Consider the following 40,751-nt stretch of genomic DNA (forward strand, 5'->3'; position numbering starts at 1 on the left):
GGTTCACAGGAAGCGCAGAAGAAAAGCGGGGCCCCGGGTCAAGCCCGGGGCGACGATTGTGTTTGTAGTGGGGTGGTGGTGGGCAGATGACATTTTCGTCTGTGCCGTTTTACTTATTGTGATGCGGGTGGAGGTGAAGGTCCTTGAAACGGCGCAGGATTTGTGATTCAGTCGTGACATGAAAAACCGTCGCCCACTTCTCCCGAAAGACAGCCTTGCGCAGTCGATGGCGCTTGTCGTCCTGCTTGTGCTTGCGGCGGTCGGCGTTGCCGGGCCAAGCGGCCTGCTGGCCTGGGGCGAGAACGCGCGGGTGCTTGAACAGCGGCAGAAGGAAATCGCGTCGCTGACGGCCGAACGGGACCGGATAAAGAACCGTGTCGATCTGCTCGATCCTCGCCATGCGGACCCCGATCTTGTCGGCGAATTGCTGCATAGCAATCTCAACGTGACGCATCCTGACGACGTGGTGATGCAGCTCAAAGATTGAGCGGGTCTCCGCCAATGCAGCGGAGGCTTACCGCCGCTTCTGGAACATGGCGTCACTGTAACTCCCGTCCATGCGCGCATCGTCGGGTCCGTAGAGCAGAGTCATCGGATCGGCGCGCGTGAAGCGAAGGGAGCGCGCATGATAGCGCGCAGCGACGGGAGTATCGCTGAAGCGGAAGTGCGCATTCCAGATCGTGAGCCAACCGCCCGGGGCAAGATGGCGATCCAGCGCGGCAACCGTCTGCGCAAAGCGGGAGAACGGCAGCAAGGCCGAACAGGACCGCGGCGCCTGGCTTTCCAGGGCGCCGTGTCGAAACACCGCCATGGCCAGAATGGCATCGAACGTCTGGCCCTCAAGCACCCCGACGTCGGCGGCTTCAATGTAGGATGTGTTGGGATCAGGGTGCAGTGCAAGATGGGCCCGGGCGGTCCGGATCATCGCCGGGTTGGGGTCAAGACCGACAATGCGGGCGTTGGGGAACCACCGCCGCAGGCTGCGGACTTCGCTGCCATCACTGCACCCGAAGGAGAGGATGCGCGGGTTGGCGAGGGTCCACAGATGCGCGTCGAGCGCCGTGAAGATCTCGGGGTAGCGATCCTCGCAGGTCGTCGGCCAAGGTTGCAGGATGGCGCTGGAATGGGTCCGCTTCATGCGCGCGATGGCGCGGCGATCCGGGTCTGCCAGGTCCCTGATCCGATCGATCGTCGAACGCACTTGTGGAACTGCAAGCAGCCCGGTGCGTAGGGACGATATCAGGGTTGAGCCGCTTGCCATGGCTTCTGGATTGCGGTTGAGTTCGCTGCGGTAAAGCTGAAACGGACTTTTCCTTACTAGTGACAAAAAGATAGCAATCTATCGGTATGCAGGGGAATGTCGGTGGTGTGTGCTGGTACCATAATCGAAGTAAGTTTTTGTGGCTGAACACGAAGGCGTGACCGAGCAACAGGCCGGCGGCCTTGCCCGGATGCAGTCGGAATCCGAATCAGTCTGGCGCTATGCGATGGCCGACAGGGCGCATGCGGTGATCGATGCTGCAGATTACTTCGCGCTCATGCGCGAGGCGATGATGCGCGCGCAGCAACGGATTTTCCTGATTGGATGGGATTTCGATACGCGGATCATCATCGGCGGCGGCCGGCGATGGTGGAACCTGCCGCGAAGGCGCGTTTCGCCGGCGCGGCTTGGCCCCTTTGTCGTCTGGCTGGCCAACCGTCGCAAGCAACTCGATGTCAGGGTTCTCAAGTGGAACTTCGGCGCCTTGAAGGCCGTCTTTCGTGGCTCGATGATGCTTGATCTGTTGCGCTGGTGGAGGCACCCGCGCATCGTGTTCAAGCTCGACAGCGCGCATCCCCTGGGGTGCAGCCACCATCAGAAGATTGCGGTGATCGACGATCGCTTTGCCGTGTGCGGCGGGATCGACATGGCGGGCGATCGCTGGGACACGCGACAGCACATCGACGACGACAAGCGGCGCAGACGGCCCGGAGGCAAGCTCTATGGCCCGTGGCACGACTGCACCATGCTGATGGAAGGCGAGGCTGCCGCTGTCCTGGGAGCCTTTGGCAGAAAGCGGTGGGAACAGGCCGGGGGTAAGCCGTTCGAGCCTTGCGAGCCGCAACGGGCCTCTCCCTGGCCGACCACGGTGGAGGCTGAATTCCGCAATGTCGAGATCGGCATCGCGCGGACGCGATCACACTTTGCCGAAGCACGCGAGGTGCGCGAGGTGGAAGCGCTGTTTCTCGAGCATATCGCGCGGGCGAAGAAGTTCATCTACTTCGAGAACCAGTATTTTGCATCGCGCAAGATTGCAGAAGCCATCGTCAGGCGGATGGAAGAGCCCGATCCTCCCGAGATCGTGCTGATCAATCCGCAAAGTTCCGATGGCTGGCTGGAGCAGACCGCGATGGACGGGGCGCGCATCCGGTTGGTGCGGGCGATCGAGCAGGTCGATCACGCAGGTCGCTTCTCGGTCTGGCATCCCTTCACGGCGAAAGGCACGCCGATCTATGTGCATTCCAAGCTGACCATCGTGGATGACGAGATCCTGAGGATCGGGTCGGCGAACCTGAACAACCGCTCGATGGGCCTGGACAGCGAGTGCGATGTGTTCATCGACTGTGCAAGGCCTGCCAATGGCCACTGTGGCGAGGCAATCCGTCGGTTGCGCGTTTCCCTCCTGGCCGAGCATTGCGGTATCGGGCCGGACCGGGTAGCGGAACTTCTGGACCAGCACGGTTCGATGGCTGCGGCCATCGCTGCTGCTCCGCAGGAGGGCAAGAGACTGGGGCGGTTCGTGCCGCACGACCTTACCGATGCGGAGAAGGCGCTGGCCGACAACGAGGTACTCGACCCAGAGCGTCCGGAGGAAATGCTGTCCTTCTATCGCCGGGGTCTGTTCAGGAGTCGCTTCCTGCGACGGCCTGCAAGGTAGCGGAGGAACGTGATGAGCAGTCTGGTAGGGCCCGATGAAGACGACGATCTGGCCCGGGGCAAGCCACCTGTTCCCGAAGACGTTCAGGACGCTATTCGCACGCTGATCCGGTGGTCGGGCGACGATCCATCACGCGAGGGACTGCTTGATACGCCCAAGCGCGTCGCGCGTGCCTGGAAGGAATATTGCCTCGGCTATAGCGAGGACCCGGCGAGCCATCTGTCGCGACAGTTCGAGGAAGTGGGCGGCTATGACGAGATCGTGCTGCTGAAGGACATTCCTTTCCAGAGCCATTGCGAGCATCACATGGCACCGATCATCGGCAAGGCGGCGATTGCCTATTTGCCGCGGCACAAGGTCGTCGGCATCTCCAAGCTGGCGCGGGTCCTTCATGGGTTTGCGCGTCGCCTGCAGATTCAGGAGCGCCTGACCGCCGAAGTCGCGCAGTGCATCTGGGACAACCTCAAGCCGCATGGTGTGGCGGTGGTCATCGAGGCGAGCCACGCCTGCATGACCGCGCGCGGCGTGCGCACGCCTGGTGTTGGAATGGTGACGAGCCGGATGATGGGCACGTTCCTTGACGATACGCGAAGCCGCAAGGAAGTGCTCAGCCTGATGGGCTATTGAGGCAACCTAGCAAAGAAACATTACAAGTCCGTCGGTTGGTTGCACACAATCGCGGTTCTATCTTGCTTGTGTCACCGGAAAAAAGCCGGGACGTTTGCAGGAGACACAACATGAAGACGCTTGGCTTTGCAGGTCTTGCCGTTGCGCTGGGCTTCAGCGCTCCGGCGATGGGCATGGAGCACTCGACCGTCATCGAGCATGCTGCCGGCCCGATCACAGCCGATTACAGCGGAAAGACAAGGGTCGAGATGAAGCAGGTCGGCTCGGCCGGCGGTGCCGGGCGGGCTTCCTCCCTGCGCTGCCGGTGGTCCGTATCGCTTTCGGTCGAGCGGCAGGCACGGGTTGGCGCAAAGATGCAGGCAAGTCGTTCGATGCTGCGCGATGACGTGCTTACGGGATCGTCGCCGGGCTGGTGCTCGGAGCGCGGCAATGGCATCGACCGCGTGATCGAGGCGCGCCGAGATGACTTGCGCAGTGCGATGATGGCCATGGTTGCGCAGGATCGCGAAGTGATCCTCGTTGAAGCAGAAGGAGCCCACGCCAGGCAGCGCGAGGGCTGAGGAGAAATGAGTACATGACCCGCATCCACACTCTGAATGGCCTGGCAGTTCTTGGCGTGATCGCCTCGGTGCAAGCGCCGCAAGCGCTGGCCCAGTCGGTGGAAGTGGGCGTGGAGGCAACCACGGACGAAGTCCGGCGCGGGCTCAGCTGGAGTGATGGGGAAATCTCCGCCTCGGCTGATGCCAGCGTCGGCTTTGCCGGGCTCGATGCCTCGGTGCGCATGGCGGCGCTGCGCAAGTCTGACCGCCATGCCAATGCCGATGTCGTCGGCGACGTGGCTATCGGCAAGGATTGGGAAGCCGGGGCGATCACCCTGCGGACGGAAGCTATCGGGCATTTCTTCGGCGGCGCGGATATCGGTGCCGACTACGGGGAAGTGGGCCTTGGTGCGCGTTATTCGATCGGACCGCTGCAAGTGCGGGCCGATGCGTTCTATGTGCCGAAACAGGACGCGATCGGCGGGGACAATCTCTATCTGAGAGGGTCAGCGAACTTCGGCGTGCCGGCGCTGCCGATCAGTCTTTCCGCATCAGTGGGATACACCACGGGGGACACGAAGGATCTTCGCTCGGCAAGGCTGCGTCCGGCCGGGGACTATGCAGACTGGAGGCTGGGCGTGGAATACAACCAGTTTCCGTTCACGATCGGGCTCGACTACGCTGGCACCGATATCGACACTTCGGGTGTCTCGGTTTCGCCCTATGCCGATCTCAAGCACGCCGGTGACCGGGTGCTGGGGAGGGTCCGGCTTTCGTTCTGAGTCCTCAAGGAAAAAGGCCCCCGCTTCCGGGGGCCTTTTGATAGATCAGATGTTCTCGATCATGTGCTCGGCGGAGCTGACCTTGAAGTCGCCCGGAGCTTCGACGAACAGCTGCTCGACGACGCCATCGTTGACGACCATCGAGAAACGCTGGCCGCGCTTGCCGAGGCCGAAGCCCGAACCGTCCATGGTAAGGCCGAGCGCTTCGGCGAGGTCACCGTTGCCGTCTGCCAGCATGGTCACGTCGCTCGATCCCGAAGCGGCGCCCCAGGCCTTCATCACGAAGGGATCGTTGACGGCGGTGCAGGCGATCTCGTCGATGCCCTTCGCCTTCAGATCGGCGGCCTTTTCCACGTAGCCGGGGAGGTGCTTGGCCGAGCAGGTCGGGGTGAAGGCACCGGGGACGGAGAACAGCGCCACGCGCTTGCCCTTGAAGTAATCGGCTGACTGCACGGCTTCCGGACCTTCGGCAGTCGCCTTGACGATCTTGACGTCGGGCAGCTTGTCTCCAACAGCGATTGTCATCCCCATCTTCCTTTCGTTGCGCCGGGCGAGGGGGCCCGGACGAGTATGGCGGGTTGGATATAGGCGCGCTGCGGTGGTCTGCAACAGTCCGGCAGTGCGGTAATCCCGAATAGCGATATAAAGACATCTTTATATTAAGTTTGCAGAGTGGGGGCGGGCACGCTATGGGCCCTGCAGGAGCGCGCCGGTACCTTGGTCTGCCGCGCAGATGATTTTTCAGGAGAAAGCTTCGTGGCCAGCGTGCTTGACGCCAAGAACGACTACGTGATCGCCGATATCGGCCTTGCCGACTTCGGTCGCGCCGAAATCAAGATCGCCGAAACCGAAATGCCCGGTCTGATGGCCCTGCGCGAGGAATTCGGCGCATCGCAGCCGCTCAAGGGCGCGCGCATCACCGGATCGCTGCACATGACGATCCAGACTGCCGTGCTGATCGAGACGCTGGTCGCGCTGGGCGCCGAAGTGCGCTGGGCCACCTGCAACATCTTCTCCACGCAGGACCATGCTGCGGCTGCCATCGCCGCTGCTGGCATCCCGGTCTTCGCAATCAAGGGTGAAACCCTTGCGGAATACTGGGACTATGTCGGTTCGATCTTCGACTGGGGTGACGACCAGACTGCCAACATGATCCTCGACGATGGCGGTGATGCCACCATGTTCGCCCTGTGGGGCGCGCGCGTGGAAGCTGGCGAGAAGCTGTTCGAGCCTTCGAATGCCGAGGAAATCGAGTTCGTCCGCGCGCTCAACGCTTTCCTCAAGAGGAAGCCCGGCTACCTCACGCAGTCGGTCAAGAACATCAAGGGCGTTTCGGAAGAGACGACCACGGGCGTCCACCGCCTGTATCAGATCGCCAAGGACGGCAAGCTGCCTTTCCCGGCGATCAACGTGAACGACAGCGTTACCAAGTCGAAGTTCGACAACCTGTATGGCTGCAAGGAATCGCTGGTCGACGCCATCCGTCGCGCCACCGACGTGATGCTGGCCGGCAAGGTCGCCTGCGTTGCCGGTTTCGGCGACGTCGGCAAGGGCTCGGCCGCATCGCTGCGCCAGGGCGGCGCTCGCGTGATGGTCACCGAAGTCGATCCGATCTGCGCACTGCAGGCGGCGATGGAAGGCTATGAAGTTGTCACCATGGAAGAAGCGGTCAAGCGCTGCGACATCTTCGTGACCGCGACCGGCAACGAGGACGTAATCACCGCCGAGCACATGAAGGCGATGAAGCCGATGTCCATCGTCTGCAACATCGGCCACTTCGACAGCGAGATTCAGATCGCTGCGCTCGACAACTACAACTGGACCGAAGTGAAGCCGGGCACCGACCTCGTCGAATTCCCCGATGGCAAGCAGATCATCATCCTTGCCAAGGGTCGCCTGGTGAACCTGGGCTGCGCCACCGGCCACCCGAGCTTCGTGATGAGCGCCAGCTTCACCAACCAGACGCTGGCCCAGATCGAGCTTTTCACCAAGGCCGAGAACTACAAGAACGAAGTCTACGTGCTGCCCAAGCACCTCGACGAGAAGGTTGCGGCGCTGCACCTCGAGAAGCTCGGCGTGCAGCTGACCAAGCTCAGCAAGAAGCAGGCTGATTACATCGGCGTGCCGGAAGCCGGGCCGTTCAAGCCGGACCACTATCGCTACTGATCGTGCGATAGCAGCCAGAACACCAGAGGGCGGCGCGGGAAACCACGCCGCCCTTTCGGTTCTTGGAATGAGTGATACCGGATCATCAGTATTGTAGTGCGCCGGATTGTAATTCTTGGGGGCAGGCCCTAGCGAGAGGACGATGCCGCTGCTCAACCAGACCATCATGGTGTTGATCGGATTGCTGCTTGCCGCCTGGACCGCAGGGGCAGGCTGGCTGGTGCTTGTTGCACGAGCGCGCGCGCGCAAGGGCGAGGCGGTGCATCGCCAGGCGCGCCGATTGGCGAGGATGGTCGATGAATCGCCCGCCCTGCCATTGCTGGTGCGCGCCGATGGCAGGATTGAAGGCCCTGCGCGGCTTGCCGGATGGTTCGGCTTCGAGACGATGCCCGGCTACCTGACCGAACTGGACGCAGAAGGTGCAGGCTTTGACGAGGTGCAGCTTTCGCAATTGAGCGACGCTGTCCGAAAGGCGCAAAAGACCGGCGCGTCCTTCAGGCTGGCGCTCACGCCCAAGGATGGCAAACGCAGCCTTTCGGCCCAGGGACACCTGGCCGACCCCCAGATCTCTCCGGGTGGTGCAGCCTTGGTCTGGTTTTTCGACTTCTCGGAAAGCCAGGAAGAGCTGGTCCGGTTACGAAGCGAGACGACTGCGGCACGGGCGGATTTTGCCGGGCTTTCGGGCCTGATCGAGGCGGCTCCCTTGCCGATGTGGTTTCGCGGGCCGGACCTGCGCCTGCGTCTTGTCAACAGCGCCTATGTGAAAGCCGTTGGTGCTGCGAGCGCCGATGTGGTTATCGCTCAGGGCATCGAACTGATCGAACCGGTGGATGGTCTCTCCGCATCCCAGGTTGCCCGCCAGGCGCAGTCTCGCAAGGTGCCGATCGAGCGTTCGCTGCTGGCAACGATCAAGGGGCAGCGCCGCGCGGTGCGCGTCACGGACCTGCCGTTGGGCGAGGACGGCATCGCCGGATACGTCGTCGACATCGAGGAAATGGAGGAGCTGATCCGCCAGTTCCGCCGCTTCCGCGAAGCGCAGCGCGAAATGCTCGATACGCTCTCGGCGGGCATTGCCCAGTTTGACGAGAAGCGAAACCTGGTCTTCGCAAACCAGCCTTTCCTGCGCATATTCGGTGTGCCCAAGGCCTGGGTGGTGGACACACCGCCGTTCGACCGGGTCATTGACCGGATGCGAGATGCGGGCCGGTTGCCGGAAGTCCGCGATTTCCCCGATTGGCGCCGCGAAAGGCAGGCCTGGTTCCTCGCCCGCGTGCCAATCGAGGAATCCTGGCACCTTTCCGGGGGGACCCATCTGCGCGTGGTCGGCCAGCCCATGCCGGATGGCGGGCTGTTGATGATCTTCGAGGATCGTACCGAACAACTGCAGCTCTCGGCGACGCGGGACACCCTCCTGCGGACGCGAACGGCGACTTTCGACAATCTGTTCGAATCGCTCGCCGTTTTTGCACCTGACGGCAAGCTGCAGCTGTGGAACCGAAGGTTTGCTGCAGATTGGGGGCTTGAGGAGGAGTTTCTCACCACCCATCCACGGGTCGACGTGCTGCTGAACAGGCTGGCAACGCAACTGAAACGTCCCGCGCAGATCGGCACGATAGCGCAGGTTATCCAGGCTGCGACGCTGGAGCGCAAGCAGCGTTCCGGCCGGTTGACGCTTGCGGATGGACGCCATTTTGCCCTCGCTGGCGTGCCGCTTCCGGACGGGAACGGGATGCTCACGGTCCTGGACATCACCGACAGCCAGAAGGCCGAGGCGGCGCTGCTCGAACGCAATGCGGCGCTGGTCGAGGCCGACGCGGTGAAGACGCGGTTCATAGCGAACATGAGCTACGAATTCCGCACGCCCCTCACTTCGATCGGAGGCTTTGCCGAGCTTCTGCAAAGTGGCATCGCCGGGGATCTGACGCCCCAGCAGGACGAATATGTTTCGGCAATCCTCACTTCGGTCGCGCGGCTTGGGGAGCAGATCGAGAACGTGCTCGACCTTTCGCAGAGCGAGGCCGGAACGCTGCCGCTGGAACAGGAGCCGGTGGAGATATTCCCGTTGCTGACCGAAGTTGTCAACGAACGTGGAGAGCGGATCGCGGCTGCTGGCCTTGCCTTGGACCTGCGCGGCGACAAGAGCGCCGGAACCGTGATCGGTGATGCCCGCAGGTTGCGTCGGGCCTTTGGGCAACTGGTTGACAATGCGGTGGCCGCGACACCCGAGGGCGGCAGAATCCTTGTCGTTGCCTCCCGAAGCAAGGGGGGACCGCTCCAGGTGGTCGTGTCCGACAATGGCCGCGGCATGGAGCCTGCGGTCCTTGCCCGCGCTCTTGAGGGGCTGAAGCTCGATGCCGAAGGCAAGGCGGTGGAGCGCCGGCAGGGGCTCGGCCTGCCGCTGGTTCGCCAACTGGTGGAAGCGCATGGCGGAACACTGGAGCTTGTGTCCGAGCCCGGCCTTGGCACCAGCGCCATCGTGGTGCTGCCGTGATCTTCGAGTTGCCCGACCTGGACAGTTCGGCTGTTCTCGCCCGCGAGATCGCCGCGAAACTGCGCCCGGGCGATGTGATTGCCCTCTCTGGCGGCCTGGGCGCGGGAAAGACAACCTTGGCGCGATCAATCATTGCAGCACTGGGACACGCCGGAGAAGTGCCCAGTCCCAGCTTTGCCATCATCGAGCTTTATGATCCGCCGTCGGTGCGTCTGCCCCTGGTCCACGCAGACTTCTACCGTCTGGACGATCCGTCCGAGGCGGAAGAGATCGGTCTGGATGACTATCGCGAAGGCGCGGCGCTGCTCGCTGAATGGCCGGAAAATGCCGGGGGCTTCGCGCATGAGCCCGGATGCCTTTCGATCGTGCTGGAATCCACGGAAAACGGCAGGCGGGCCATTGTAACGCCGGGGCGCGATTGGATAGAGCGAGTACCATGGACCTGACTATTCCTTCGGGCGTCGACGCCTTCCTGAACAAGGCAGGCTGGATCGGCGCTACTGTCGAGCCACTGCCTGGCGATGCATCGTTCCGTCGTTACTTTCGTATTCGCCGATCAGCGGGCAATGCGATGCTGATGCACGCGCCGCCGCCCAACGAAGATCCCGAGCCGTTCCTTCGCGCTGCCAAGTGGCTCGATGCAAATGGCCTGCGCGCGCCCCATGTCCTCGCCGAGGATCCGGCGCAGGGCTTTGTCCTGCTGGAGGATTTCGGTGACGTGCGCATGCGCGAATACCTCGATGCCTGGCCGCAGGATGAGGAAGAAGTCTATCGGCATGCCATCGACGCCCTGCTGCAGCTGCGCAAGCTGCCTGCGGGGCCTTTCACGGGATATACGCTGGCCGAGTATCAGCGCGAGGCTCGCCTGTTCATCGAGTGGTACGTGCCTACCCAGTCCCTCTATGTCGATGGGCGGGGCTGGAACGCAGCCTGGGAAGAGGTCCTGTCGCACCTTCTTCCGCGTCAGCGCCCCGGGGTCACTGTCCTGCGCGATTATCACGCCGAGAACATCATGCTGCTCAACGGCCTGGATCGACAGGGGCTGCTGGACTTTCAGGATGCCTTGAACGGCCACCCGGCATACGATCTGGTATCGCTCCTTCAGGACGCGCGCAGGGATGTCTCGCCGGAACTCGAAGCCAGCATGCTGGACTATTACCTGCAGAAGACCGGCGAAGGCGACGATTTCCTCGCGGATTACGCCCGGCTTGGCGCGCAAAGGAATGCCAAGATCGTCGGCATCTTCGTGCGGCTTTGGAAGCGCGATGGTAAACCGCGCTACCTTGACTACATTCCTCGCGTCTGGGCTCTGCTGGAACGCGATCTCGCGCATCCGGCACTGGCTCCGGTTGCCGCCTGGTTCGATGCCAATATTCCGGCAGACCTGCGGGCCAGCATGGGCGGATCGTTTAGGGTATGAGCAAGCCTCTTGTGAGCGACGTGGCCATGGTTCTTTCGGCGGGCCTTGGCAAAAGAATGCGCCCGCTTACGGCGACGCGGCCAAAGCCTCTGGTGCAGGTGGCGGGCAAGCCCTTGATCGACCATGCGCTGGACAAGCTTGATGAAGCGGGCGTGGCCCGGGCCGTGGTCAACGTCCATTATCTTGCTGACGCGATGGAAGCGTATCTGGCGCAACGCAAAAGCCCGGCCATCGCCATTTCTGACGAGCGGGCACAGTTGCTGGAAACCGGCGGGGGCATGGTCAAGGCATTGCCCTTGCTTGGCACCGATCCGTTCTTCTGCCTCAACTCCGACAATATCTGGCTAGACGGGCCGCGGAACGTCTTTGCCCACCTTTCGGATCACTGGGACGCCGACAGGATGGATGCGTTGCTGCTGCTCGTGCCCCATGCGCGGGCGTTCAACTATCGCGGGAAGGGGGATTTCCACATGGATGCCCTGGGCCGGATATCGCGCCGTCGGACCGGTCGTGTGGCGCCTTTCATTTACAGCGGCATCCAGATTGTTTCGCACCGCCTGCTCCGTGACGCGCCGGACGGTCCGTTCGGAACGATGGTGCTGTGGCAACGGGCCATTGAAGAGGGGCGGCTTTACGGATTGTCCCACCAGGGACTGTGGTATGAAGTGGGCGAACCCCAGATGATCGCCCCAACCGAGGCTGCGCTGAAGCGCGACTGACATGGCCGAGTTCTCCACCCGTCCGCGTGTCTGGTCCATCGCGGCGCACAGGGGTTTTGCCGACGCCTTGGTCGCCGGCCTGGTCCCTCGTTATCGGGAGGATCGGTTTGGCCTCGCGCGCCTGACGTTGCTGCTGCCAAGCCAACGCGCAATCCGCACGGTCACCGAAGCTTTCGTGAGGATAAGCGGGCAGGGACTGTTGCTGCCGCGCATGGCGGTGGTGGGCGACCTTGACCTCGACGAGACGCTGGGACCGTTGCTTGACCCGATCGGTGCCGGCGCGGGGATTCCCGATGCCGTGGACCCAGTACACCGGCTGCTCAAACTCTCCGCGCTGATCCGTGACGAACTGGGCGCCGAAGCGCCCGGTGAAGCTGCCTTGCTGCGACAGGCCAGAAGCGTAGCACAAAGCATCGACCGGCTCCTCGTTGAAGGCGTGCGTCCCGAGGACATGCTCGACGAAGGCATCCTTGGCCTCTCGTCGGAACTGTCGGAGCACTGGCGGGAAAGCACCAAGCTGTTCGCCACCGTATTCTTCAAGTGGAAGGACGAACTGGCGCGGCTGGGCAGGATCGATGCGCCCGAACGACGCAATCTGCTTTTGGCCCACGCGGCGCAGGTGTGGAGGGAAACCCCGCCTGCCCATCCCGTGATCGCTGCGGGCGTAACCTCGGCCTCGCCTGCGGTCGCGAATTTGCTGCGGGTGATTGCGGATCTTCCGGACGGCGGCGTAATTTTACCCGATCTTGATCTTGCGATGGATGTATCGGTCTGGGACGCGCTCGGGTCTGCAGGCGGACCTGACGGCAAGGTATTTCAGCGCGGGGATGTCGTAACGCATCCGCAGTATCACCTGAAGCTTCTGCTGAACCGCATGGGGATCGGGCGAGGTGAGGTTGAGCCGTGGCACCGTTCTGGTCTTGCGCCCGCGCCGCCGGAACGCAGCCGCGCAATCTCGAATCTCTTCCTGCCGCCGGAAGCCAGTGCTGCTTGGGCTTCGCTCGAGGCGAGGGAGCGCCGTCTTTCCGGCGTTCGGATGATGGAGAGCGCCAACCCGGAGGAAGAAGCGCAGGCCATTGCCGTGTTGGTCCGCGAAGCTCTTGACGAGCCAGAGCGCCGCGTGGCGGTGATCACGCCGGACCGCAGTCTGGCGGCGCGGGTCGTGGCGCATCTTGGCCGCTGGAATATTGGCGTGGACGATACGGCCGGCCGGCCATTGCCGCAGACGGCGGCAGGCAGGGTGATCCTTCAATTGGCCGAAGTCGTTGCCGAGCGGGCCGCACCCGTCCCGCTGCTTGCCTTGCTTGGCCACCCGCTGGTCTGCGCAGGCGAGGGCAGGGCGAAATGGCTCGAGCGGGTGCGACAGCTGGATCTGGCCCTGCGTGGCCCCCGACCCGGCCCCGGACTGGCTGCCATCCGGATCAAGGCGAAGGAACATGAAAAGCGGTATCCGGGTCTTGCAGACTGGTGGTCGGTCGTCGAGGACCTGCTGTTTCCGCTGCTGTCGCTCGATGGCCACGCGTCGCTGGATGCGGCGCTGATAGCTCTGTCCGAAGTGGGAGAAGCGCTGTGCGGGCAGGGGCTGTGGGCGCAGGCCGATGGGCGCTGTCTCGCGCAGTTCATCGAGACCTGGCGCGAAGCTGCTTCAGAGCATCCAGGCCTTTTGCCGCCCGAAGAACTGCCGGCACTGTTGCGCGATGCCATGGAGGAAGTCTCCGTCCGCCCGCCCTATGGGGGGCATCCGCGTCTGGCGATCTACGGCTTGCTCGAAGCGCGGATGAGCCGCGCCGATCTTGTCATCTGCGCTGGCCTGACTGAAGGCTCCTGGCCAGGCAGCCCGGCGACTGACCCGCTGCTGGCACCTGCCATCCTCCGCGCTCTGGGCATCCCGGGCGCCGATTTCCGCATCGGTCTTTCTGCACACGACCTTGCTGCCGCACTGGGAGCGCCCGAAGTCGTGCTCAGCCATGCGCACCGCGATGCAACCGGTCCGGTCATTCCTTCGCGCTTCCTGCTGCGAATTCACGCAATGCTTGGCGAGCAGCTTCGGCGCGAGACGCGCGCGGTCAGCCTAGCCCAAGCGTTGGCCGATCCCGAACCGGAGCAGCCTCACCCCCGGCCGCACCCCATGCCCAGTGCGGAGCAGCGGCGCGTTCCGATTGCTGTTACGGCACTGGATCGGCTGCGCGGCGATCCGTACCAGTTCTATGCCTCGGCGATCCTTGGTCTGCGTAGCCTGGATCCGGTCGATGCCGATCCGACGCCTGCCTGGAAAGGCACCGCAGTTCACGATGTGCTGAAGGCATGGCACGATGGCGGCGGTCGTCCCGGCGAACTCGTGCCGCTTGCCGAACGCATGTTCGACGAGATGAGCGCGCACCCCTTCATGCGGGCGATGTGGAAGCCGCGCCTGATTGATGCCTTGCTGTGGATCGAGGAGGAAACGGACCGCCTTGCCGGGGAAGGCCGCGACGTTCTGGCGATCGAGCGCAAGGGCGAGATCATGGTTGACGGCATCCGCATTCACGGCCGTGCAGATCGTATCGACAGGCTGGCCGACGGAACGCTGGCCGTAGTCGACTACAAGACCGGCACGCCGCCATCGGGCAAGATGGTCGCGCAAGGATACGCCCTTCAGCTTGGCCTCATTGGCATGATCGCCCGTGGCGGTGGCATGGAAGACGTCTCGGGCGAGCCAACGAAGTTCGAGTACTGGTCGCTTGGCCGGAACAAGGATCGCGGCTTTGGCTACATGAAATCTCCCGTCAAGGAAACGGCGCGGCAGACCGGCCTGTCGCTTGAAGACTTCCTGCCCGAAACCGAGCGTTTCCTGCGTGAAGCAATTGCGCGTTGGTTGCTCGGCAGCGAGCCGTTCACGGCGCGGCTCAATCCCGATCTTCCGGGCTACAGTGATTTTGACCAGCTGATGCGTCTCGACGAATGGCAGGGTCGCGAAGAGGAAAGCGGCCGGTGAGCAAGGTCTATCCCCTCAGGGACAATCAGGCGCATGCGGTCCATCCGCAGCGCACCGTCTGGCTATCTGCGTCCGCAGGGACCGGCAAGACGCAGGTCCTTTCCGCGCGCGTTCTGCGCCTGCTTCTGCAGGAGGGTGTCGAACCCGAGCAGATCCTTTGCCTGACTTTCACCAAGGCGGGTGCCGCCGAAATGGCGACGCGCGTCAACGAGGTTCTCGCCAGCTGGGTGCGTCTTCCCGAGATCGAGCTCGCCGCGCAGTTGAAGGCGATTGGCGCGCCGTTCGGACCCGAAACCGTGGCCCGCGCGCGCAGCCGCTTTGCCGCCGTGCTCGATTGCCCCGGCGGCGGTCTCAGGATCGAGACCATTCACGCCTTCTGCCAGTGGCTGCTTGCATCTTTTCCCGTGGAGGCGGGATTGCGACCGGGCAGCCGAGCCATGGAGGACCGCGACAGGGCACTGCTGGTTCGGCAAGTGCTGGCCGAATTGCTGGTTTCGGCCGAAATCGAGGGCGACGAGGCATTGATCGACGGTCTTGCCTCGCTCTCGCGCCGGATGAGCGAGGATCAGGTGGAAGCCTTTCTGCTGCGTTGCGCCGGTGCACTGGATCTGTGGACAGGGCCGGGCGCATGGCAACCGCCACTGCGCCCGCGGATCAACCGCGTGATCGGGCTGGGCGAGGATGACGGGCCGGAGAGCCTTGCCGCCATGTGCGCCGATGATCGGTTCGATTGCGAGTCCGTCCGGCGCTGCATGGAGATGAACAGCGCCTGGGGCACCAAGAGTGGTATCGAAACCGCGAACACCCTTGGCGACTGGCTCGCCGCGGGCCCGGAAGGGCGCCTGAACACCTTTGCCGCGCTGAAGAGCCAGTTTCTCACGGCCAAAGATGAAGCCAAGTCGACCACGAACATCGAAAAGAAGCAGCCCGGATATGCCGACTATGCCGCGCGGGTCATTGCCTGCGTCGAGGCAGTAAAGGCCCGCAAGGCACAGCTTGATCTTGCCGACCTGCTCGAGACAGCGCTTACCATCGGTCGCCGTTTTGCCCTGGCCTGGAGCGATGCCAAGGCGCGCGAGGGCTTCATCGATTTCGATGACCAGATCCGCACCGCCGCTGACCTTCTGACCAAGCGCACCAGCGCCGAATGGATCCGCTTCAAGCTCGATCGCCGCTTCGACCACATCCTTGTCGATGAAGCGCAGGACACAAATGCCTCGCAGTGGGAGATCGTGCTCGAAGGGCTGGTGTCGGACTTCTTCACCGGCGAAGGCCAGCGTGGGCCTGCCGTGCGCACGCTGTTCGTGGTGGGCGATTACAAGCAGGCCATCTTCGGTTTTCAGGGGACGAGTCCCGAGAACTTCGCGCAGGCGAGCCTTCGGGTCAGGGAGCAACTCGATCAGGTCGCGCAGATCCTCTCCGACCCGGACCGCAAGCTGCTCGAACTCGGGCTGGGCCAATCGTTTCGCACCTCAAGGCCGATCCTCGAATTCGTCGACCGTGCCATCGATCATCTGGGGTGGGATCGGCTGGGCCTTGATCGCAAGCCCGAGCGCCATGTCGGTCTGGATATCCCCGGCACGGTCGGCCTCTGGAAGATCGTCGGCGATGATGCGCCGGACGAGGAGGATGACGGTGGCGGGGGCGACCAGGGAGGGGGAGACGAGGGCGCCGAAAGCTGGCTCTCGCGCCCTGATCGCAAGCTGGCGGACCAGATCGCGCTGCAGGTGAAGGCGTGGATCGACAGCGGCTTCCCACTGGGCAAGGCTCAGCGCCATGCCGGTGCGGGCGACGTCATGGTCCTGGTGCGCAAGCGCAAGGAACTGGCGGGGCTGATCGTGGCACGTCTCCACGCGCGCGGCGTGCCAGTGGCGGGCGTGGACCGGCTGCGGCTTGGCGCTCCGCTTGCGGTGAAGGACCTGGTGGCCGCGCTGCGCTTCGCCGCGCAACCGCTGGATGACCTGAACCTGGCTGCGTTGCTGGTTTCTCCGCTGATCGGGTGGTCGCAGGAAGACCTGCTCGAACACGGCTATCGCAGGCAGGGCGTGCGGCTGTGGGACTGGCTGCGCCAGAACGAGGGGCCTGCGACTTTCGCAACGATGGAGCAATTGCGCAGCCTGCTTGCCCGGGCCGATTTCGATCCGCCGCAAGTGCTGCTGCATTGGTTGCTGGTGGGGCCTTGGGATGGCCGTCGCAGACTGGTCGCACGCCTCGGGCGTGAGGCCAACGATCCGATCGACGAACTGCTCAACGCAGCGATCGCGTTTTCCAGCGCCAATGTGCCCAGCCTGATCGGCTTCCTGCAGTGGTTCGACGCCGGGGAGGGAGAACTGAAGCGCGAGGCAGGCAAGGCTGATGGCCTGGTGCGGGTGATGACCGTGCACGGATCGAAGGGGCTGCAGGCGCCGATCGTGATCCTCGCCGATGCTGCGGATGATCCGGACCTGTCTCCACCCCGCGGTCTTGAGCTTGTCGAAGACGTTCTGGGGTCCGTGCGCAAGGTCCCCCTGCCGTCGCTACGAAAGGAGGAGAAGGCACCCGCTGTTCTCGAGGCGGAGGCAGAAGCCAAGCGCGCCGAGCGCGAGGAGCATTGGCGTCTGCTCTATGTGGCGATGACGCGTGCCGAGGAAGCCCTGTTCATTGCAGGGGCGAAGGGCAAAAGGCGCAGGAAGGGGGCAGGTGACCTTCCCGAGGACAGCTGGTACGCACAACTCGAGCCGCTGTTCGAGGGCGATTGGCGCAGCGATCCGCTTTGGGGCGCGGTCAAGCAGATCGGCGGTCCTGCCAGCCTGAAAGGCCAGCCGGCCAAGCGATCCGGACGTTCTGCGCGGATTGAGGTCCCGGAGGTGTTGCGCGCTGCAGTCGGCCCCGAACCTCGCCCGCCGCGCCCGCTTGCACCTTCATCGCTGGGAGAGGACGAGGCCCCGGATCCGCCAGCGCCGCCCGGTCCTCATGCCATGCTGGCGGCAAGACGCGGGACGCTGCTGCATCGTCTTATCGAGCGTCTTCCGGAACTTCCGGTCGAGCGGCGACAGGAGGCCGGTCTCGCCTGGCTTGCCCGGATGGCGAGCGATTTCGACAATTCGGACCACAGGGCCATGGTGGCGGATGCGATCGCGGTAATCGACCAACCGGGCTGGAACGACGTCTTCGGCCCGGATTCCCTGGCTGAAGTGCCGCTGGCAGCGGTCGTCGGAGGCCGCGTCGTGAGCGGCACGGTGGACCGCCTTGTCATCTCGGACAAGGGCATACGGATCGTGGATTTCAAGACAGCGCGCCGCCCTCCGGCCTCGCTCGAGGAGATTCCTGCGGCCTACATCCGCCAGATGGCCGCCTATGTTGCCGCGCTTGAAGCAATACACCCCGGCCTGCCGGTTGAAGCTGCGCTGCTCTATACCCACACGCCGCAACTGTTCGTTATTCCCGATGACCTGATCGCAGCGCAAAAGCTGCGCCTTGCCGGGGTTCAGGAATCCTTGTCCGGCTGATCTGTTGCACCGCGCGCGCGAGTGCCTAGATTGCCCTCAACCACACAGGAGTTTCACGCAATGTCGACCAAGGCCGTTTCCGACGCCACTTTTGCCTCCGAAGTTCTGGGCAGCAGCAAGCCCGTCCTCGTCGATTTCTGGGCGGATTGGTGTGGCCCGTGCAAGATGATCGCCCCCGCGCTTGAGGAGATTTCCGAGGAACTGGCCGACAAGGTCGAGATCGCCAAGGTCGACATCATGGAGAACACCGATACGGCCAGCCAGTTCGGCGTGCAGTCGATCCCGCTGCTGATCCTGTTCAAGGACGGTCAGCCGGTCGCCCAGAAGCTGGGTGCTGCGCCGAAGAGCCAGATCAAGGGATGGCTCGAAAGCGTTCTTTGAAACGCAAGCACCTTGCGCCCTCGCGAAGGCGAGGGCCTCGGTGTTGTTACGGATGATCAGCGTAAACCGACTGAGGCCCCCGCCTGCGCGGGGGCGCAGTTTTTCGGGCTAGCCCAGTTTAGACAGCCTCTCCGCCAATTCCTCGAACAGCTTGGGACTTGCCGCGCCGATCAGGCCCGGCTCAAGATGGCGATCGACGCGGTAGGGCGAACCGTCAGGTCGCGCTGCCTTGCCGCCTGCCTCGTTCAGGAAAAGCACGCCTGCGGCATGATCCCACGCCAGTGTCTTCTCGAACAGGGACACGTCATTCTGGCCAAGAGCTATGCGGGGATACTGCTCGGCGGCGCAACGGGGGATATCGACCAGCGTGTAGTGCGGCGCGATATGCTCCATCAGCGACGCGCGCTTGGACTTGTCGACAAAGACCAGCGAGATCGCGGCAATCGGCGTGTCATTGCCGCTGCCTTGCGCGGTCAGCTTCTCGCCGTTGACCCAAGCGCCCTGGCCGCGATGCGCGGTGCACAGACGGCCCGAGAGCGGGTCGTAGATCCAGCCTGCAACAGTTTCGCCGCCCTGCGCCAGGGCAACCAGGATACCGAACGGCGGCTTGCCGACCGCATAGTTGTTCGTCCCGTCGAGCGGGTCGATGATCCAGCACAGCTTGTCAGACAGGCGATCGAAGATTGCCGGATCAGCATGGGCCGCTTCCTCACCGACGATCGCCGCCTCGGGCAGGATCCTTGCCAGCCCTTCGGCCAGCATGATTTCGCTTTCGGTGTCGGCAATGGTGACGACATCGTCGACGGCCTTGTTGCTCACCTCTTCAATGGCCAGCCGCTGGTAGTGCTTCAGCAGCGTCTTTTCCGCAGTGTCCCGCATGAGGGCGGCCACTGCATCGTCAAGGGACCGGCTCAAGACCGGTAATCCGCATTGATCGAAATGTAGCCGTGCGTCAGGTCGCAGGTCCAGACCGTGGCCGAGCCTTCGCCCAGGCCGAGATCGACCTCTATCGAAATCTCGCTGCCCTTGAGATGCGCGGCGACGGGCGCTTCGTCGTAATCGGCCAAGGGCTGACCGTCACGCGCTGCCCAAGTGCCGCCGAATCCGATCGAGAGGCGGTCGCGATCGGCTGGTTCGCCAGCCTTGCCCACGGCCATGACAACCCGGCCCCAGTTGGCGTCCTCGCCTGCGATGGCGGTCTTGACCAGCGGCGAGTTGGCGATGGCAAGCCCCACCTTGCGGGCGCTCTCGTCGGACACCGCGCCGGTAACGCTGACGGCGATGAATTTCTGCGCGCCTTCGCCATCCTTGACGACGAGGTGGGACAACTCGCGACATACCTGTTCAAGCGCGGCGGCGAAGGCATCGGCACCGGGGCTGTCGAAGCTGATCAGTTCGGCGTTTCCTGCCTTGCCGGTGGCGAAGGCGAGCACGGTGTCACTGGTCGAGGTGTCGCTGTCGACAGTGATGCATGAAAACGTCCTACGGTTTGCGCCCGAAAGGCACTCCTGCAGGAATGCCGGGCTGACGGCGGCATCGGTGAAGATATAGCCCAGCATCGTTGCCATATCGGGCGCGATCATGCCGCTGCCCTTGATGATTGCACTGAACGTCACACGGGTATTGCCGATCATCGCCGAAGCGGTCGCGCCCTTGGTGAAGGTGTCCGTGGTGCCGATGGTCCGGGCGGCGTCTTCCCATGAGCAGACTTCGGCCTGGAGTGCGGCTTCGATCCCCGCACGGGCCTTGTCCTTGGGCAGCGGCACGCCGATCACGCCGGTGGAGGAGACGAAGACCTGCTCCTTTTCGCAGCCGAGGTGTGCGGCGACTTGCGACATGATCTGCTCGACCGCCTCGCGGCCGCGATAGCCGGTGAAGGCGTTGGAGTTACCGGCGTTCACCACCAGCGCGCGGGCCTTGCCCTGCTGGACGTTCTGCCGACCAAGTTCCACTTCTGACGAGCAGCACACGTTGCGCGTGAAGACGCCCGCAACCGCCGTGCCCTCGGCGAGTTCGACATAGGTGAGGTCGCAGCGGCCCCAGTCCTTGTACCCGGCGCGCGCGATGCGCGGGGTTGCGCCTGCAATGGCGGGCAGGGCGGGGAAGGGCGTTGCGAGCGGGGAAACGGCGTCAGACATGGCGATGCGCCTAGCGCGCAGGCGCTTCCGGTTCAAGTTATGCGCAGAACGCGGGTTTGTCGGCTTGTGCTTTTCTATTCACCTTATAGCTTCAGGGGATGAACTCAATCCGGTATATCTTGGCCTGCGTGGCCTTTCTCTTCGTCCAGCAGACTGCATGGGCCGCCGAGCCACGATCGCCTAAGCCAAAGGGAAACCCGGGCGAGTGGGTTACGACCCGCGACTATCCCTCCGAAGCCCTGCGGAATGAGCAGGAAGGCACAGTCGGCTTTCGCATTCTGGTCGGAACGGAAGGGGTTCCGTCCGGCTGTGAAGTCACCATGAGCAGCGGTAGTGCTATGCTTGATAGTGCTACGTGCGACCTGATCCAGTCACGGGCGCGTTTCAGCCCTGCCATGGATGCGGAGGGGAAGGCTGTCGTCGGGACCTATTCGAACTCGGTACGCTGGACGATCCCAGAAGACGCACCGATGGAATTCGGCCCCGGAGAATTCGAGGCTAGCTTCGTGATCGGCCCTGACGGTCATGCCCATGATTGCAAGGTCGAGAAGATGAGCGGTAGCGTGCCTTTCTCGACCGAGGACACCTGCAACCCCAAAGACCGCTTTTTGGTCCCCACCGGCCGCGACGGCAAGCCGGTCACGCGCCGGGTCCGCATGCGATTGTCGATAGAAGTCGAAGAGGTTGCACAGCCGCAATAAATCTGCTCGGTGGATGTAGACCTTCGAGGCAATTGCCCTTATCTGTTGCGACGATGCGCATGCTTCTTGCCCTTTTGGCCCTGATTACGGGTCTTTCCCTGCCGGAGGTGGCGCTTGCCGTCTCGCGCACGGAAGTGGCCGAAGCAGGCATGGCGACAGGCGCTTCAACTTCTGTCGAGCAGCGCCAGCAGCGTTGCACGGCCCGCGGTGGCGCGGTGCCGCAGAAGCGCACGAATGCCCGCCGCAAGACGGTGTGGCTGCCCGCTCCGGCACTGATCCGGCCTTGCGGCATTGAATTGACTGACCGCGCGCGCGAATAGCGCCACGGACAGCATACCCTTACCGGCACGACGACTGTCCGACGCTGCGCGCCGATGATGCGCATGGCCAACTACATCACAGATTCAACAGGAAAATCCGCCCATGTTCGGCTCAATCGCCAAGGCCTTGTTTGGCTCTTCCAACGATCGTTACGTCAAGTCGCTCGACAAGCTCGTTCGCCAGATCGCGGGTTATGAACCACACCTCCAGGCGCTTTCCGACGAGGAACTGGCTGCCCAGACGCCGAAGCTCCGCCAGATGCTGGCCGAGGGCAAGACGCTCGACGACATCATGCCCGAAGCGTTTGCCACAGTCCGCGAGGCTTCGGTCCGCACGCTCGGGATGCGTCACTTTGATGTGCAGATGATCGGCGGCATCGTGCTTCACCGCGGCGAGATCGCCGAGATGCGCACCGGCGAAGGCAAGACGCTGGTTGCGACACTGGCGGTCTATCTCAACGCGCTGGAAGGCAAGGGCGTCCACGTCGTCACCGTGAACGACTACCTCGCCCGCCGCGACGCCGAGACCATGGGCGTGCTCTACAGGTTCCTCGGGCTGACGGTTGGCGTGATCGTGCCGAACCTCAACGAGGAGCAGCGCCGCGAGGCTTACAATTCGGACATCACTTACGCGACGAACAACGAACTCGGGTTCGACTACCTGCGCGACAACATGAAGCACGAACGGTCGCAGATGGTGCACCGCCCGTTCAACTTCGCGATCGTCGACGAAGTGGACTCGATCCTGATCGACGAGGCGCGCACGCCGCTGATCATTTCCGGACCGACCGACGACAAGAGCGACCTTTACATCTCGGTTGATGCCATCGTGAAGCAGATCCAGCCCGATCTCTACGAGGCGGACGAGAAGACCAAGAACATCACGCTCACCGAAGATGGCGTCGAGTGGGTCGAGCGTGCGTTCGAGGAAGCCGGGTTGCTGGTCGGCTCGAACCTCTATGACGTCGAGAACACGATGGTGGTCCACCATCTCGACCAGGCTCTCAAGGCCAACGTCATGTTCAAGCGAGACATCGACTATATCGTCAAGGACGACAAGGTCGTGATCATCGACGAGTTCACCGGCCGCATGATGGATGGCCGGCGCTGGTCGAACGGCCTGCACCAAGCGGTAGAAGCCAAGGAAGGCGTGCGGATCGAGCCCGAGAACCAGACGATGGCCTCGATCACGTTCCAGAACTACTTCCGCATGTACCCGAAGATTTCGGGCATGACCGGCACGGCTGCCACTGAAGCGCCGGAATTCTTCGACATCTACAAGATGAACGTCGTCTCGATCCCGACCAACGTGCCGGTGCAGCGCATCGACGAGGAAGACGAGTTCTACAAGAACACGCTCGACAAGTTCGCGGCCATCGCGAAGCTGATCCGCGACAAGTACGAGAACGGACAGCCGGTGCTGGTCGGCACCGTGTCGATCGAAAAGTCGGAGCTGCTTTCCGAATTCCTGACCAAGGAAGGCGTGAAGCACAACGTCCTGAACGCCCGCTTCCACGAGATGGAAGCGCACATCGTGGCGCAGGCGGGCCGCCTTGGCGCGGTGACCATTGCCACCAACATGGCGGGCCGCGGCACCGACATCCAGCTTGGCGGCAATGTCGAGTTCCGCATCGAGGACGAGTTGCGCGATCTGCCGGAAGGCCCGGAGCGCGATGCCGGGATTGCCCGGATCAAGGCCGAGGTCGCCGAGGAAAAAGCCAAGGTGCTTGCCGCCGGCGGTCTGTGCGTGATCGGCACCGAGCGTCATGAGAGCCGCCGCATCGACAACCAGCTGCGCGGTCGTTCGGGGCGTCAGGGTGACCCGGGCATGAGCAAGTTCTACCTCTGCCTCGAGGACGATCTGCTGCGTATCTTCGGCCCTGACACGCTCTTCGCCAAGATGATGAACAACAACCTTGCCGATGGCGAGGCGATCGGTTCGAAGTGGCTGTCGAAGGCTATCGAGACCGCGCAGAAGAAGGTCGAGGCGCGCAACTACGATATCCGCAAGCAGGTCGTCGAATACGACGACGTGATGAACGACCAGCGCAAGGTCATCTACGAGCAGCGCGCCGACATCATGGATGCCGAAGCCGTGGGCGATGTCGTGACCGACATGCGTCACGATACGGTAAACGCCATCGTCGGCGACGCCTGCCCTCCCGGCTCCTATCCCGAACAGTGGGATGTCGAAGGCCTCAAGGGCAGGGTGCGCGATGTTCTGGGCCTCGAGGTTCCGATCGAGGACTGGATGCAGGAAGAGGCGATCGAGCCGGATACCATCGAGGAGCGCATCCAGACGCTCGCCGACGAGCATATGGACCGCAAGATCGGCGAGATCGATCCGGTGGCCTGGCGCAGCCTCGAGAAGTCGATCCTGCTTGAGCGGCTTGATCATCACTGGAAGGAGCACCTCGCGACGCTCGACGCGCTTCGCCAGGTCGTGTTCCTGCGCGCTTACGCACAGAAGACGCCGATCAACGAGTACAAGCAGGAAGCGTTCGGCCTGTTCGAGAAGATGCTCGATGCCATCCGCGAGGATGTTACGCGCATTCTCACGACCAGCGAGATCCGCCTTCGCCCGTCCGAGGAATTCCAGCTGCCCGAACTGCCGGATTTCCTTACGAGCCACATCGATCCTTTCACGGGTGAGAACGACGCGGCTCCTCTGGCGCCGGCGCCAACCATGTTCGGCGCTCTGCCTCCGCAGGCTGGCGGCGGGCTGACCGTCGGTTCGTCGGCGGTGGATCCCTATGCGGGCCAGGGCATCAGCCGCAACGCGCCATGCCCATGTGGTTCGGGGCAGAAGTACAAGCACTGCCATGGCGTTGCCGCCTGACCACTGGTTTCAGGTTTGCCGAGGGCATCTCGGTCAAGCTGATTTGATTCAAGGGCTTGAAACAAATGTTATTGTGCAATCGCCGGTCCTCGGCGATTGCACGATCCGCATTTGTTGCTAAACATGAACGAGCGATAAACAGAACAGAACGGGCCGCGTCGAAGAGTTATCCGACGGGGGCACTTGCAGAATGACGTTCAGGGAGATGCGCAAGCGGAGCTTGCTGGCAAGCGGAGGCGTTCTTGCCTTTGCGGCGATGGCCTCCACTACAGTTCCGGCGCTCGCGCAATCGGCACCCGGCCAGGCTACCACTCCGCCATCGCGCGATGAACTTCGCGGCATCACAGGGCAGGCTCCTCAATCTGCGCCACGCCTTTCGGTCAGGAACGAGATCGAGCGTTCGCCCTGTCCGCTGGAAGACCCGCAATATGCGGACATCAGGGTTACGCTGAGCGAAGTTACCTTCAACAACCTGAAGGAGATCGCACCGGACGAGCTTTCCGAGACGTGGAAGCCGCTTGCGGGAACGCCGCAGCCGATCTCTGTCCTGTGCCAGATCCGTGACGCTGCAGGAACCATGCTGCGCAACAGGGGCTACCTTGCTGCCGTTCAGGTGCCGACCCAGAAGATCGAGAACGGTCAGGTCCGGATGGAAGTGATCTATGCCCGGATCACCACCGTCCGAGCCCGCGGTGAGACTCAAGGGGCCGAGAAGAAACTGCAGCAATACCTTGGCGCCCTGACCGGCGAGGAAGTGTTCAATCAGCGCCGCGCCGAACGCTACCTTCTGCTGGCCCGCGATCTGCCGGGATACAATGTCCAACTGACGCTGAAGCCCGCAGGCACCGGAGCGGGCGATCTCGTGGCCGAGGTGAGCGTATTGCGCGAACCCTATGCTCTCGACCTGACGATCCAGAACCTTGCGTCTGAGGCTACCGGTCGATTCGGCGGACAGCTCCGCGGCCAGTTCTACGGGCTGACGGGAATGGGAGATGTCACGACGCTGTCCTACTATGCGACGTCCGATTTTTCGGAGCAGCATATCCTGCAGGGCAGCCACGAGTTCCGCCCCGGCTCCCGTGGCCTCGTCGTCGGTGGCCAGTTCACCTATGCCTGGACCAAGCCCGATGTGGCGGGGCTTCCGGCCAATGTCTCGCTCGATGCGCGTACGCTCTACGCCAGCCTTCATGCCCGTTATCCGCTCCAGCGCTCGCTTGCACGAAACATCTGGCTCAGCGGTGGCTTCGATCTAGTCAATCAGGACGTCAACCTGATCGCGCCACTCACGCAGGACAAGATCCGCGTGGCATGGGGCCGACTGGACATGGATGCCGTCGACACGTCCCACGCCCAGCCGAGATGGCGCCTCGCGTCTTCGTTCGAAGCGCGCCAGGGGCTCGCCATCCTTGACGCGACGCGGCCATGCGCAGGCGCTTCATGTGCCACGGCACTACCCGCCAGCCGTGCTGATGCCTCGCCAACCGCTACGGTCGTGCGCTGGCAGGGTGAATACGAGCGCGCGCTTGGCAAGGTGTCGTTCCTTCTCGCCCCTCGTGCCCAGTACGCCTTCAAGCCGCTGTTCGCGTTCGAGGAATTCTCGACCGGCAACTTCACGATCGGTCGCGGGTTCGATCCGGGAGAGCTGATCGGCGATGATGCCGTGGGCGCCACGGCTGAATTCAGGGGACCGCGCCTTCCGATCGGGAGCAGCCGAGAAATCCGCGTTCAGCCGTTCGTGTTCGCAGACGCCGCGTGGGTCTGGAACAAGGGGCTTGCGGGATCCGACCGCCTGACGTCTGCAGGTGGCGGTTTCCGCTCCGACATTGGCTCCCGCTTCCGTCTGGAGGCGACGCTGGCTGTGCCCCTGGAAAAGGTCGGCCTCCAGGCCCGCCGTTCCAAGCCCCGCTTTCTCATGACTTTGACCACGCGATTGCTGCCGTGGAGGAACTTCTGATGCGCGCTCATGTAAAGGCCCCCCGCAAGCAACTGCTTTCGGCTTCCGGAATCGCTCTCGCGACGGCACTTGCGGCATCGGGTTCGGTTGCGCAGGCGCAATCGTTCCAGGCTACGCCGACATCGACGTTCGGCTCTGTCTCGATCAACACCGGTTCGGGCACGACCGACATCGTCGTTTCAAGCCCGAGCGCAGTCATCAACTGGACGCCGAACGATACCGCAGCAACGGGCGGGCCAATCATATTTCAGTCGGCCGGCACGACGGCTACGTTTACCAATAGCCCTGCATCGAACGGCGACTTTGCGGTGCTCAACCGCATCATCCCTTCGGGATCGACACGTGCAATCCAGTTTGATGGGACGGTCGTTTCTCGTCTGCAATCAGCTGCGGGCGGCTCTGCTCCGGGCGGGACTGTCTTCTTCTACAGCCCTGGCGGCATCCTCATTGGTGCATCGTCGGTCTTCGATGTCGGCAATCTGGTTCTCACCACATCGGATCTCAATTACAGCACGACCGACGGCAGCTTTGACACCAGCGGCGCCTATGTCTTTCAGCCAGTCAGCGTGGCTGGCTCGCAGATCGTGGTCAGCGCCGGCGCTCAACTCGGCGCGACGACGGACGGCTCCTATATCGCCATGGTTGCGCCGTCGGTTACCAACAACGGCACCATCACTGTCAACGGTTCCGCCGCGCTCGTTGCTGCCGATGCTGCCACAATCACCTTTTCTCCCAACGGCCTGTTCGACATTCAGGTCGATTCCGGAACAAGCGCAACCGGCACAGTTGCGAGCAACAACGGTACGATAACCGGCCCAGCGGCGTCCAACCCGGACATCTTCCATCGCATCTACATGGTTGCCGTCCCCAAGAACGATGCCATCACCATGGCCATCGGGGCCGGCAGTTCGCTGGGATTCGACATCGCAGGCGCGGCGGATGTCATTGGCAACACCGTCGTGCTTTCGGCTGGCCGCGATGTCATATCAGGAAACGTCTCCACTCCATCCGGGGGTGGGGGGACGGGCCTTGCAAGCGTGATTGGTGGCGATGCCGAGATAACGTCTGATTTCACTGCTCGCGCGACCGGATCGGTAAGCCTTGGTTCTGGAACCAGCGCGGGTCTGAATTTTGCCGCGAATGTCCTGATCGAGGCTACTGGGGGCGCCTCAGGCCTGTTCGCAAATGCCGGTGGCTCGGTCAATGTGGCGGGCAATGTCGAAACGCATGTTGATGTTGTGGGAACTGACCCGGCAGTAAGTGCTGTCGCATTTCGCACTGAGCTTTACGCGACCGATGGCGGGGTAATCAACGTTGCAGGGGATGTGCTCCTCACTGCAATCGGATCTGGCGCATCACAATTTTCTCCCGGCTTCAATGCCGGGACGGGTCAGGGTGGCTTCGCAATCATCCAAGCCAACAACGGTGGCCAAATCAACATCGGAGGCAGCGCGAGCCTGCAGGCGAACGGATTTGGCGGCATTGGACGCACGATCGGAGTCGGGGGAGGAACTGCTCTTGGTGGAACAGCCGCCATACTTTCCACGGGAACGGGAGGGGCTGGGGTCTCGATTGACGGCCCAGTAGAAGTCCAGGCGTTTGCGAACGCTTCCGGAGGCTCCGGTTGCGTTACCTGCGTGGTAGATGGGGGCAATGCCGTCGGCGGCTTGGCTGCAATCAGAGCATCGGGCGATGCGTCGATCGCTATAGGTGGCCTGTCGTCACTCACGGCATTTGGCGGTGCAGGTGGTTCGATAACGGCGGCAGGGGGCAACGCTACGGGGGGACAGGTCAACCTGATGGCAAGTGACACGGCGTCAATTTCCTTGGCGGGTGTCTCTGGCTTTGCCGATGCCTCATCTGGCATTGGGGAAACTTTCGGTGGAACAGCCCAAGGCGGGGACGTCTCGGTCGTTACCACCGCAACCAGCGGGATTGGCATAGGCATTGCCGGTCAGGCTCACTTCGACGCGTCCGCGTACAACAATGCTGGTGGTGGACCGGGCGGGCAGGCCGGTGCCGCCACAGGTGGTACAGTCACATTGCTGTCTGACACGACGGGTATCACAGTCAGCGATGACCTCACGGCAGCTGCAAGTGGCTTTGCCGGGCCGGGCTCTCCAGGAACCCTCCAGGTCCTGGGAGGAAGCGTCTCCGTCGAAGCCCGAAACGGTGGGTTCCTGTCAGCTGCAACCGGTATCACCATGACAGCGAACGCAATCGGTGCGGATACGGGCGATGCCACGAACGCAAGGAGTGCGACTGGTGGCTCGGTTGATCTTTTCGCCAACGGCGGCACCATCCAGACCACCCACTTGTTCATGTCTGCCAACGGCAGTGGCGGCGCTCAGTTCGGCAGCGGTGCCTCCGGGGATGGAACGGGTGGGCTCGCGCGGCTGCGAGTATCGACCGGAGGGTCACTGGCGGCGAGCGGAGATATCGCCGTCGCGGCAACCGGACGCGGCGGGGATGCGTCTGACGGTACGGGCGCGGGAGGCACAGGCACAGGCGGCACCGCGCGGATAGCCATGACTGGCGGACAACTATCGGCCGGCGGTTCGTTTTCCTTTGTCGCAGAAGGTTATGGCGGCCCGGGGATGATCGCCGGTTTCGGCCAGGGTGGTCTGGTCGACATTGGTATCGCTGACGCTACGTTCGCGACCAGCGGCATCTCCTATATCGGCGCGATCGGTTCAGGCGGTGACGTGTTTGGCTTTGCGTCCGGCGGCAGCGCTGGCGGCGCGACCGGCGGGGCGATTTCGTTCAATGCCAACCGCAGTACGGTTCACCTCAGCCAGACTGGCAGCATTACCTTCGAGGCGACCGGTTACGCCGGTAGCGGTCGGTCCAGCGCAGATGGGCAAGGCGGAACGATTACGTTCACTGCCGGGAGTTCGACCGTCGATTCCTTCGACGGCCTGAACCTTTTTTCCGAAGGAGTAGGTAGTGATGGCCAGTCCGGAGGAAATGGCGGCACCGGACGCGGCGGCACCATCTCTCTGAATGCCAACGCCAGTCTGACCGCGCCCACGCTTATCACCGCGCCTACAGTCTCGATCAGCACGACTGGCCGTGGCGGAACGGGCGGGACGGGTGAACCCATAGGAGAAGTCGGCGGCGACGGCGGCCTCGGGCAGGGCGGCACGATCAATCTGAATGCGGCTGTCGACGGTGGCTTGATCAGCACTGGTCAACTCAACGCAAATGCGTCCGGCGTTGGCGGCAGCGGCGCTCTGGGAACGATGAATTCTCCCACCGGTGACCGCGGTGGAAACGGCGGGGCCGCGCTTGGCGGACAGATCAATCTCAATTCTTTCGCAGCGTCAGGCGGCAGCGGAGCAGGCGGATACGAACTCGGTTTCGTCATCATCAACGCGGGTGCGCTTGGCGGCGCAGGCGGAGACGGAGGCGAAGGTCCGACGCCCGGCGCTGGCGGAAATGGCGGCTCGGCGACAGGGGGGACGATCAACCTGCTGTTCGACCGTGGCGGCAGTGTCCTCTCCTCCACTGACGGATTCAATGCGCTTGCCGATGCCACCGGCGGCAACAGCGGAACTTGCGGCGTTACATGCAGCGCGGCTGGTGGAACGGCTGTGGGCGGCTCCATCAATCTGGGTTCGAACGGCGCGACCACCGGGAACGAGGTATCGTTCACCGCAGGCCTCAATCTTTCGGCGTTCGGCAGCGGCGGCGGATCGTCCGGCGGGGCAGGCGGCAATGGCACGGGTGGCAACATCGCCGTGCGGCTCGGATCGGGCCTGTCCTTCGCTGCCGACGATGTGACGATTTCGGCGACAGGCGAAGGTGGCGATCAGTTTACGTCGCTCAGCGGTGGCAACGGCGCGGGTGGTAACGCATCCTTCACCGCGTCGGGGACAAGCACCGCGGGCATCTCTGGCACATTGGCCATCTACTCGGACGGCACGGGTGGCGGTGGCCGCGATGTCGGGGCCAACGGTGGTAACGGAACCGGCGGTACAAGCCGTCTTTACAGCGACGGTGGAAGCATCACCATCGACGGCGGCGCCACCATCGAAGCGAGCGGCTTTGGTGGTGCCGGATACCTCAACGGACCGAGCGGCCTCGGCGGCGCGGGTACCGGGGGCACCGCATTGCTGACGGTCGGCACGCCTGATGACCTTGGCAACAACGGTAGCATCGACATCGGCGGGTTCACGTTCGTGACTTCCGAAGGCACTGGCGGCGACAGTTTTGCCGGCGGCGTCGGTACCGGCGGGTTCGTCGGAATTTCAGCCAGGCAGGGAACGCTCGTTCTCGGCCAGACATTCGCAACCGCTGACGGATTCGGCGGCTTCGGCCAGTTCGGCGGCGCAGGCGGCGCTGCGCAAGGTGGCGAGGTCGAAGTGTTCGCCAACAGCGCGCTCGAAGGCGCGAGTTCTGTAACCATCAGCAATCTTGTTGCCGATTCATCGGCATTTGGCGGCTTTGGCGGATTGGCCTCGTCTCCCACCGGCAATGGCGGCGCGGGTGGCGATGCTACTGGCGGAACGGCCTTGATCTTTGGCACTGCAGGCAATGGCCAATTGCAGATCAATTCCGTCAACGTCTCTGCCGGTGGCTTCGGCGGCAGCGGGGGTGACGGATTGAACGGCGGAGCAGGTGGTGCTGGTGCCGGCGGTAGAGTCCAACTCGGAACCGCCAGCGGGCTCGCTACAGGCGCGATCAACTCCGGATCGGCCACCTTCGGGTCTGTGCTTACCAGCGCTTCGGGCGTCGGCGGGGATGGCGGTGCAGGCGATCTGTCCTTCGGAACGGGCGGCAGTGGTGCCCTTGGGGCGGCAGGTGGATCGACATTGCTCGTTCGCGGCAGCCAGGTAACCATCACAGGCAGCGGCAGTTTCAACGCCCATGGGACAGGCGGCAATGGGGGTGACGGCGCAACTGCAGGTTCCAGCGGCAATGCGACTGTAGGCACTAATGTCGCGACCGACCGGGTTTCTGGTGCGGCCCTGGTGGTTACCCACCGGTTCCAGCAGCCGGGCCAACTTGGCAGCCTGACCGCAGGCGATCTCAGCTTCAGCGCGATTGCGGTCGGAGGCACGGGGGCGACCTCTGGAACCGGCACCATCATCGGCGATGCCATCGACATGGAGATGAATGGCGGCAGCTTGACTGGTACGAATGCTTCGTTCGTCGCGATCGCCGATAACGTGGCTGCAGGCGCTCTTGCGGACTACGTTTCGTTGACCAACTCCACCGCGGACCTATCGGGCAGCCTGTTCCTCTCGACGCCCAATGCATTCTCGATCCTGCTCGATCAGTCCACGCTGACAGCCGCAAATGTGGCAATCGACGCGGGCAACTGGGTTCTTCCGGGCACGGCTCCGGCAAGCGTCGGGACTTTGATTGGCACCAATTCGCTGAGCCTCTCTTCGGGCCAGGATATTGTCGGCTATGCCAACCTGTCGACGCAGGGCTCGCTAACGCTGCAGGCACTGGGGCGGATCGATCTGGGTGCTCTCTTCGCCGTCGGCGCAATCGACGTGACGGCGGGAGGGGCCATAAGCCTTGGCGACCTGACATCCAGCGATTCCATAGATCTCGAGACGCTGGGCGTCACCGTGACCGGCAACATGACAGCAGCGACATCTGTCACCATGCAGTCGGCCGGCAGCGTGACGACCGGCAATATCTCGGCCGGAACGGGCACGCCGAACGGCAGCAACGGCGATCTCTATTCGGTCGGGATCACGTCTGGCGGCAGCGTCCAGACAGGTTCCATCTTTGCAGCTTCGGACGCTGGAATCAGTGCCGTTGGCAGCGTGACGACGGGCTTCGTGCGAGCCTATGACACCCTGCTTCTGGCCGGAACTGGCGTCACCATCGACAGTCTTTCGATCGTCAATCGCACCCTCATTGCCAACGCTTCGATGGCCGCGCTGGGCCAGACGGCCAATGGCTTCGACAAGGAACTGGTATTTGCAGCAGCGCCCGTCGCAGTAGGCGGAGCGGTCCGGATCACAAACTCGTCCGGCTCCGGCAGCCTCACAGCAGGCGCGGGAGGCGATCTGACAACCGGCAACCTGTCGGTTTCCAACTCATTGAGACTTTCCGCGGGCGGAAGCCTGACTGTCGGGCAAGTCTCGGCGGGCTCGGGCACGCCAACCAACCTGACCTCGAGCGGAGACGTCCGCGTTGCGTCCGGTGGCGGTCTCGGCACTGGTACCGTTGTCGGGTATGACGTACTGCTCGGCTCGGTTGGTGACCTCTCCATAACCGGTCTCAATGTCGTCAACCGTGCGCTCATCGCCAACAGTTCGATGCAGGCTTTGGGGCAGACCACGAACGGGTTCGACAAGGAACTGGTGTTCGGTGCGACCCCGGTGGCCCTGACCGGGGCGGTGACGATCTCCAACAATTCAAGCGTCGGTTCGTTGCGGATCGCCGCCGGGACCGGGGTGACCACGGGCAACGTGTTTTCTGGCGGCCGGATAGGGATAACGGCCAACGGTCCATTGACCTTCTCGAGCCTTCAGGCGCAGAACGATCGCATCGAGATTATCTCGCGCAATCAGTCGATTACCGCAGCCTCACTCGTTTCGGGAAGCGACATCCTCGCAAGTGGCGCCACGGCGCTTAATCTCGGGACGGTGCGAGGCCGGGATGTGGTGCTGCTTTCAGGGGGAACCGCATCCGTCCAGACCGCTCTGGCAGGGGCCGTGTTCAGCGCGACGGGCCAACTGACGAATGCCACGGGCCGCTTGTTGATTGCGAGCAGTTCCATGCTGCCGACCACCGCGCAGCCCGGAAGTATCAACTACCCGGCAATCTTTGCGGCGACCCCGGCAGCTACCGGCAGCAATGTCACCATCGGCAATGTAGCGATTGCCGGGCGGATCGCAGTAGCCACGGAGGGCGACTTCTCCGGCGCAGGGATGCGGTCCTTCAACGACATCAAGATCGAGGCCGCCGGAACAGCGACGGTGGCACGGCGCTGGTTGGCCACGCAGGTCCGGATCTTGTCCGGCGACATTTCGATTATCGACAACGGTAACGCGACCCTTCCGACCGGCCAGACAATCCTTTCGGGTATCCAGACGGCGGAGACGGGCTTTGTCGACCTGATCTCCAATTCGACCAGGACCGCGCTGATCGGGGATGGGCTAGCCGCAAATGGCGGATACGCACTGAGCAATGCCGAGATCGGCCTCGTCTCGACCGGCGAGTTGGTCATCGCTGCGGTGGATCGCTCTGCCAACGCAACGGACATGTTGATTGGTAACGTTTCGCTGGTGGCGGGGGGAGCCATCGGATCGAGCAATGTGGCGGGCACCACCGGCAGAGTCATCTTTGCCTCGGGCGAACTGCAGACGGAGATACCGGGCGGCGCAATCCGTGTTGTCGGCGCGATTACCGGGACCGGCTTTGCTCAGTCCAACGTTCTCGAATTCACGACGGGCCGTTTCGAGCTGGATGCCGCGACAGGATCGATCAATCTTACTTCGGCCAGCCAACTGGGGAGCACTGCCCCCCTCGGTGGCGTTCTGGAGATCAATGCGGACCATATTCATGTAGCGTCGGGCAGCATTCTCGAGAAACTTGCGGCAGATCCATTCTACGAAGGCAGGATCGCCGAACTGAATGCGCCGGCATCTGTCCAGCGACCGGAAGGGGTGCTTCGTAGCCTGGGGCTGGACCTTTATCCGACAGGCACGCTCTATATCCAGAACACCGGCACGACGCTCAATCCGGCTGGCTTCCTTGCAGATGCCGACCTGACCGATGTGACCGCGCCGACCAACTCGGCGGCAGGATCAATTTCCATTGTCGTCAATGGCGCTTTCCAGACCCCTGACGGGATCGTTACCGGAGCGGCGGCACACGGCCTTGTGGTCAATTCGCCGGACGCCGACTTCACGCCCTTCACGGCTGACAGCCAGATCAACGGCTGCCTGTTCTCCGTGGCGTCATGCGCTTCTGCCATGGAGGGCCCCGATACCATCGGGTCTATTTCGGGCCAGATTGAAATTATCTCCAACGAAACGCTGGGAAGCACGCCGGCGTTTGTCGAAGAACCGTCTGGGCCGACCTCTGACGAGAATAGCGATGATCCTGCACAGGAAGAGCAGCAGCAGGAGGAGCGGGCTACCGAAGGGGAGGATGCAGCCTCCAGCCCAATCGCTCCGCCACCGCAGCTGATCGACAGCAAGCCTCTCGATCCCGTGGGGCAAATCGAGCAACCGGTGGCCGGCAGTGGCAATCCGGCCCTGATCGGGTCGGTCGTGAACGAGGACAGCGCGGAAGGAGACGCCCAGTGAACGCGCGCATAAAGACAATTCGCAGCAGCGCCATGATGGCGGCACTCCTGGCATCGGCGGCAACGCCGTTGCAGGCGGCCGAAGGGCAGCAGCCTCTGTCGATCCGCAACTCGTTCCGTGTTGGCAGTTCGGGTGTGACCTGCACCGCGCAGAATGCTCCGCTGGACAAGCGGCTGGACGGTATCTTCGATCGTGGTTACCGGGTCAGTTGTCGAGACGCCGCCGGGGCAGTGGGCAGTCTGATTGCCGTGAGGCGGGACATCTCCATGGGCAACGAGCCCACCGGCCTTCCCGGCGTGACTTTGGCTTGCGGGGGCGAAGGCAGCGTCGCGATCGAAACGCTGGGCCGGGTTAGCGCAGTGAACTGCCGCGACCAGAACGCCAATGTCGAATACAAACGCTATGCGGTGAAGCGCGGCGGGACCACCTACTTTGTTGAAGGGCTTGCAGGCTATGATCCGGCGCTGCGACTGGCTCTCGCGAGCGTTGTCAGCGACAGTCCGGTGCCGGGCGAAATCCGCGTGGCGACGACCGAGGTCAGCGATCCTGCCGCCTTCGCGCGCGTGCAGGCGGGGCAACTGGATCGCCTCGGTGCGCGGGACGAAGGGTATTTGCGCAACAATGGCGGCCGCTTTGCCGAATCCTCGGAGTTTTTCGAGGCGTTGGCCAGTCGTGATCGCTCGACCGGTGGGGCAGGACTTGCAGAAGCCCTGGCCAATCAGGGCCTGCAGCAATCCAATCTCGGTAACTTCACGGCAGCCGACCGCCTGCTTTCACAAGCAGCCGGAGCGCTTTCGCGGGGGGACGGCGTGACGCAGCGCCTGATCCGTAACTATCGTGCAATTAACCGGCTCAACCAGCGCAAGGCTGCGGCTGCGCTGAAGGAACTGGCAACGCCCGTGAGCGCCGTCGGGGACGTCTATGACCGGCCCAGCCTTGCGGCTGGGGTGATCAATGCGCCGCTAGCCGAACAGATCAACCGCGAGAGTTCGTCGCTCAAGCGGCTGGGGGCGGTCGATCCCGGGCTTACGGACCTTGAGCGCGCAGAGATCCTCGATGCGCAAGCCGATGCCCTGAAGGCAACGGCGGCGCGCGTTCAAGGCAGGCTGGATGAAGCAGTGGCAGGATTTGAAGGCGCCAGCCGGAGGCTCGAAGCGGTTCGGGGCGGGCGCGTTGCCTCCGCCGGCTGGCTGCGTGCAGAAATCCAGATAGAGCTGGCATTGCTGGCCGAAGCGCAGGGCCGCAAGGCTGACAGCGGTGCGGCTTTCGACCGGGCAATTGCCCTGATCGGTGCATCCTTCCCGCAATCACCGGCATTGCTGGCCACGCAGGCCCGCAAAGCGGCGTGGCTTGGCCGCAGCGGCGACGAGGCCGGAGCCCTTGCGCTTTATGGAAAAGTCGTAGAGGAAAGCCTGTCGGTCCCCGATGCCGGGACGACATTGCGCGATCTGCTCGGACCCTATTTCGGGTTGCTGGCCAAGAGCAACGGACCAGATGCAGCCAAGGCAACGTTTGTGGCCTCGCAAGTGCTTCAGCGTCCGGGCGTTGCCCAGACGCAGGCAGTGTTGGCGCGCCAGATGTCAGAAGGCAATGACGAGGCAGCGGCGCTGTTCCGTCTGTCGCTGGTCCGCACCCGTGACATCGCCCGCACCGAGGCTCTGGTCGAACAGCTTTCAGCGGTTGCCATGCCTGACGAGAAGCAGAGAGCCGCGCTGGTTGCGGCGCAGGACAACCTTGCCTCATTGCGTCGCGACCAGACGGCTTTGGTAAGCAAGTTGGCGGCGTTTCCGCGCTATAACGTGCTGGCGCCGCGTGGCGTTGAGCTGGCTGAACTGCAGGCCGCACTCAAGCCGGGGGAATCCTATTACAAGCTGACGCTGGTGGGCGACCGCGCCTATGGTCTGTTTGCGACAAGTGGCGATGCGCGCGTCGTGGACCTTGGCCTGACGCCAGCGGCCTTGGCCAGGCAGGTTCAGGACATTCGTGATACGATCGTGAAGGTCGAGAATGGCCAGCAGGTCAACTATCCCTTCGACCTCGACAAGTCCCGCGCGCTCTACAAGGCCGTTTTCGGACTGGTTGAGGATTTGCTGCCCGGCACGCGTCATCTGATCTTCGAACCGGATGGCGCCATGCTGCAGCTTCCGCCAACGGTTCTGGTAGCCGGCGACAAGGGCATCGCGGAATACAAGAAGCGGATGGAGAGCCCGGACGGCGATCCCTTCGACTTCACCGGTGTCGAGTGGCTGGGCCGTGGGCGCGAGGTTTCGATTGCGGTGAGCCCGCGCGGATTCCTCGACATTCGCAAGCTTGCGGCATCGGGGGCACCACGCAATTACCTAGGGCTGGGGCATAATGCCAAGCCCACGCAACGGCCGATGGCGGCGGTGGCGGATGAATGCGATTGGCCGCTGGCCACTTGGCAGAATCCGATCTCTGCCGACGAGCTGCTCTTCGCGCAGAAGAAGCTCAGCCTGGGTGGTAGCGCGGTGAAGACCGATGCGCAGTTCAGCGACAGCGCCCTACTGAGCGAAAGTGACCTCGATCAGTATCGCGTGCTGCACTTTGCGACGCACGGCCTTGTCACGGCTCCGCGCGCGGATTGCCCGGCACGCCCCGCGCTGGTGACCAGTTTCGGGGACATGGGTTCTGATGGTCTGCTGAGCTTCCGCGAAATCTTCGACCTGAAGCTGAATGCAGACCTTGTGATCCTTTCAGCCTGCGATACGGCCGGGATGGCAACGGTGGCAGCCAGCCGGGAGGCGGGCGTCACCACCGGCGGCAATTATGCGCTCGACGGGCTGGTCCGCGCTTTCGTCGGCGCGGGTGCGCGTTCGGTGATTGCCAGCCACTGGCCGGTGCCGGACGACTTCGACGCCACCAAGCGTCTGATCGGCGGTGTCATCGATTCCAGGCCCGGGCAAGAACTCGCAAGTGCTCTGGAGGGGGCTCAGGAAAAGCTGATGGACGATCCCAATACGTCCCATCCTTTCTATTGGGCTGCATTCATCATCGTGGGCGACGGCGCAAAGCCGCTGGTAACCGGCAATGCACCGATGACGACGCAGGCTTCGCGATAAGCGCAGCTTTCGATGCTGGTACGTAAAGGCCCGCAGGTGATCCTGCGGGCTGAACTTTGCGGTTAACGGGCCGTCCTCAATCCTGTCGGAAACACAGGATCGGAGATGCGCAATGTGGCTTGAGAACAACGGCACGGCACGCCGCTCTCCGTGGTCTCCGGCCGTTCCTGAAAGCCCGATCCCGGCGGCCTATCGCCGCGGCATCTTCAGGGCCAAGGTTAACGCCCACGAATTGACCAGCACGCACGCGCAGATCGAATGCCTCGAGAATCCGAGCCCGGGCACCATGGTATGGCTGACCTTCACGGGGCTCGAATCACGGGCGGCGATTGTGGAGGAGAGTGCTGCGTTCAGGATCAGGCTGCGGTTCGTCGAACCATTCCATCCCGCAGTGCTCGATGCCATTCTGCAGGGCAGGTTGGGCGTGTTTCACTGAGGCAAGGGCAAAGCCAGCCAACACCGGCGCGGCCGCCACGCCCCCAATGAAGGGCGGGGCATGATGCTGAAATGGTTGGAAGAAAGTGGCTCCCTGAGTAGGATCGATAGTTAGGGCCACCCAAGATTTTCCTAGGCCACGAAAACCCCTGAAAATACGGCATTTCTTAAAGACCATTGTGCATCGCTGTGCATTGACCGCCACCGAAAACCACGTATTAGTGTGGGGAAGAATGTGGTGACAGGTGGAAAGGTGGCACTGTGGGGAAGCTGACGCAAAGAGCGGTGCTAGCTGCGAAGCCGAGCATGGGGCGTGACGGCAAAGCGGTGAAGCGCTCTTATCAGGATGGCGACGGTCTTTTCTTGATCTGCGCACCGACCGGGGCGAAGTCATGGATGTTGCGGGTTCAGGTTGACGGGAAGCGCCGTGACATTGGCCTAGGTTCGCTTGATGATGGCTCGGGCCGGAAGGCCTTTGCCGAGGGTGACAAGCGGCTGGACGAAACGCCCCTGATGCTGCGCAAACGGCTTACCCTTGCTGAGGCGCGGGAAAAGGCAGCGGCCCTGCGCAAGCTCGCCAAGGCCGGAAGCAACCCCATCTCAGAACGTGACCGTGAACGGGTGAAGGTGCCGACCTTCGCCAAGGCGCTGGAGGAGGCGCACAAAGCCCTAAAGAGCGGCTGGGCGGACAAGACTGCCAAGGCCTTCAAGACTTCGCTGGAGGAGCATGCCCTGCCCAAGCTGGGGGCTATGCCGGTCAATGTGATCGGTAGTGCGGAGGTTATCGCAGCACTGGCCCCGATCTGGACCGACAAGCCGGAAATGGCCCGCAAGGTGCGTTCACGAATTGGGCAAGTGCTGGCCTTTGCCAAGGCGCGCGGCTGGCGCTCTGATGCCTTGCCGGACGCTCGGGAGCTTCGCAGCGGGCTGTCCAGGCAAAAGCGCGGGGGTAGCTTCGCAGCGATGCCCTATGCTGAGGTTCCGGCGTTCTTTGCGTCGGAATGGGGCAAGGCGGAAACGGCCAGCCGGTTCGCTGTCCTGTTTGTGATCCTGACAGCGGCGCGCTCGGGCGAAGTCCGGCAAGCGACATGGGAGCAAATCGACCTAGAGGCCCGCACTTGGACGCGTCCTAGCGCCATCATGAAAATGAAGGTGCCCCATGTTGTCACGCTGTCCGATGCTGTGGTGGCATTGCTGGAGCGCTGGACGCCTGAAAATGATCTGAGAGCGGGCCTGATATTCAAGGGCCTGCGAGGCGGTGCGCTGTCCGATGCTGCCCTATCCAAGGCACTGGAGACGGCTGGCCGATCTGAGACGGTGCACGGCTTCCGTTCATCTTTCCGCGATTGGGCAGCGGAACGCATGCCGACCCTTCCCGCAATGGTGGCTGAAATGGCGCTGGCCCACAAAGTCGGCAATGCCACGGAACAAGCCTATCTGCGCAGCGATCTGCGGGACATGCGCCGCGCCCTGATGGATGCTTGGGGCCGTTTCGTTGCCCCGTCTCTCTCAGGCGTAGCGGCGAACGTCACACCCTTGCGGGCAGGGGAGGCGGCTTAGAGTTTCTGCGGGGCTAGTCCCGAGGAAAGCGGGCCAGCGGGGAAGCTACTACCTTTCACCGCTGCCCCCCGGCAAGTGCAGCAACCCCAGAATCAAGCCGGGCGGGTGGCACGGAAACAATTGCGGGCGCAAAGCGGGAATCGTTTCGCCTTCAAGTTTCCGGGTGACCGTGAGGCGGCGCGGCGGGCTGCGATCATTCGTGAAACGCCCCGGACCCCCGAACTGTGTCTTGCCTTCGCCATCCTGGCTGAACTGGACCGCGACACACGGCAAAGAATCATCGACCGGTTGGCGCGCTCGGAAGGTGGTGAAGCTGGCAGCGCGGCACTGGAGTTAGCCCGTGCAACTGTGCTGACTGTGGGGGAGCAATGTGATCTTGCGCGCGCATTCGAGGAGCTTGAACAATGACCAACTGGAAAACGGCCCTTCGCGGCTATCTTGCAAATGGCGGGCGGGTGCTGGTGGAACCGAGCGGCGCACTATCGGAAGGTGGGGGCATTCCTCGCTGGTTCAATGACGCCGATCTGCCCGAGACAGAAACAGCCATTGCAGCGCACCGGGCTTATTTTGGCCTGCGTCACCCAGCCGAGCGGGCCAAAGTGAAGCGCGCGGCCATGATGCTCGGGCATCGCACTGCGAACGGCTGGCGGGTGCTGGAGGCACAAATCTGAAACACCGGATTTGGTGGAAACGCCTTAGGCCCTCACTGTCAAAACTGACAAAAGGGTGCATATTCATCGGGCGGGGATAGGCAGGCCAGCCGACAAGCGCACTTCCCATGCGCTTCCCCGCTTGGCCCTTGGGAACCGCTCGGGAGGCGGGAATGCCGATTGACGAGAATTTTCTGGAGCAATTAGTTCCGGCTGGTGATGCATTTGAATGGTTGTTAGCGTCCGCGGTCGTGGTGTAATTTCCGGTGCAGACTGAGGTGCCGCTGGTG

The 40,751-nt window shown here is 63.1% G+C and carries 27 protein-coding genes; 23 read left to right on the forward strand and 4 right to left on the reverse strand.

Annotated features, from left to right (window positions below):
- Positions 1–178: 178 nt before the first annotated feature.
- The gene (locus AX703_RS12775) at positions 179–487 is read left to right on the forward strand and encodes a septum formation initiator family protein (protein WP_062344532.1); all 309 of its coding nucleotides are present in this window, start codon (positions 179–181) and stop codon (positions 485–487) included.
- Positions 488–514: 27 nt separating this feature from the next.
- On the opposite strand, the gene AX703_RS12780 is transcribed toward AX703_RS12775, so the two are convergent.
- Positions 515–1,201, reverse strand: coding sequence for a trans-aconitate 2-methyltransferase (locus AX703_RS12780; protein WP_062344533.1), 687 nt, complete (start codon positions 1,199–1,201; stop codon positions 515–517).
- Between the two features lie 199 nt (positions 1,202–1,400).
- Here AX703_RS12780 and AX703_RS12785 point away from each other — a divergent pair, with 199 nt between their 5' ends.
- The 4 genes from AX703_RS12785 (at position 1,401) to AX703_RS12800 (ending at position 4,866) form a co-directional block, all read left to right on the forward strand.
- Entirely contained in the window at positions 1,401–2,918 is a 1,518-nt protein-coding gene (locus AX703_RS12785; RefSeq protein ID WP_231735521.1) for a phospholipase D-like domain-containing protein, read from the forward strand.
- 12 nt (positions 2,919–2,930) lie between these two features.
- Positions 2,931–3,545: a GTP cyclohydrolase I FolE gene (folE, locus tag AX703_RS12790; protein ID WP_062344535.1), complete on the forward strand. Its 615-nt coding sequence runs from the start codon at positions 2,931–2,933 to the stop codon at positions 3,543–3,545.
- Positions 3,546–3,655: 110 nt separating this feature from the next.
- On the forward strand, positions 3,656–4,105 hold the full coding sequence (locus tag AX703_RS12795) for a hypothetical protein (RefSeq protein ID WP_062344537.1): 450 nt from the start codon (positions 3,656–3,658) through the stop codon (positions 4,103–4,105).
- A 14-nt stretch (positions 4,106–4,119) separates the two neighbouring features.
- Positions 4,120–4,866, forward strand: a complete 747-nt coding sequence (locus AX703_RS12800; RefSeq protein ID WP_062344539.1) for a TorF family putative porin — start codon at positions 4,120–4,122, stop codon at positions 4,864–4,866.
- Between the two features lie 45 nt (positions 4,867–4,911).
- On the opposite strand, the gene AX703_RS12805 is transcribed toward AX703_RS12800, so the two are convergent.
- The gene (locus AX703_RS12805) at positions 4,912–5,391 is read right to left on the reverse strand and encodes a peroxiredoxin (protein ID WP_039332231.1); all 480 of its coding nucleotides are present in this window, start codon (positions 5,389–5,391) and stop codon (positions 4,912–4,914) included.
- A 231-nt stretch (positions 5,392–5,622) separates the two neighbouring features.
- Between AX703_RS12805 and ahcY the strand changes: the two genes are divergently transcribed.
- The 8 genes from ahcY to trxA all read left to right on the forward strand — a co-directional run bounded on the left by ahcY (position 5,623) and on the right by trxA (position 18,505).
- Positions 5,623–7,032, forward strand: coding sequence for an adenosylhomocysteinase (ahcY, locus tag AX703_RS12810; RefSeq protein WP_156452045.1), 1,410 nt, complete (start codon positions 5,623–5,625; stop codon positions 7,030–7,032).
- A 142-nt stretch (positions 7,033–7,174) separates the two neighbouring features.
- A complete protein-coding gene (locus AX703_RS12815) occupies positions 7,175–9,523 on the forward strand; it encodes a PAS domain-containing sensor histidine kinase (protein WP_062344548.1) in 2,349 nt (782 codons plus the stop codon).
- A complete protein-coding gene (gene tsaE, locus AX703_RS12820; RefSeq protein WP_039332235.1) occupies positions 9,520–9,969 on the forward strand; it encodes a tRNA (adenosine(37)-N6)-threonylcarbamoyltransferase complex ATPase subunit type 1 TsaE in 450 nt (149 codons plus the stop codon). The genes AX703_RS12815 and tsaE overlap by 4 nt, the downstream gene beginning before the upstream one ends.
- A complete protein-coding gene (locus AX703_RS12825) occupies positions 9,960–10,943 on the forward strand; it encodes an aminoglycoside phosphotransferase family protein (RefSeq protein ID WP_062344550.1) in 984 nt (327 codons plus the stop codon). The genes tsaE and AX703_RS12825 overlap by 10 nt, the downstream gene beginning before the upstream one ends.
- Positions 10,940–11,662, forward strand: a complete 723-nt coding sequence (locus tag AX703_RS12830; protein WP_062344552.1) for a nucleotidyltransferase family protein — start codon at positions 10,940–10,942, stop codon at positions 11,660–11,662. The genes AX703_RS12825 and AX703_RS12830 overlap by 4 nt, the downstream gene beginning before the upstream one ends.
- 1 nt (position 11,663) lies before the next feature.
- Positions 11,664–14,636 (forward strand): double-strand break repair protein AddB, encoded by a 2,973-nt coding sequence (gene addB / locus AX703_RS12835; RefSeq protein ID WP_062344554.1) that lies wholly within the window; start codon positions 11,664–11,666, stop codon positions 14,634–14,636.
- Entirely contained in the window at positions 14,633–18,124 is a 3,492-nt protein-coding gene (gene addA / locus AX703_RS12840) for a double-strand break repair helicase AddA (RefSeq protein ID WP_369821018.1), read from the forward strand. The genes addB and addA overlap by 4 nt, the downstream gene beginning before the upstream one ends.
- Positions 18,125–18,184: 60 nt before the next feature.
- Positions 18,185–18,505 carry a thioredoxin gene (trxA, locus tag AX703_RS12845; protein WP_039332242.1) on the forward strand — a complete coding sequence of 107 codons (321 nt, stop codon included), beginning with the start codon at positions 18,185–18,187 and terminating at the stop codon, positions 18,503–18,505.
- Between the two features lie 108 nt (positions 18,506–18,613).
- On the opposite strand, the gene AX703_RS12850 is transcribed toward trxA, so the two are convergent.
- Entirely contained in the window at positions 18,614–19,384 is a 771-nt protein-coding gene (locus tag AX703_RS12850) for an inositol monophosphatase family protein (RefSeq protein ID WP_062344584.1), read from the reverse strand.
- A gap of 32 nt (positions 19,385–19,416) precedes the next feature.
- On the reverse strand, positions 19,417–20,643 hold the full coding sequence (gene argJ, locus AX703_RS12855) for a bifunctional glutamate N-acetyltransferase/amino-acid acetyltransferase ArgJ (RefSeq protein ID WP_062344557.1): 1,227 nt from the start codon (positions 20,641–20,643) through the stop codon (positions 19,417–19,419).
- 128 nt (positions 20,644–20,771) lie between these two features.
- On the opposite strand from argJ, the gene AX703_RS12860 reads away from it, so the two are divergent.
- The 10 genes from AX703_RS12860 to AX703_RS12905 all read left to right on the forward strand — a co-directional run bounded on the left by AX703_RS12860 (position 20,772) and on the right by AX703_RS12905 (position 40,482).
- Entirely contained in the window at positions 20,772–21,344 is a 573-nt protein-coding gene (locus tag AX703_RS12860; protein WP_197423710.1) for an energy transducer TonB, read from the forward strand.
- Positions 21,345–21,397: 53 nt separating this feature from the next.
- Positions 21,398–21,664: a hypothetical protein gene (locus tag AX703_RS12865; RefSeq protein ID WP_062344561.1), complete on the forward strand. Its 267-nt coding sequence runs from the start codon at positions 21,398–21,400 to the stop codon at positions 21,662–21,664.
- Positions 21,665–21,767: 103 nt separating this feature from the next.
- The gene (gene secA, locus AX703_RS12870; protein ID WP_062344563.1) at positions 21,768–24,503 is read left to right on the forward strand and encodes a preprotein translocase subunit SecA; all 2,736 of its coding nucleotides are present in this window, start codon (positions 21,768–21,770) and stop codon (positions 24,501–24,503) included.
- Between the two features lie 256 nt (positions 24,504–24,759).
- The gene (locus tag AX703_RS12875) at positions 24,760–26,457 is read left to right on the forward strand and encodes a ShlB/FhaC/HecB family hemolysin secretion/activation protein (protein ID WP_231735522.1); all 1,698 of its coding nucleotides are present in this window, start codon (positions 24,760–24,762) and stop codon (positions 26,455–26,457) included.
- A complete protein-coding gene (locus AX703_RS12880; protein ID WP_156452046.1) occupies positions 26,457–34,736 on the forward strand; it encodes a hypothetical protein in 8,280 nt (2,759 codons plus the stop codon). Before AX703_RS12875 ends, AX703_RS12880 begins: the two co-directional genes overlap by 1 nt.
- Positions 34,733–37,816 carry a CHAT domain-containing protein gene (locus tag AX703_RS12885; RefSeq protein ID WP_231735523.1) on the forward strand — a complete coding sequence of 1,028 codons (3,084 nt, stop codon included), beginning with the start codon at positions 34,733–34,735 and terminating at the stop codon, positions 37,814–37,816. Before AX703_RS12880 ends, AX703_RS12885 begins: the two co-directional genes overlap by 4 nt.
- Before the next feature lie 112 nt (positions 37,817–37,928).
- Entirely contained in the window at positions 37,929–38,252 is a 324-nt protein-coding gene (locus AX703_RS12890; protein ID WP_062344572.1) for a hypothetical protein, read from the forward strand.
- A 260-nt stretch (positions 38,253–38,512) separates the two neighbouring features.
- Positions 38,513–39,811 (forward strand): site-specific integrase, encoded by a 1,299-nt coding sequence (locus AX703_RS12895; protein WP_255355061.1) that lies wholly within the window; start codon positions 38,513–38,515, stop codon positions 39,809–39,811.
- Positions 39,812–39,916: 105 nt separating this feature from the next.
- Entirely contained in the window at positions 39,917–40,219 is a 303-nt protein-coding gene (locus AX703_RS12900; RefSeq protein WP_156452047.1) for a hypothetical protein, read from the forward strand.
- A complete protein-coding gene (locus AX703_RS12905; protein ID WP_062344578.1) occupies positions 40,216–40,482 on the forward strand; it encodes a hypothetical protein in 267 nt (88 codons plus the stop codon). The genes AX703_RS12900 and AX703_RS12905 overlap by 4 nt, the downstream gene beginning before the upstream one ends.
- Positions 40,483–40,751 lie beyond the last annotated feature (269 nt).

Origin of the sequence: Novosphingobium sp. CCH12-A3, from assembly GCF_001556015.1 — a bacterium.
Classification (GTDB): domain Bacteria; phylum Pseudomonadota; class Alphaproteobacteria; order Sphingomonadales; family Sphingomonadaceae; genus Novosphingobium; species Novosphingobium subterraneum.

Coding starts and splice junctions, on each gene's coding strand:
- AX703_RS12775 (WP_062344532.1), top strand. CDS start 179: ATGAAAAACCGTCGCCCACTTCTCCCGAAAGACAGCCTTGCGCAGTCG.
- folE (WP_062344535.1), top strand. CDS start 2,931: ATGAGCAGTCTGGTAGGGCCCGATGAAGACGACGATCTGGCCCGGGGC.
- AX703_RS12795 (WP_062344537.1), top strand. CDS start 3,656: ATGAAGACGCTTGGCTTTGCAGGTCTTGCCGTTGCGCTGGGCTTCAGC.
- AX703_RS12800 (WP_062344539.1), top strand. CDS start 4,120: ATGACCCGCATCCACACTCTGAATGGCCTGGCAGTTCTTGGCGTGATC.
- AX703_RS12805 (WP_039332231.1), bottom strand. CDS start 5,391: ATGACAATCGCTGTTGGAGACAAGCTGCCCGACGTCAAGATCGTCAAG.
- AX703_RS12815 (WP_062344548.1), top strand. CDS start 7,175: ATGCCGCTGCTCAACCAGACCATCATGGTGTTGATCGGATTGCTGCTT.
- AX703_RS12825 (WP_062344550.1), top strand. CDS start 9,960: ATGGACCTGACTATTCCTTCGGGCGTCGACGCCTTCCTGAACAAGGCA.
- AX703_RS12830 (WP_062344552.1), top strand. CDS start 10,940: ATGAGCAAGCCTCTTGTGAGCGACGTGGCCATGGTTCTTTCGGCGGGC.
- addB (WP_062344554.1), top strand. CDS start 11,664: ATGGCCGAGTTCTCCACCCGTCCGCGTGTCTGGTCCATCGCGGCGCAC.
- trxA (WP_039332242.1), top strand. CDS start 18,185: ATGTCGACCAAGGCCGTTTCCGACGCCACTTTTGCCTCCGAAGTTCTG.
- AX703_RS12850 (WP_062344584.1), bottom strand. CDS start 19,384: ATGCGGGACACTGCGGAAAAGACGCTGCTGAAGCACTACCAGCGGCTG.
- argJ (WP_062344557.1), bottom strand. CDS start 20,643: ATGTCTGACGCCGTTTCCCCGCTCGCAACGCCCTTCCCCGCCCTGCCC.
- AX703_RS12865 (WP_062344561.1), top strand. CDS start 21,398: ATGCGCATGCTTCTTGCCCTTTTGGCCCTGATTACGGGTCTTTCCCTG.
- secA (WP_062344563.1), top strand. CDS start 21,768: ATGTTCGGCTCAATCGCCAAGGCCTTGTTTGGCTCTTCCAACGATCGT.
- AX703_RS12875 (WP_231735522.1), top strand. CDS start 24,760: ATGGCCTCCACTACAGTTCCGGCGCTCGCGCAATCGGCACCCGGCCAG.
- AX703_RS12880 (WP_156452046.1), top strand. CDS start 26,457: ATGCGCGCTCATGTAAAGGCCCCCCGCAAGCAACTGCTTTCGGCTTCC.
- AX703_RS12890 (WP_062344572.1), top strand. CDS start 37,929: ATGTGGCTTGAGAACAACGGCACGGCACGCCGCTCTCCGTGGTCTCCG.
- AX703_RS12905 (WP_062344578.1), top strand. CDS start 40,216: ATGACCAACTGGAAAACGGCCCTTCGCGGCTATCTTGCAAATGGCGGG.